We start from the raw sequence: 55832 nt of genomic DNA on the forward strand, positions 1-55832 counted from the left end.
CTTGGCCTGCGCGAAGTGGTCTTGCTCCTGCTCCAGCGAATAGCCGGCGGTGTTCGGCACATCGGTCGCGCTGACAATGTAGCCGCCGAGGTAGGTGAACTGCCCCGGACTCGCGGCGACGTCGCGGCGTACCGTCATTTCCGACACGCCGAGCAACGCGGCCGCGTCGCGCAGGCGCATCACGTTTTGTCTGGCCAGCGCGTCAGCGAGCGCGCGAAGGCGATCAGTTTTCAGCATGGAAGTCCCTGGCCCGTGATGCAAAGGTGCGTTATATTTTGTTCGAAATCGTGAAAGGATTATAACAAGCCCGGACAGCCGCGGCGAGTTATGGAAAGCCCCACCGGCTGTTTCCTGTGGGGAAGAATTTTTCGTGCAGGCGCCCACCGGAGCGCCTTTTCGCTTGGAAAAGCGAGTCAATGGACATATTCTGGCAGGCAACCTCCGGGAACTGACGCCTTGCCGCCCGGTCTTCTGCTTATTCATTTACAGGAGCCCTTTCTCATGACGCGTCCCGTCGATTCCGGCGTAATCTTCATCGCACGTATCGCGCTGGCGGTTTTATTCTTGTGGGGCGGCGTGATGAAACTGCTGGGATATGCAGGCTTCGTCGGTTATTTGCACTCCAAGGGCGTCCCATTCGTGCAGGTCGCGGCACCGCTCGCCACGGCCGTCGAGGCGCTGGGCGGCCTGTGTCTGGTGGCCGGTTTCAAGATTCGCCCGCTCGCGCTCATCCTGGCGGCCTACACGGTGGCTACCGCCGTTCTTGGACACGACTTCTGGAACGTCACAGACCCGGTCATGCAGCGCGACATGGTGATTCACTTCTGGAAGAACATTGGCATTGCAGGCGGTTTCCTGCTGCTGTTCGTGACGGGCGCCGGCCGTATCAGCATTGACGGGGCGCGCGCACCGCGCGGGGGCTTGGGGCGCTGATGGAGCCGTTCAGCGGCGTGCCGGAGCCGCTGGCGGGCCGTTCGCAGCGCGATCCGGGGCGCCGTGGCATCGGAATTGCGTCCGGTTGTTGTGGGCCAGTGGGCCTCTTCGATTCAGATTGATTCAGGTTGTCTGCAAGGAGCCAACAATGATCCAAAGTTTTGAGCAAACGATCGGCGGCAAAGTCACGCAATTGTGCGCAAGCCTGGGCGAAGGGCCGACGCCGCATCGCGTGATCATCAGCCTGGCGGATTCGGCAAAGACGCTGGTGATCCTCGACGCATCCGGCTTTATCAGCACGATCAAGGCTGAGATCGAAGAGCCGCAAAAGCTGATCGCCGATGCGATCCGCAAGGCAGAGAGCGAAGGTCTGATCGAACGCGCGCTCGAGTCTGGTGAGATTCAGGAAGCGCCGTTATAGCGGTAGAGCGTGGGCGGCAGAGAGGCGCTGGGTGCGGGACGTAGCGGGTGATAGCTGCGAGCGCTCAGCTGCAAATGCTGAGCTGCAAGCATTCGGCCTCAATCGCTCAACTGCAACCGCTCAACTGCAACCGCTCAACTGCAACCGCTCAACTGCAACCGCTCAACTGCAACCGCTCAACTGCAACCGCTCAACTGCAAGCGCTCAACTGCAACCGCTCAGCCGCAAACGCTGCCACGCGGCCCGCCACTGCGCGGTTCAACTGCGCTCCGCTCTCTCCACCGCGCGCAGCGGCGTTTTCGGCGCTTCCGCAGGTTCCTGGGCGTGCGGTTCCGGATGGACGAGGCAGGCCAGCCCAAGCGCCGTGAGCAGTAACCCTGCGGAAATCGCGGTGGCCGCCTGCATCCCGGCGACGATATGCCCGGCGCCCGCGCCGCTGACCAGCGCGCCGAACGCCGCGACACCGACCGCGCCGCCCGCTTGCCGTGCCGTGTTCAGAACGGCCGAGGCGGTGCCCGCGCGCTGCTTTTCCACCGATGCGAGCACGGCCGTCGTCATGGCCGGCACCGCGAGTCCCATCCCCGACGGTATCAGCAGGAACGGCAGCAACAGACCTATGAGCGGCGTGCTCGCCCCCACCAGATGCAGTGAGCCATACCCGAGCGCCGCGGTCACGGCACCGCAGATCATCGGCACCCGCACGCCGTAGTGTCCGATCACCCAGCCGCTGAGCACGTTCGACAGCAGAAAGCCACCGGTCAGCGGCAGGAACGCAAGCCCCGCTTGCAGCGGCGTGTCACCCCGCACGCGTTGCAGATACAGACTCAGCACGAACACCATGCCGTAGTAAGTCAGGTTCACGCAGATGCCGAACAGGACCGGAGCGGTGAAGCTGCGCTTGCGGAATAGCGCGAGCGGCAGCATCGGCGCGGCAAGCCGCGATTCGATGGTCACGAAGGCAATTCCTGCGATCAGCGCCAGCACAAAGCCGCCCGCGACGAGCGGATGGGCGAGGCCGAGCGGACGCCATTCGATGACCGCACCGGTAAAGGCGGTCAGCGTGACGATTGTAAGGAGCTGGCCGGGCAGGTCGATGCTGCGCGGCGGCGGCACAGGCTGGGATGCTTGGGACGACCCGTGGGACGACCCTCGCACCGGCTTCGCGTCCGGCTTCGGAACCCATGCGAAGATCGCGCACAGGCCCGCCGCGCACAACGGCAGGTTGACGAGAAAGATGCTGCGCCAGCCGAATGCCGCAATCAGCAGTCCACCCACGACAGGGCCCGCCGCGATGGAGACGGCGCCGGCGGCGGTCCACAGCCCGACTGCGCGCGCCCGCAGCTTCGGGTCGTGACCGCAGGCCTGATTGAGCAGCGCAAGGGAGTTGGGCAGCATCGCGGCGGCGCCGACGCCTTGCGCCGCACGCGCCGCGACCAGCGTGAAGTCGTTGAGCGCGAGTCCGCAGGCGAGCGACGCCAGCGCAAAGATCACGATGCCGACGGCATACATGCGGCGCGCGCCGAGCCGGTCGCCCAGCACGCCGGCGGACAGCATCAGCACGGAGAAAGCCAGCGCGTAGGCGTCGACGATCCATTGCAGGCCGGCGACGCTCGCGTGCAGGTCGACGCTGATTTTTGCGAGCGCGATGTTGACGATGGTCACGTCGAGCTGCGTGACGACAAACCCGACGCTGACCGTACCGACAATCAAGGCGATCGCGCTAGTGAAGGAGGCGGTGGTGGTTTTCATATGACACATCGTAACGGTGCGGGAGACGCGACGTTTCGGTGCGGCGTGAAGTGTCGATGTCGCGCGGCGCATCAGGCAGCGCGCCGCGCCGGGCCCGCCTCAGCGGCCCTTGTACTGCGCTCGCGGGGCGTCCTCGAGCGGCGCGTCCTTGATGAAGAACGTGGTCACGGCGCCGAGCACGCACACTGCGCCCACATAGAGCGCTGGCGCCATGGGATTCGATTTCATCATCAGCGACACGACGATCGGCGTGAGTCCACCGAACACGGCATAGGCGACGTTGTACGAAAACGAGATGCCCGAGAATCGCACCGCGGCCGGAAACGCCTTGACCATCACAAACGGAACAGCGCCAATCGTGCCGACGAGAAACCCCGTCAGGGCGTAAAGCGGCAGCAGCCGGGACGGGTCGAGGGCGAGCTGCGCGAACATCACGTAGTACGACGCCGCGAGCGCGAGACCGCCGATGAACAGCGTGCGCCCCGCCCCGATCTGTCCGGCAATCGAGCCCGCCACGACGCAGCCGAGCGTCAGGGCCAGCGTGGCGACGCCGTTGGCCAGCAAGGCGGTAGCGGGCGCGATATGGAACTGCTTTTGCAGCAGCGTGGGCGTCATCAGGATGACCACGACGATCGCGGCCGACAGCATCCACGTCAGCAGCATCGACACCACGACCGCGCGGCCGTGGTCGCGCAGCACCGCTTTCAACGGAATTTCCGCGGCGAGCGACTTGCGCTGCTTCAGTTCGGCAAACACGGGCGTCTCATGCAGCCAGCGGCGCAGGTACACCGAGAACAGGCCGAACACACCGCCCAGGAGGAACGGCACACGCCATGCGTAGTCCGCGATCTGCGCGGTGGTGAAGTGCCGGTTCACGCCCGAGGCGACCAGCGAGCCGAGCAGGATGCCTGCCGTCAAGCCCGCTGTCAGCGTGCCGCAGGCATAGCCGATGTGACGCTGCGGCACGTGTTCCGACACGAACACCCACGCGCCCGGCACTTCGCCGCCCACTGCGGCGCCTTGCAGCACGCGCAGCACCAGCAGCAGCACGGGCGCGAGCAGGCCGATGCTGGCGTAGGTGGGCAGGAGGCCCATCAGCAGCGTCGGCACCGACATGAGCAGCACGCTAAGCGTGAACATGCGCTTGCGGCCGAGCAGGTCGCCGAAGTGCGCCATGATGATGCCGCCGAGCGGCCGCGCCAGGTAGCCGGCCGCGAAGATGCCGAAGGTTTGCAACTGGCGCAGCCAGTCAGGGATCGCGTGGGGGAAGAACAGCTGTCCGATCGCCGGGGCGAAGAACACGAAGATGATGAAGTCGTAGAACTCCAGCGCGCCGCCGAGAGCGGCGAGGGCGAGCGTCTTGTAGTCGCTCAGGCCAAGGGTGCGGGGGGGGACAGCCGGTTGTGCGCCACCCAGATTTGTTGCTTGCATTGCTCTGTCGTTTCTTTGATGGGAAGCCACGCGGGATGCGTGGAATGCGGCGGTCGTCGGGCGGGAAGTGTGGAGGCGCTGGGTAGAGCACGGGACACGCGCACGTCAGCCGGGATAAGGCCGACGCGCTGACAACTTTGACCAGCCCGCGATTTTACCGGATGTCGGGCAAAAGCCGCTGGAAGTGCTTAATTAGATTGAACAAGTTGGCTGGCGGGCGGGGCGGTTCCAGGGACGGCGCTGGCGCTTTCCTGAGAGTCCTCGGCCTGGCGCGTGCGGCTAATGCAGAAGGTGTGCGTCGGAACTCAGGACTGGTCTGTCGGACGTTGCCGATTGGCGGTCAAATTCGGACTGTTCCTATGGGCGAGCGGCAATGCGACTCACAGAATCGCGTCCGACCTATCAGTTGAGAACCATCCTCATGCGTATTGCCATCCTTCAGCGCGACCTCCTGCTGCGCCAGTCGATCGAAAAGATTCTGGCGCAAGCGGGTCATACCTGCGTGACTTATGACGACGGACTGGCCATGTCGAAGGCCATCGCGCGTTCCACCGTGGATCTGCTCGTGCTGGATTGGCACGGCGTACGCCTGTCAGGCGTCGATGTGCTGAGAGCAGTGCGGGCCGTCAGCGGCGACCGCATGCCGGCCGTATTCGCGTCGACCGACACTTCGGAGGAGGCCGCCGTGCGTGCCTTTGCAACGGGCGCGGACGATTATGTGACGTTGCCGGTGCGCCCGGCCGAGTTTCGCGAGCGCATCGCCGCGCTGCTGCGGCGAGCCTACCCGGACCGTCATAGTGTGGCGAGCTTCGACGCGGGGCCGTATCGCTTCGACGCGCACCGCCAGCTCGTCACGTTGCGTGGCGAGGCGGTCCAGCTGTCCGGGACACAGTATCGGCTCGCTTCGCTGTTCTTCACCAACATTGGCCGCGTGATGTCGCGCGACCATATCTTCGCGATGGTCTGGGGCCGCGAATTCCGCGAGTTCACGCGTACGATCGACAGCCACGTGTCGCGCCTGCGTCTCCTGCTCGAAATCGATCAGGACAGCGGCTTTCGCCTGCAACCGGTCTACAAGAGTGGTTACCGCTTGCTGAGTCTGCATCAGGCCGATGCGGAGATCGAGAAAGCGGCGGCCTGATGCTGCGGTGCCGCCTGCAGGTGCCGCCAAAAGCGCAGTGGCTGACGCGGCTAGCGCGGCTGGCGCTCAGAGCATCGGCAATGCAGGTCGTGTCTCGAGCGAATGACGAATCAGCGCTTCGACGGCCTTGCGTTCGTCGCCTGCCAGCGGCAGACGCGGCGGACGCACCGGCTCTGTGCCGAGTCCAACCATCGCTTCGGCGAGCTTGATGTTCTGCACCAGTTTCGGCGACACGTCGAGTGCCAGCAGCGGCGCGAACCAGCGGTAAATCGCCCGCGCTTCTTCAACGCGTCCTGCCTTGATCAGCTTGTAAATCGCCACCGTCTCACGCGGAAACGCGCATACGAGACCGGCCACCCAGCCATGCGCGCCCATCAGGACTGCTTCCATGGCGAGATTGTCCACCCCGCACAGGATGGCGTAGCGGTCGCCCACCGCGTTGATCAGATCTGTGACGCGGCGCACGTCGCCGCACGATTCCTTGATCGCGACGATCTTTTTCTCGTCGGCAATCTCGGCAAACATCTCCGGCGTCATGTCGACGCCATACGCTAGCGGATTGTTGTAGATCATCAACGGCAAGGCGCTGGCGTTCGCGACGCTGCGGAAATGATGCAGCGTCTCGCGCCGGTCCGACAGGTAGCGCAGCCCCGGCAACACCATGTAGCCGGCCGCGCCGCGCTTCGCGCCGGCTTCGGCCTGACGGCAGCCGTCGAGTGTGCTGTTTTCCGCGATCGTCAGCAGGACCGGCACCCGGCCGCTGGCCGCGTCTACCGCGATATCGAGGACGTCGAGCTTTTCGTCGAGCGAAAGGGTCGAGGCTTCGCCGAGCGAGCCGCACACGATAATCCCATCCACACCCGCCTCGATCTGCGCTTCGATGTTCTTCTTCGTCCATGCACGGTCTATGCTGAAATCCGCGTTGAACTTGGTGGTGACTGCGGGCAATACGCCTTCCCAGATATGTGCCACGGCTTTTCTCCTGAGTGTGATGAGTTGACCGCAGTGTATGCAGGGAAAAAGCCGCCGTCTTGCGTGATTCGCGCGTGCCGGATGACGATTTCAGCATAGACCAGAGGCGCGCAGCGCGAAGTACAGCCTCCAACATTATGCTGAAATCGTCACGATGTACGCATAATGACGCCAAGACTGGCCGCGGCGTCGTTTTTAACATGGCGGCATGAAAACCCTGAACGTGATTGATTCGCACACCGGCGGTGAACCGACCCGCCTGGTTGTGTCCGGCGGCCCCGATCTCGGCAACGGGACGCTGACCGAACGGCTCGACGTGTTCCGCTCCCGCCACGATCGTTGGCGCGCCGGCATCGTCACCGAGCCGCGCGGTTCGGACGTGGTCGTCGGCGCACTGCTGTGCGAACCGGACGCCGCGGACTGCGCGGCCGGCGTGATCTTCTTCAACAACGTGGGCTACCTCGGCATGTGCGGGCACGGCACGATCGGACTCGTAGTGTCGCTGGCGCACATGGGACGCATCGGACCCGGTGAGCATCGGATCGAGACGCCGGTCGGCATCGTCGAGGCCACGCTCAATCCGGACGGTAGCGTCGCCGTGCGCAACGTGCCGGCGTATCGTTACCGCCAGGCCGTGAGCGTCGACGTGCCGGGGTATGGCGTCCTGAGCGGCGATATCGCGTGGGGCGGCAACTGGTTTTTCCTCGTCGCCGAGCATGGCCGGACGCTCGAAGCGCGACACATCCCCGAGTTGACCACCTTCAGCTCGGCGCTGCGCGATGCCCTGATCGCCCAGCACATCACGGGTGCGGACGGCGCCTTGATCGACCATATCGAACTCTTTGGACCGGGCTCGCGCGACGGGATCGACAGCCGCAGCTTCGTGCTGTGCCCCGGCAACGCCTACGACCGCTCGCCGTGCGGCACCGGCACCAGCGCGAAGGTGGCGTGTCTCGCCGCGGACGGCAAGCTGGCGGAAGGCGCGGTGTGGCGGCAGGAAAGCATCATTGGCAGCGTGTTCGAGGCCACCTGGCGGCGCGGCGGCGATGACAGGACGGTGATACCGACCATCACCGGCCACGCGCACATCATGGCGGAAGGGCGCCTCTGTTTCGACGAGCGCGATCCGTTTGCATGGGGTCTGCACGCGGCATGACGGCAGATGCGGTCATCGTCGGCGCGGGGATTGTCGGCGCGGCCTGCGCGGCTGAACTGGCCGCGCGCGGCATGCGGGTCGACGTGCTGGATGGCCAGGGGATTGGCGGCGGCGCGACGGCTGCGGGCATGGGACACATTGTCGTGATGAACGACTCGCCCGCGGAGTTTGCGCTGAGCGCTTATTCGCGCGAATTGTGGCTCGAACTCGCGCCGCAGCTTCGCAAGCGCGACGCGTTTTCGCGCTGCGGCACGTTATGGGTCGCGGCCGACGACGAAGAGTGGCAAGCGGCGCGCGCCATGCATGCCACGTACGCGGCGCGCGGGATTGCCGCGCAGTTGCTCGATAGCGCCGAGCTGCGTGCTAGCGAACCGGCGCTTGCGCCCGGCATGGCGGGCGGTCTGCGGATCGAGCACGACAGCATCGTGTATGCGCCCACCGTCGCCGAATGGTTGCTTACGCAATCGCCGGGTGCGGCGAATATCCACGTACGGCTCGACGCGCAAGTGAACGCCATCGACGCGCACGGCGTGACCCTCGCCAACGGCGAGCGGCGGCACGCAGCCTATGTGATCGTGGCAAACGGCATCGGCGCGCAGACGCTGGTGCCGTCGCTGCCGCTGCAGCCGAAGAAAGGACATCTGCTCATCACGGACCGCTATCCCGGTCTGATCCGGCATCAACTGCTGGAACTCGGATATATCAAAAGCGCGCATCACACGGTGGGGACATCGGTGGCTTTCAACGCGCAGCCCCGGCCGACCGGCCAGTTGCTGATCGGCTCATCGCGCCAGTTCGATACCACCGATCCCGCCGTCGAAATGCCCGTACTCGCGCAAATGTTGCAGCGTGCCGCGCGCTATCTGCCGGACCTGCCGACGCTCAATGGTATTCGGGCATGGACCGGTTTTCGGGCGGCGACGCCCGATGGCTTGCCGTTGATCGGCCACATGAACGAGACGGCGCCGAACCTGTGGGTCGCGTTGGGGCACGAGGGGCTCGGCGTCACCACGTCCCTGGCGACGGCCAGACTGCTCGCGGCGCAGATCGCCGGAGACGCACCGGCGATTCCGCCGGAGCCCTATTTGCCGCAACGTTTCGCGCACGGAGTCTGTCATGTCTAGTCAGCGCGGCGAACGGATTCGCGTGACCATCGACGCACGCACGGTAGAGGTCGAGGCCGGTACGCTGGTCGTGGCGGCGCTGGCGATGGCGGGCCTGAAGGGCACGCGCACGTCGGTGAGCGGTCAACCGCGCGCGGCCTTGTGCGGCATGGGCATCTGCCAGGAATGCCGCGTCACCATCGACGGCCGGGCGCATGCGCTCGCATGCCAGACGGTCTGCCGCGACGGGCAGATCATTCTGACGACGGGGCCAGCGTGATGCAGCACTTCGATGTCGTAGTGATCGGCGCGGGGCCCGCCGGATTGAACGCGGCGCGCGCTGGGGCGCAGGCCGGCGCGCGGGTCGCGCTGGTGGACGACAATCCGCGCGTGGGCGGGCAGGTGTGGCGGCAAGGTCCGAGGCACGCGCCGCAGGCGCCGCTGCGGGAGGTCCACGAGGCGCTGCAAGCCCATTCCAACGTGACGGTCTTCTCCTCGGCGCGCGTGGTTGCGCCTCTCGCGGCGTGCGCCTTGTTGCTGGAATCGCTTGAACACGGCGGTATGTGCGTCGGGTATGACCAACTGATTCTCGCCACCGGCGCCCGCGAGTTGCTGTTGCCGTTCGCCGGCTGGACGCTGCCTGGCGTGACGGGGGCGGGCGCCCTGCAGGCGTTGATCAAAGGCGGCACGTCGGTACGCGGCGAGCGCATTGTGATCGCGGGCAGCGGACCGTTGCTCCTTGCTTCGCTCGCCACCGCGCGCGCGGCGGGCGCTCAGGTGGTGGCGGTGGTCGAGCAAGCCTCGGCGGCTTCGCTCGCGCGTTTTGCCGCTTCGTTGCTGGCGACGCCTTCGAAGCTGCTGCAGGCCGCGCAGTTGACCCGCGGCTTCGCAGGGCTGCGCTATTGGACCGGCAGTGTGGTGCGCGAGGCGCGCGGTGCGGGCCGGGTCGAACAGGTGACGATCCGGCGCGGCGAGCACGAGGTCACGCTCGCGTGCGATCGGGTTGCGTGCGGCTACGGGCTGGTGCCGAACGTCACGCTCGCGCAGGCGCTGGGCTGTGCGCTGGACGAGCGCGGCGCGGTCAAGGTCGACGACAGGCAGCGCACCTCCGTGGCAGGCGTGCTGGCTGCGGGCGAATGCACGGGGATCGGCGGGATGGAACTGGCGCGCGTCGAAGGCGAGATTGCAGGGCGCGTCGCGAGTGAGGCTTCTCCCGAATTGAACGCACTGCACATGCAACGCTCACGCTGGCAACGCTTTGCACGGCATGTGGCGGACACGTTTGCGCTCGGCGAAGCGGCGCGCGCGCTTCCGCCTGGTGACACCTTGTTATGCCGCTGCGAAGACGTAACGCTCGGCGAGGTGCGCGTGTTTCGTGACTGGCGCGACGCCAAGTTGCACACGCGCTGCGGGATGGGCGCGTGCCAGGGACGTATCTGTGGCACCGCCACCAGCACGTATTTCGGCTGGCAGACGGCGCAGCCGCGTCCTCCGTTTCATCCGGCGCAGATCGGTACGTTGATGGCCGCGTGTGACCCCGACCCGGCGCGGCCTGCTTGAATGCGCCGCCGCGCCTCTGCACTCCCCGGCGCGACCTGCATGAATGCGTCGCCGCGCGCCTGCACGCCCCCTGATTTTTTCCCCGCGCCACGCGGCCCTATAATCGAGCGCACAAGACCACCGCACCAGATGCACGGGACACGCAAGATGAATACGCTGGCTCACCCGCTCGACCCAGCCGACGCCACGCTGAACGGCATGCTCTCGCATTTCACGCTGCTGGAGCCGGTCTTCGACGCAATGCCCGACGTGGTGTTTTTCGTCAAGGACGCGCAAGCGCGCTACGCGCTGGTCAACCGCACGCTGGCTTCGCGCTGCGGCTACAAGGACAAGACGTCGCTACTCGGCAAAACCGCCGAGGATGTCTTCCCGCGCCGCTTCGGGCGCATCTACACCGCGCAGGACATCGCGATCATCAATGTCGGCAACCAGATGGTCGATCAACTGGAGCTGCATCTGTACCCCGGGCGGCAACCGGGCTGGTGTCTGACCTGCAAGCAGCCGTTGCGCGATCCGGCCGGGCGGGTGGTGGGCCTCGCCGGCATTTCGCGCGATCTGAAAGCGGACGAAGGCAGCCATCCCGCGTACAGCCGGCTCGCTGCCGTCGTGCAGTACATTCAGGACAATTACGTGCAGCCGCTCAACCTGAAACAGCTGGCGGCGATGGCGGACATGTCGGTGGCGCAGCTCGAGCGCTATTTCCACAAGGTGTTTCATCTCACGCCGCGCCAGGTGCTGCTGAAAACGCGGCTCGATGCGGCGACCGCGCTGCTGGTGTCGAACGACAAGGTCACGGATGTTGCCGCCTTGTGCGGCTATACCGATCACAGCGCTTTCACGCGGCAGTTCAAGGCGACGGTCGGCATTACGCCCACCGAATACCGCATGCTGCTGCACGGGACCTCGCATAGCTGATGCATGAAGCGATTGCGCGGCGGCTGCGTGACCGCGTGAAAGCTGCTATAGAGCCGTTTCAACATCGATTTGTCGCCCGTGTCGCATGCCCCGCCGCCGTCCGAGCCACCACTATTACGTCTATGTCGTCGCGTTGTCGGACACGGTCTGGAACGAGGCGCGTTTTCGCCGTTCAAATCCGGACTACCGGTTCGAACGGCCGTGCGTGTATGTGGGGATGACGGGCTTGGATCCGGATCTGCGCTTCGACCGCCACAAGGCGGATATTCAGGCAAATCGTTTCGTGCGCGACTACGGCCTGCGCCTGATGCCGGAGCTGTATGAGGTGTTCAATCCGATGCCCTACGACGGCGCGCGCGACATGGAAGTGGAACTGGCAATTGGATTGCGTGAAGCGGGCTACGCGGTGTGGCAGGCCTAAGGCGCAGGCCTAGACGCGGCTTGCGCAATCGAGCAGCAACGCAAAAATGGCCACGCGATGAAGCCGAAGCCCGGTCTTACCGGATACCCAGACCGCGCAGAACCGCATTGCCTTCCGGCGTCAGGCGGATGCTCGGCGCACCGGCTTCAGTGGCTACCGTTTCGACGAGGCCTGCTTCGTGCAGGGTCGGAATCTCGGGTTTGGCGAACGCGTCGATGGGTGCGTGCAGCAACAACAGTAACGTGGCGAGTTCGTGGTGGCTCAAAAGCCGGCGCAGAATAGTCGGCTTCTTGGCCGGCGCCGTTGCTGCGTCTGTCTCGCGAGACGATTTATCCATGTTGCGAACCTCCTGCTTTTTCATTGTCCGTGGATGATGAGGCCGAAGTCTTAAGCCATTATTAAGACGGCGTTTGCCACAGCAGGTTCGCTCTGTTTTGATCCGGTGCCGTTTACCGGAATTTACGTCACGGTGCGCAGATTTTGCTTGCGCCCTCAATCCACAAGTTGTCCGCGTGGCGTTTGCCCGCATAGAAACGGTACGTGGTGGCGCCATTGTCCGCGCGGATCTTGACGACGTTCGAGTCGCCGAAATCGAGCATCTGCCCTTCCGGCAATGGCGTCGTCTTGAAGGTGGCGTTATGTTTGGCGGCTTCCTGCGTCATGCAGGCCGTCACATCGCCGACGGAGCGCTGCGTGTTGCCGTCGATCACCGGCTCGCCCGCATCCGGGTTCTGGAAGCTCGCGCAGGCGCTGAGAATAAGGGGAACGGACAGGACTACGGCGAACTTCTTCATAAGTCTCCAAAGGGTTTCGATCTTCGCGCAGCGCGCGAATCCGGCAGTTGACGACTTGAGGCCCTGAAAGCACGTTGTAGGGAACGGCCCGTATCACGCGGTTCGCATGGGCGGCAGGTCGGGTTTCATTATATCGGCGCAAAACGCGTGCCTTGGTCAGAGGCAGGGGCAGTGTCACGACGGCACGTTAGGAAGAACGCGGGGAAACTGCGAGGGAAACGCGGGAAAAGTGCGGGAAAAACGCGGGAAAAACGCGGGAAAAAGGGGGGAGGAGATGCAGAAGCGCCGCTGCCGGCGTGCACAAGTGCGACGCCCGCAGCGGGCGGAGAAAACAGACGACAACTGCAAAGGCTCAGAAAAGGATGCCAATCCCCAGCATGCCGACGAACTGCGAATGCGTCGATGAAGGCGTTGAATTCTGGGAGTCGCCGACCGCCGGCGTGGCCTCGACGATCGCCCCTTTCGCGTTGAGCGTCTGACCGTTCGCGCGTTGGTAGGCTTGCACCGCATACAGCGTGGTGCGCTTGGAGAGGTGATAGGCCTGTTTCAGCGAGTATTGCAGGTAGTTCGCTGCGCTGTTGATGCCATTGGCTTGCGACGCCGCGGTGTACGAGAACCCACCGCCAATATCGAAGGCCGGCGTGAAGCGGTAAGTGGCGAGCGCGGCGTAGGTGTTGAAGATCGCGGTGTCGCGGAAGATGGAACGGCCACCGGCCACGTACTGGACGTTGCTGTACGTGAGGGCCATCATCAGATTGCCGACTATATAGTCGGCGGCCGCGGCGATGTGCTGGACCGACTTCGCCGAAACGTAACCGGTATTGAGCGACGAGTTGCCGAAACTGGCCGTCGAAGCCGGATCGAAACCGGTGGTCTGCTGCGCGTTGTCCATGCGCAGATAGCCGGCAGCGAGGTTGACCGAACTGGTCACGTAGCGCACACCCGCGCTGATGGTCTCGCCTTTGCCGGTGCTGCCGGCAATGCCGCCCAATGCATACATGCCGCTCGCTTGCAGACCGTTCCAGTTCGGCGTGGTGTAGATCAGCGAATTGTTGATGCGGATCGTGGTGTCGAGACCGTCGATATCGCCCGGATGCGCGCCGGTCGCGCCGGTCAGCCAGTTGCTCGAGGCGAGCGGCCCGACGAACTGGTAGTACGTGGTGTACTGGCGACCCACCGTGAACGTGCCGTAGGCGGGATTCTGCATCCCGATGTACGCCTGGCGGTTGAAGATCTGGGTGGACGAGGACAGCGCGCCGGTATTCGGATCGAAACCATTCTGCAAGTCGAACAGCACGGTGGTGCCGGCGCCAATGTCCTCGAGGCCGCGCAGACCCCATTTCGACGCGTACAGGTTGCCCTGGCGCAGATAAACGTTCGATGCTCCCTTCTGGTTGTTGGCGTAGACAATCGCGTCGTCTACTGCGCCGTATAGCGTCACGCTACTTTGTGCGAAGGCCGGAGTGGCCAGCAGGGCCGCCAGGGTTCCGCCGGCCGCGAATGTGAGTTTTCTAAATGTGCCGCGTCTGTGTGTCATCTACTGTCTCCTTCGTTATCCGTAAGATCGCCGGGTGAATCAATGTGTTTTTCCGCGAACCCTTAATGCGGTTCGTCGTGTGTCAAACGCTTAATCTGTGCTTTGCGGGAGCGGTCGAACGGGGTGCCGCTTAACCGAGTTCCTGCTTGCGGTGCTGCGCCTGGGCAGCTAGCCGGACCGCGGCGTTCCCAGCGCCGTAGCCGTCGTAGCCACCGCGCCGTTCCACGATTTCGAGGAAAAAGCGCTGATCCAGTTGTTCGGTGTAGGCGTGGAAGAACTCACCGCCCTTTTCATCGCGGTCGTACAGGATGTTGCGGTCCCGCAGCGCTTCGATCATCTCGTCCGGCAGGGCATAGCGAGCCGCGAGGTCGTCGTAATAGTTGCGCGGAATCCGCAGGACCGGCAGGCCGGCGGCGACGAATTGCGGAATCGCCGAGAAAATGTCGGCACTCCGAAACGCCACGTGGTTCAGTCCCGAGCCGCGGTAGGCGTGCAGCGCCTCCGCCACGGCCGTGTGCCGGTCCACTGACGCGTTCAGTGCAATGCGCACCGAGCCGTCGCGGCTGCGCAGCGCGCGGCTGCGCACCAGCCCGTACGGGTCCGGCACGAGCCAGCTCGGTTCCGCGTCGAAGCCGAAGGCCGTGCGGAAAAACAGCACCCACGTGTCGAGCGAATCCGCGGGCAAAGACAGGACCACGTGGTCGATGTCGGTCAGCAGCGCCGGTTCAGCCGGTGTTGTGCGCGGATCCAGCAGGAAATCGGCTTCGAACAGCGTGGGCTCGTCGGGCGTTTCGTCGACGAAATAATTGAGGCTGCCGTCCGGCGCACGCACAGCCGGCAGCACGCGTTCGTTCGGTCCCACCTGACCGGAGAACGGCGTATAGCCGAAACCCGCGGCGCGCTGGAAGGCCAGTTTGGCGTCGTCGACGCGCAGTGCCGACGCGCACAGCGACAAGCCGTGCTGCTGGAAGAACGCACTCGCGAACGAATCGGCTTCGGCGTTCAGCACCAGCGAAGCGCTGCCATGCTGATACAGCGTGACGTCTTTCGAACGATGCCGGCCCGCGCGGTGGAATCCCAGTCTGCCGAGCCAGTCTGCAAGCTTCGTGCGCGCCGCGTCGTCGACGGCGAATTCGAGGAACTGAAAACCAATGTGCGCAGGCGCCGGCGACGGCTGGTAGAGCTGCGCGGCCGGCTGGCCCTGCTCGATCAGTTTGGTGCGGCTCTGCTCTTCGAGATACAGCAACGAACGATGTCCGTCCGCCGCCGTCGCCGCGGTCGGCGCGGAGCGAAAGCCGTCGTTGAAAATCTCCAGCGAAAGCGGGCCCTGGTAGCCGGTTTCCACCACACGCGCGGTGAAACTGGCGAGGTCGAAGTCGCCCTGGCCCGGAAAGCAGCGGTAGTGGCGGCTCCATTCGAGCACGTCCATGGCCAGTTTCGGCGCGTCGGCAATCTGCACGAAGGTGATCCGCTCACCGGGAATCGCCGCGATTTCATCCACCGGGTCGTTGATCGACAACGTGTGGAAGCTGTCGAGCACGATGCCGAGGTTCGGGTGGTTGACGGCATTCACCAGCCGCCACGCATGCCGGTACGAATTCACATGACGCCCCCAGGCGAGCGCCTCGTAACCTGCCAGCACGCCGGCTTGCCCAGCAGCCTGCGCGAGCGTCCCCAATTGATCGACGATCAGCGCGTCGTCGCGCAGCGTATCCGGTGAGACGTTGCTGCAGACGAGGATGCGGTCGGTGCCCAATTCATGCATCAGATCGAATTTGCGCTTCACGCGATCGAGATTGCGCGCGAGGCGCTCGGCGCTCACGCCCTCGAAATCGCGAAACGGCTGGAACAGCATGATCTTCAGACCGAGGTCCGCCGCGATACGGCGCACGTTGGCGGGCGAACCGTCGAAATACAGCAGGTCGTTTTCGAAGATCTCGACACCGTCGAAGCCTGCCGCCTGGATTGCGGTCAGCTTTTCTACCAGTGTTCCACTAATCGAAACGGTGGCAATTGAACGTTGCATGAACGGCTCCTGCGGCAAGAAATGGACCAGCTTGTTACATCTGAATATCGAACCAAAGGCCAGTATCTGCCACATTAGCTCAAGTTTGGTTGATTCTATACAAACTAACTAGATCGTACAAATTCGTATAAACCCCAGAAGACCGCACCATTAAACTGGCGCACACTAGTCCCACAGTCGGGAAAAGTAGCCATGCCGGTTACCTTACCTGCGCCCGAATTTTATGGAGTGGCCGCAATGAGTTTCGCCTCGGTGCTGGTCCTGAACGGACCCAATCTCAACCTGCTCGGCACGCGCGAGCCGGCTATCTACGGCTCGGAAACGCTCGATGACGTCGCGCAGATGTGCCGCAATGCAGCAGAACGGCTCGACCTGGTGCTCGATTTCTGCCAGTCCAACGCCGAGCATCAATTGATCGACTGGCTGCACGCGGCCCGTACGAAGGTGGACGGCGTGGTCATCAATCCCGCTGCTTTCACGCATACGTCGGTGGCAATCGCCGACGCATTGAGCGCGATCGACAAGCCGGTGATTGAAGTTCACATTTCGAATGTGCATCGCCGTGAAGCATTCCGGCACCATTCGTATGTGTCGGCCATTGCTGAAGCGGTCATCATCGGCTGCGGCACGCAGGGCTACGTGCTGGCGCTGGAGCGGATGGCGACGCTTCTGAAAGCGAGGACTGCAAAATGAGCACGCCCGCGAAGAAGCCATCGTATCTGGTGGGCTTGATCGGCTCGGGCATTGGCGGCTCGCTCACGCCGTCGATGCATGAGGAAGAGGGTAGCCAGCTCGGCCTGCCGTACGTGTATCGCCGCATCGATTTGGATGCGCTCAAGGTCGACGTCGCCGCGTTGCCGGACCTTCTCCTTGCAGCCGAGCGCATGGGCTACAACGGCCTGAACGTCACGTATCCGTGCAAGCAGCAGATCATTCCGTTGCTCGATGAACTGTCCGACGACGCACGCGCACTAGGCGCGGTCAACACGGTGCTCCTGAAAGACGGCAAACGCATCGGCCACAACACCGATTGGTCGGGATTCGCCCGCGCCTTTCAGCGCGGCTTGCCGGACGTGGCACTCGAACGCGTCGTCCAGCTTGGCGCCGGCGGCGCGGGCGCGGCGGTTGCGCACGCGGCGCTGATGATGGGCACACAAACGCTGACGCTATTCGACGTCGACGCGGGCCGCGCGCGCATTCTCGCCGACGAACTGCAGCAGCGCTTTCCCGCTTCCACCGTGCAGGCCGGCGAGTCGCTGGCCGATGCGGTGGCGCCAGCCAACGGCCTGATTCACGCCACGCCCACCGGCATGGCCAAGCTGCCCGGCATGCCCTTGCCTGCGGAGTTGCTGCACAGCCACCTGTGGGTGGCCGACATCGTCTACTTCCCGATCCGCACCGCTTTGCTGCAGGCAGCCGAGGCGGCGGGGTGCCGCACGCTCAGCGGCGGCGGCATGGCGGTGTTTCAGGCGGTCGACGCGTTCCGCATTTTTACCGGACTGGAGCCGGATGCCGAGCGGATGTTCGCGCACTTCCAGTCGCTGTTGCCGCGCGAATAGAAGCGTCGCGCAGCACATCCAATACACATGGAGGAGACAGACATGCCGCATCCGATTCATCCCACCCCATCCGATCTGCCGGAGCAGAATGCGCTCCCGGCTGGCGCCGCCGCAACCGGCGTGCGCCGTTCCAAGGCGCGTTACCGGATCCTCGCGCTGCTCGCAATCGGCACGATGATCAACTATCTCGACCGCACGGTGCTAGGCATCGCGGCGCCGCAATTGACCAGGGAACTCGGCATCAACGCCGCGCTGATGGGGCTGATGTTCTCGGTGTTTTCCTGGAGCTATGTGGCCTCTCAGATTCCGGGCGGCCTGTTTCTCGACCGCTTCGGCAGCAAGGTCACATATTTTCTGGCGATGACGTTCTGGTCGCTGTTCACGCTCGCGCAAGGGTTGGTGCATGGCATCGCGCCGTTGTTTGCGTTGCGGCTCGGGCTGGGTGTGGCGGAATCGCCGTGCTTTCCGACCAATAGCCGCGTCGTGGCCACCTGGTTCCCGCAAAACGAACGGGCCATGGCGACAGGCACCTACACCGTCGGCGAATACATCGGTCTGGCGTTCTTCAGCCCGTTCCTGTTTGCGCTGATGGGCGCGTTCGGCTGGCGTTCGCTGTTCTACGTCGTGGGCGCGGTGGGTCTGGTGTTCGGTCTCGTCTGGTGGTTCTGCTATCGCGAGCCGCGCGATCATCCGGCCGCCAATGCCGCGGAACTCGAATATATCGAGGCGGGCGGTGGCCTGACGCACCGCAAGACGGCACCTGGCGAAGCGAAGGAGAAGTCGGGCGGCTTCGAGTGGCGCACCATTGGCCGCTTGCTCAAGCATCGCCAGTTGAGCGGCATCTGTCTCGGCCAGTTCGCGGGCAATTCGACGCTGGTGTTCTTCCTCACGTGGTTCCCGACCTATCTGGCCACCGAGCGTCACATGGGCTGGCTCAAGATTGGCTTCTTCGCGATCATGCCGTTTATCGCTGCGTCGATCGGCGTGATGTTCGGCGGCACGTTTTCGGACTGGCTGCTGCGGAAAGGGGTTTCACCCAACGTGGCGCGCAAGCTGCCGATCATCGCCGGCCTGCTGCTCGCCTCGACGATCATTCTTGCCAACTATGTCGAGAGCAATGTGACGGTGATCGTGATTCTGTCGGGGGCGTTTTTTGCGCAGGGCATGGCGGCACTCGGCTGGACGCTCGTGTCGGATATCGCACCGGACGGCTTGCTCGGTGTGACCGGCGGCATCTTCAACTTCGCCGCGAATCTCGCCGGCATCATCACGCCGCTCGCAGTGGGTCTGATCGTGGCGTGGACCGGTTCGTTTGTCGGCGCGCTGGTGTTCATCGGCGTGATCGCGTTGATTGGCGCGCTGTCGTACATCTTCATCGTCGGCGATATCAAGCGGATCGTGCTGACCGATTGAGCCTGCGCGTGCGATGAAACGACACTAGAAGAAGCGAAGCAAACCTAAACAAAAACGCCTGCGAACCTGATGGCTCGCAGGCGTTTTTTAATGGGCGGGATATCAGGCTTCGTTACGCAGGAAACGCATGACCGCATCGACGATCATCGCGCGGTGCCGCGCGCGCAGCCGTGGATGCGACGGATCGCGGCCAAAAGCCGTGCCGAACGTATGGCGATTGCCGATGCGGTGAAAGCACATCGAACTGATGAGCAGGTGCAGATCGATGGCATCCACGTCGCTGCGGAACTGCCCGCTCGCGATGCCGCGCGCCAGCAGATCTTCGATGGTGTGGATCGCACTCGCGTTGCTATTCTTGAAGGTCTTCAACTGCTCGACGAACTTCGCACCGTGAATGTTTTCGATGGTGATGAGCCGCACGAAATCGCGATGTCGGTCGTGATAGTCGAAGGTGAATTCCACCAGCTTGCGCATGCCTTCAGCGGGGTCGAGTTCGCTGACGTGCAGGTCCTGTTCGAGTACGCGAATGTCCGTGTACACCTTTTCCAGCACCGCCTGGTACAACCCTTCCTTGCTCTCGAAGTAGTAGTACAGCATGCGCTTGGTGGTATTGGTGCGCTCGGCGATCGCGTCCACGCGCGCGCCGGCCAGCCCCATGGCGGAGAATTCCTGGGTAGCGACTTCGAGGATGTTGCGCTTCGTCTCTTCCGGATCGTACTTGCGGCGGGAGTCGCCGCGCCGAGGTTCAGACGGGATGCCGCTTTGATCCGGCGCGGCGGCCTTGCTTCCCTTTTTCATTGTGTATTTCAGCGGCGATGACGGCGCATTCTAGCATGTCGAAATTGACCGTCTGCGTGGCGTGGGCCGCTTGTCTGGCGGCCTCGCCGGACGTATCGCGTGCGGCCAGGCCGCTCGGTCGGGCGTATGCGTGACGTGCCGGTTCAGGACGGTGCGCGGCGGCGCGCGGCGAGCGCATCGCGGGCCTGCATCGTGGTGTAGGTCAACTGGGCCGCAGCGAGTCCGAGCGTGCCGAAGGTATGCGTCAGACCAAATGCGCCGAAGGCTTCCGGCACCGGACGCTCGCCGGCGAGCGCCGCTGCCAGCAGTTCGCCGGACACCGTGGTGGGTGCCATGCCATGGCCGCCAAAGCCGACCGCATACCAGACGCCGTCGGCGCTCTGACCGATTTGCGGCATCTTGTGCCGCGCGTAGCTCATCAGGCCGCCCCACGCGTGCTCGATCTGCACGTCGTGCAGCTGCGGATAGACCTTCAGCAGATCGCGCCGCAGCAGCCGCGCAATGGCTTGCGGTTCGCGGTTCAGCACCGAGATGCGTCCGCCCCACAGGATGCGGGTATCGGGCAGCGGGCGATAGTAGTCGAAGGCGAAGCGGGTGTCGTAGATCGCGGCCTCGGTGCCGATCGCTTCTTTCAGACGCGCGCCTAGCGGTTCGGTGGCCATCACGTACGTGGCGATCGGCAGCACCGCGCGCTCGACGCGGGGATAGACGTTGCGCGCGTAGCCGCCGCCCGCCATCACGACCCGGCGCGCCTCGACGGCACCTTCGGCGGTTTCGACCAGAAAACCGCTGCCTTGCCGCTGCAGCCGTACGACCGGCGAGTGCTCGTAGATCTGCGCGCCCGCCGCGGCGACGGCCGCGCCGACGCCGAGCACATACTTCAGCGGATGAAAGTGGAACGCGTTGCGCTCGAGCAGCCCGCCGTGATAGCGGCTCGTTTTGAGTTGCGTGGCGAGCGTATCCGCCGCAACCGGCTCCCAGTCGACGCCGAACGACTCTTTCATCAGACGGCGCTGCGTGTCGAGCCGGGCGGGTTCATCGAACCAGTTGGCGAGGATGACGCCCGCGTGGGTCGCGTCGCATTCGATGCCATAGCGCGTAATGCGCTGTCGCATCAGGGCGACGGCGTCGGTCGTCAGCGTGTAGAGCTCGCGGGCGCGCGCCGCGCCGAGAATCTTGAGCAGGTCGGCGCAGTCGAGGCTGTAGCCGCCGAACACGAAGCCGCCATTGCGCCCGGATGCACCGAAGCCCACCTGCTGCGCCTCGAGGACGACCACATCGCGCACACCGCGCTCGACGAGGCCGAGCGCGGTCGACAGCCCCGCAAGGCCGCCGCCGATAATGCACACGTCAGCGGCACGCTTGCCGGACAAGCGGGCCCGTTCGGGCCGAAGCACGGTGGCTTCGTAAAAGCTTTGCATCATAAGAGTGAGGGGGCCGGCACCTGCTGTTTCTCTGGCAGGCGCCGGCGTCATATGTTGAGTTCAGGATACCGGCAACAGTTTGCCGCTGAATACCACTGGGCCACTCGGGCCATTCGGATTCGGCGAGCCGTTCGGCGGTTCGATCGAAATCGCCAGCGCCGCGTAGCTTTCCGGCCGTTGCGCTGCGGCGCTGACCTTGCCGTTGCCGCTGTTGGGCAACACGCCGAGCGAGACCGGATGGCCGCTGGCGGGGATGCCCCACAACTGCATCGCCCGGTCGGGTGGCAGCTGGACGTCGCCGAGCCGGTGCAGCGTCATGGTCGAATGGGTTTCGTCCCACGCCACCAGCATGATCGGCTGGGCGTTCTTGTCGTTGAGCACCGCCACATGCGATACCTCGGCCGCGGGTTCCTGCGCGACGGTCTGCGCGGGCTCCGGCGTGGTCGCTCCGAACGGCAAGAGCGAGCGTACGGCGACGAACACGGCGATCGCCGCGACAACCGTCACGCCGATGGCCCAGCCGCGCCAGAAAGCGAGGTTGTCCAGCCGGCCGCGCGCCGGGCGAGCCGGGCTGGGCGCCTGAGGTGGCGGCACGGGCTCGCGGGTCGGTGCCGTGACCCGTCCCAGGACGATGCCGAGGCGCTGCTCGATGGCTTCCCAGACCGCCGCCGACGGCATGCGCGGCGGCACGAGTTCGGCCAAAGGCGCGAGCCGCTGTTGCCACTCATCCAGCGAGTCGCGAATGACGACGTCATGTTCCGCATACATTTGCAGCCGTCGCCGTGCGCCGCCACGCAAGGTGCCGAGCGCGTATTCGGCTGCGAGCAGGTCCACCAGTTGAGGATACCGATGCAAGTTCATCAGAGACCCCCACCGAGGCAGCTTTTCAGTTTGGCGAGGCCGCGCCGGATCCACGACTTGACCGTGCCAAGCGGCACGGTGAGCGTGTCGGCAATCTCGCTATGGCTCTGGTCGCGCAGATACGCCAGCGCGACCGCCTGACGCTGCGCCGGTTCGAGCTGCTGCATACACCCGTCCAGCAACCGTGCCTGCAGGCTGACGGCTGAGAGTGTTTCCGGATCGGGGTCTCCCGTGGCCACAAGATCGTCCAACGCCTCACTCCATTCTGTTTCCTGCGTGTTCACCCGTCGCAGGTGGTCGAGCGCACGATTGCGTACGATCGCCGACATCCACGTCATGGGCGCCGACAAACCGCGCCGGTAGTCGCCCGCGAAACGCCAGATGTTGACGAAACTGTCTTGCAGGACCTCTTCGGCCCACTCGTGCTTGGTCAATATACGGAGCGCAAGGCCAAACAGTTTCGGCGCAGCCGCATCATATAGCTCCCGCAGTGCGGCAGCGTCCTCTTTGGCAACGCGTTCGAGGAGCGCGGTGAGCGTTTCCGGCGTGAGTTCTCGAGAGTGGGCGGTCATGGACAAGTGAGTGAGGGGATGCGGTCCTATGTTACTCAATTTCCGTCCGCGGTTATATCGGGGTTTTTTGCGCGCGCCTGCATCCGCTTTGGTGGAGTCTGCGTATAAGGCGGAATAGGCAAGTCTGCGTCAGGCGACGGGGTGTTTTCCGACGACCGGGCGCAGGGTAGGGAGGACGGGGGTAGCGGTGGTGACCAGCGCTGTGGTCCGGCTCGAGCAGGTGCCGGACATGGCTTCGCGCCAGGCGGGACAGCAAACGTCCGGCGCAATGGCAGTCAGGCAGTATTGGGAAGACTCATTCGGCAGTGAGGTCAAGCCAGTCATTCAAACATGAAGACTGGCTTGACCGGAATGAGCACTGGCGGCGTCGACCTGACGCGCCGGACTTACTTGCCCCAGCTCAGGACGACCGGGTCGAGGCGTCGGGCAATCGTCAGGAGGCCTTCACGGGTCGCGGGATGCATCGGCAGCAGCGGATGACGGACCGCATCGGACTTGATGACACCGCCCGCTTTCATTAATGCCTTGGGCGTGGCAAGACCGCCCTGGCGATTCTCGTAGTTGATGAGCGGCAGCCAGCGCTGATAGTGGGACGCTGCCAGTTCCGTGTCGCCGGCCGCGTAAGCGTCGACGATCAGACGGATGCCGTCGGGATAGCCGCCGCCCGTCATTGCACCGGTTGCGCCTGCATCCAGATCGGCCATCAGCGTGATGGCTTCTTCGCCGTCCCACGGACCGACGATGGACTCGCCGCCCAGTTCGATCAACTCGCGCAGCTTGGCCGCGGCCTGCGGCACTTCGATCTTGAAGTACGACACATTGCTGAGTTCGCGCGCCATCCGCGCGAGAAACGGTGCCGACAGGGCCGTGCCCGCCACCGGCGCGTCCTGGATCATGATCGGAATATCGATCGCGTCGGAAACCTTCTTGTAGAACTCATAGATGCCACGCTCGCCGACCCGGATCGTCGCGCCGTGATACGGCGGCATCACCATCACCATCGCCGCGCCCGCATCCTGCGCCGCGCGGCTGCGCGCGGCACATACGTGGGAGCTGAAATGCGTGGTCGTGACGATCACGGGCACCCGGCCCGCAACGTGCTCGAGCACCACACGCATCAAGGTGCTGCGTTCGTCGTCGGAGAGGGCGAACTGCTCGGAAAAATTCGCGAGAATGCACAAGCCGTTCGAACCCGCGTCGATCATGAAGTCGATGCAGCGCTTCTGGCCTTCGAGATCGAGACGTCCTTCGTCGTCGAAAATGGTCGGCGCAACGGGAAACACGCCGCGATAAGTAGTCTGGCTGATGGCTTGATTCATGATGGTTCGGTTTGCTTAGGATTGAATGACGAACGGTTGACGCTATGGCTCAAGGCAAACTGCAGCAATAACCGCGTGGTGCACGCGCCCGGCAGGGTGTCCTGATTGTCTCCGGCTTCGACTATACGACGCCCCGCTCCAGCCTGTATAGTGAATTGTTTCCATCCGGTGATCGCTTTTACGACTCACATGAAAAATACCTTGAACGTGCTGCTATCGCGCCTGCGCATGAAGCAGTTGCAATTGCTGATTGCGCTCGACGATCACAAGTCCCTGCACAAGGCGGCGGGCACGATGGCTATGACGCAATCGGCGGCGAGCAAGGCGCTGCAGGAACTGGAATCCATGCTGGAAGCACCGCTTTTCGAGCGCTCGAAAAACGGCATGATCGCGAACCAGTTCGGGCATTGCGTGATCCGCTATGCGCGGCTGATGGCGACGGACCTCACCTCGCTGTGCCAGGACATTGCGGAAATCCGCTCGGGGCGGGGCGGGCGTCTGGCAATCGGCGCGATCATGGGCGCGATTCCCGACGCCGTGGTGCCGGTGCTCAACACGCTGCATGCGAGCCAGCCGAATCTCGCGATCGAGATTGTCGAAGACACGAGCGCTCGGATGCTGCTGCAACTGGACGAGGGCCGCCTCGACCTGGTGATCGGACGGGCCGCGGTCAGCGCCGATCCTTCCCGCTATCAATACCAGTCGTTGGGCGACGAGCCGCTCTCCGTGGTGGTGGGTGCGAGCCATCCGCCCATGTCGCGCAAGAATGTGAGCCTGCGCGATCTGGCCGCACACCGCTGGGTGACCTATCCCAGTCATATGCCGCTGCACGCGCTGCTGGAGCGCGAAATGGATCTGGCCGGACTGAACATGCCCGTGAGTCCGATTTCGACCGCGTCGACCTTTGTGACAGTCGCGTTGCTTCAGCAGGCCGCGGATCTGGTATCGGTCTTGCCGACCGGCATTGCGGAACTGTTCGTGAAGCACAAAATGCTGCGAATCCTGCCGGTCAAACTCAAGTCGCAGTCACAAACGTTCGGCATTGTGTCGCGCAAAGGCGGTGTGCTGTCGCCACCTGCCGAGGCATTCGTGCGGCTGTTACGCGAGCGGAAAATGGCGGCGTGAGAGGCGGGGGGGCGCACTGGCGTGTGTAGGGATGCTGATGATCCTGGCGCCGAAACGCCCAATATCTCATTTCGCTCGCCGCTGCGCCACGACTTGCTGAAACGGTGTTGCTGGCGCGAGACTGTGCGGGATTTCAGTAGCCGGTAGGTTTTCGCGATCCGGGCTACACTGGGCCAGATGCAGGCCTGATTGTCGGATGCGTGCCTGCCAGGGAGATCCTTCCATGAATCGGCCACTCGTTCGATTTCCGCCTCGTACTGCCGGCGGTGCTTCCGCATGGAGGTGGTTCAAATGGTCGCTAGTCGCAGCCTTGCTGGTGGCGCTGGCAATTCTGGCAAAGCTTTGCCAGATCGAGATTGAAACCTCCCGCCTGCAGGCGCGCTATTTGTCCGAACTGACACGTGATGTCGATTTCACGCTGGCAGAGGGTGCGAGCCCCAATATCCGCTTCCCCACCAACGGCCCCTACGACGAACGGCTCGGCTATTCGTTGCTGCCTTCGTTTCAGCAACGTCTGAGCGCGCGCGGTTTCGCGGTGGCCTCGCAAGCGCGCGATTCCGAGCGCATGCTCGCGCTCAGCGACGAAGGTTTGTTTCTGCCGTATCGGGAGAAAGATCAGGCCGGCCTGAAACTGTTCGACGGCACCGGCGCGCCACTTTTCGACGCCACGTATCCGCGGCGGATTTACGGCAGCTTCGAGGCGATTCCGCCGGTCGTCGTGAACTCGCTGCTGTTTATCGAGGACCGCGAATTACTCGATCCCAATCAGCCCAACCGCAATCCGGCACTCGATTGGGGCCGGTTTGGCCACGCGCTGCTCGATCAGGGCGTGCGGATATTCAACCACCATCAGTTGCAACCTGGCGGTAGTACGCTCGCGACCCAGATCGAAAAATTCCGTCACTCGCCGGATGGCCGTACCGCGTCGCCGCCGGAAAAGCTGCGGCAAATCGCGTCCGCTTCGGTGCGCGCTTATCTGGATGGACCGCAGACCATGCCGGCGCGGCGCGAAATCGTCGTTCAGTACCTGAATTCGGTGCCGCTCTCGGCGCAACCTGGCGGCGGCGAGATCAACGGCATGGGCGACGGACTGGCGGCGTGGTACGGACGCGACTTCGGCGAGATCAACACGCTTCTGAACGCGCCATCCTCGGCCGACAATCTGACCGAACAGGCGCTGGCGTTCCGGCAGGTGCTCTCGCTGATGATTGCGCAGCGCGCACCGTCGTACTTTCTGCATCACGGATACGCCGAACTGCAACGCATGACGGACAGCTATTTGCGGCTCCTCGCAACGGGCGGCGTAATTTCCACCTCGCTGCGCGACGCGGCGCTGAATGCGAAAATCGCGCTGAATCCCACGCCGGTTAGGCAGGCAAATGATTCGTTCATCAGCCGCAAGGCGGTGACCTCGATGCGCGCGCATCTGTTGGACGCACTCGGTATGAGAAGCTTTTATGAACTCGACCGGCTCGACCTGCAGGCTACCGGCACGTTGAATAGCGCCGTTCAGCAGGCGGTGAGCGAACGGCTCGCGGCCGCGGGTACCAAGGACGGCGCCCAGGCAGCGGGACTTTTCGGCTTTGAAATGCTGCGTCCCGGTGACGATCCTTCAAAGATCACTTACAGCCTGACGCTGTATGAACGGCACGATGGTGCGAATCTCGTGCGCGTGCAGACGGACAGCGTCAACGAACCGTTCGATATCAATTCGGGCTCGCGCCTGAATCTCGGCTCTACCGCGAAACTGCGTACGGTCATCACGTATCTGCAGATCGTCACTGATCTACACGATCGTTATGCATCGCTAAGCGTCGCGGACCTGAAGCGCGTCCAGCCCGATCCGCAGGACGTGCTGACGCGTTGGGCGCTCGATTACCTGATCAAAACGCCGGATCATTCGCTGCAAGCCATGCTCGATGCCGCGGTGGAGCGAAAATACTCGGCTAGCGCAGGCGAAACGTTTTACACCGGCGGTGGTGCGCAGACCTTCACCAATTTTGAGTCGAGCGATAACAGTCAGATCCTGACGGTGCACCGCGCCTTCCAGCATTCGGTGAATCTGGTGTTTGTGCGCCTGATGCGCGATATCGTGCGTTACGAAATGATTCAGACCTCCGGGCCGTCGACGCAATGGCTCGACGATCCCGCTGCGCGCCAGCTTTATCTAAGCCGCTTCGCCGATCAGGAAAGCCGCGTGTATATGAAGCGCTTCTACACGAAATATCACGGCAAGACGCCTGATGAAGCGTTGGCCGTGATGTTGCGCACCGTGCATAAGTCGCCGCCGAAGATCGCCACGGTGTTGCGCAGCGTCGCGCCCAATGGCGCGCAGGGTTGGTTCGATACGCAGATGCGCGAGCAGCTCAAGAACACGCCGGCGCAGTGGCTCACCGACGACGATCTTGCGAAGCTCTATACGAAATACAGCATGGACCGTTTCAATCTGAACGACCGCGGCTATATTTCGTGCGTGCATCCGCTGGAGTTGTGGCTGGTCAACTATCTGCGCGAGCACCCGGACTCCACCCTCGACCAGGTTCAGGACGCGAGCCACGATGTGCGGGTGTCGACGTATTCGTGGCTATTCAAAACGCGCTATCACGCCACTCAGGATCGCCGTATCAAACGCATGATTGAACTGCACGCCTACGCGGCAATCGACAAGTCGTGGCAGGCGCTCGGCTATCCGTTCGCCAATCTGACGCCTTCGTACGCGGCGGCAATTGGCGCATCCGGTGACCGGCCGGCAGCGCTCGCGCAACTGATGGGGGTGATCGCCAACGGCGGCGACAAGGTGCCGACTGAAAGCATCGCGCAACTCGATTTCGCTAAAGATACGCCTTACGAAACGCACTTTGTGCGTGCGACGGTCGCACCGCAGACGCAGTTGTCGCCGCAAATCGTCAATGTCGTGCATGGGATGTTGAGCGATGTCGTGCAGGGCGGCACGGCCAAACGGCTCGCGGACGGCATGACTTTCCCCGACGGCAAGACGCTGCCGGTGTATGGCAAAACCGGCACGGGCGATCAACGCTTCGAAGTGTGGGCGAAAGGCGGACGGCTGATCGAGTCGCGCAAGGTCAATCGCAGTGCGACCTTCGTGTTCATGATGGGCGACCGGTTTTATGGAACGCTGACGGCTTATGTTCACGAGCCTTATGCGGCACGGTATGACTTTACGAGTGCGATGTCGGTGCAGTTGTTGAAGTCGCTGGCGCCTGCGTTGCAGCCGTTGCTTGATCAACCGAAGGCGCCGGCTGCGCCGGGTGCGGCTGGGGTGAAGCGGAGTTGAGTGGGGCTCTGGCCTGACCGCACGGCAAACTTCGCCTCAATACCCCGCCTCCGTAGCCGGCTTGAGAAACAGCTCATGCACAGGCGCAAAGTGCGCATAGAGCGGCAGAATCGCCCCGCCCATGGCGCGGGCGTCCGCGCCGATGGTGCCTTCCAGCAATTGCGGACGCACCATGCCTTCCCATTCGAAACCATCCAGCACACGCTCAGTACGGCGAATGATCTCACGCACCAGTTGGCGATCGAGTTCACCGTCTATCACCACCGCTTCGAGATCGAGCAGGGCGGTCGCGTTGATGAGCGCGCCGGCAATCGCCGGGCATGCGGTATCGAGCCACTGTTCGGTCACACGCCACCACTCCGGCGTCAACGCGCGATGATCGTGGGCGGCGGCGGCCGGCGCACCCGCATCGCTGAGCAGTTGTTCGAGCACAAAGCCAGACGCCGCATGAAGTAGCTGACGCGCCAATTTGTGCTTGGCCGGAAGCCCAGCTTGCTGCCCCACGACACCACCGGCCAGCGGAATCGAGCCGACGGCCCCTGCGTTATTGTGTGGGCCGCCATGCAGCCGCCCATCGATCACCATGCCGCCGCCAATGAACGTTCCCACAAACAGATAGAGAAAGTTATGGATGCCGCGGCCCTGGCCCATCACGAGTTCTGCGGCGCAGGCGGCAGTTGTGTCTTTGGCGAACTCGACGGGCAGTCCCGTCATGGCCGCGATACGGGCGCGTATATCGATGTCGTGCCACGCTTCGAGTGCGTCCGGCGGTGCACCCAGAAAATCTCGCCAGCCGCCCAGCCATAACGGGGCGGCGACGCCCACGCCGACCACCTGTTTTGCGCGCTCACCGAGCGTTTCGTTGATGCGCGCGAGCTTGCTTTCGAGCGCGGGAAACAGCACTCGCGGGTCGGGATACGCATACTCGAGTACATCGCGGCTGCACACGTGTCCCACGAAATCCATGGCGAGCACATCGAGGCTGCGGCGCCCGACCTTGATGCCGATCGTATACGCCCCTTCGGGCCGCAATGCAATCGGCACCGAGGGCTGACCGATACGCCCGCGCACGCGCGGCTGCCGTGCCAGCAAACCATCGTCGATCAGGCGGTCGACGATCATCGAAACGGTCTGCATCGACAGACGCGTTAACCGGCTGACTTCGGCCTTGGCAAGCGGACCGTGCAAGCGGATCGCCTGCAGCACGATCCGCTCGTTGAATTGCCGCATGCCGACCTGATTCGAGCCGACCGTGCGTTTGAGCGGCGAGCGGGTGCCGGTGGTATCCATCGTGAGCGCCCGTCAGCAGGGAACGTGCATCATGCGATGGCCTTGACGTCCGCTTCCTTGGCGCCGGTCATGATGGCAACGGCCTCGGACATGTGGATGTCCTTGGTATTGACGAGGGCCGCGCGCCGTCCCAGCCGCTGGATGTGAATGCGGTCGGCAATCTCGAACACGTGCGGCATGTTGTGGCTGATCAGGATCACCGGCAGGCCGCGGTCGCGCACGCGCCGGATCAATTCGAGCACCATGTTGCCTTCCTTCACACCGAGTGCGGCAGTTGGCTCGTCGAGAATCACGACGTGGCGCGCGAATGCCGCGCTACGCGCCACGGCGACACCCTGGCGCTGTCCGCCGGAGAGCGTTTCCACCGCCTGACGCATCGAACGGATGCCGATCTGCAGACCCTTCATATGCGCAGTGGCCTCTTCCAGCATGCGGCGCTTGTCGATCATCTTGAAGATCGAACCGCGCCAGCCGGGTTTGACCAGTTCGCGCGCCAGAAACAGGTTTTCGGCGATGCTCATGGCGGGCGCCACCGCGAGGTCCTGATAAACGGTTTCGATGCCTTGTTCACGCGCATCGAGCGGGCTACGGAATTTGACCGGCTTGCCATCCAGCAGCATGTCGCCTTCGTCGGGCACCGTGGCGCCGGAGAGCGCCTTGATCAATGACGACTTGCCGGCGCCGTTGTCGCCGATGACGGCCATGATTTCGCCGGGCATCACTTCGAAATCGCAGCCGTCGAGGGCCGTGACCTGTCCGTAGCGTTTGATGAGTCCGCGGGCCTGCAGCACAGGCGTCGCAGTAGCAGTAGCTTGAGGTGTAGACATGACAGACTCCTGATGGCTCATCGAGCGCCGCGGTGGGACAGCTTGTCGGCAGCGACAGCGAGAATGACCAGCATGCCGGTGATCAATACCTGGTACACCGAAGACACGCCGATCAACGTCAAACCGTTGCGGAACACGCCCACGATCAGCGCGCCGAGCAAGGTCCCCACAATCGATCCTCGGCCGCCAAACAGACTGGTGCCGCCGAGCACCACCGCGGTAATGCTGTCGAGGTTTTCGGTTTGCCCGGCTTGGGGATCGCCCACACCCGTGCGCGAGACCGACAACAGGGCGGCGATACCGTAGATGGCTCCGGCCAGCGTGTAGACGGTGAGCAGGATGCGCGTCGACGACAGGCCCATCAAACGCGCGGCTTCGGCGTTATTGCCGAGCGCGTACAGGTGCCGGCCGGGCACGGTGTCGCGCAACACGAACCACGTACCCAGATACATCAGCAGCGTCAACACGGTGCCGTAGGTCACCTGAGCGGGGCCGATGCTGAAGGTGTTGCCGAGGAACATCATCGCATCGGGCAGATTCGACACGCTCTCCGCATTCGAGTAGATCTGCGTGAGGGCGAAGGCGATATTCAGCGTGCCGAGCGTGACGATGAACGCGGGCAGTTTGATGCGCGTAATCAGGACTCCGTTCAATGCGCCGAACAGGGCGCTGGCCGCAATGCCGCAAAAGATCGCAAGGATCGGCGGCACGCCGAGATTGACCGCAAACTTGGTCATGACGATCGAGCCGAACGCCATCACCATGCCGCAGGACAGATCGATGCCGCTCGTCAGGACGATGAGCGTCTGGCCGATCGCAATCACGGCGACCACCATGGTCTGCTGAAGAATCAGCGAGAGGTTCTGGAACGACAGGAAGCGGTTACTCTGCGAGATAAAGAACGCACAGGCAAGCACGAGCGCAATGAGTGGACCGATTTCGGCGAGCGAAGGCAGACGCTCGGAAAAGGGGCGGTGGCCGCCGGCCGGTGCAGAGGGTGTCGACATGATGAGTATCCTCGATGCTGGCGCGTGACTCAGGGGCCACGCGGTAAATCCGTGGGAGACCCATGGACGGGTCCCCCACTTACCTGGTAATGCTTATTGACCCCAGCAGTTGGCGAGACCAAAGGTGGTGTCTTTACTGTCGACGCCGTTCATCGCCTTGTCGGTGATGAGCGTGACGCCGGTGTCGTGGTAGCCCGATGCTTTCTTGCCGGTCTTCGCATACTCGGCGCCTGCATCCACACCGAGTGCCGCCATCTTCAGCGGATACTGCTGCGACGTCGCGGCAATGGCGCCGGCCTTGACGTTACGGACACCTTCACAACCGCCGTCGATCGATACGATCATCACGTCCTTGTCCTTGCCTGCCGCCTTGAGCGCGCGATACGCCCCCGCCGCAGCCGGTTCGTTGATCGTGTAGACCACGTTGATGCCTGGCGATTTCTGCAGGCAGTTCTCCATCGCCGTTTGTCCCTTCGACTGGTCGCCGCGCGTGTCCTGGCTACAGACGATGGCCGGGTCGCCTTCCTTGACGCCGAAACCCTGCAGGAACCCGTTATGGCGCAGCACGCCTACGGAGACGCCAGGCGCCAGGTCGAGCGTGGCGATCTTGGCCGGCTTGCCGCCCATCGCCGCCTTCGCGTACTGGCCAATCAGGACGCCGGCCTTGAAGTTGTCGGTGGCGAAGAGGGCGTCCGTGGCATCTTGCGGGTCGGTCGGCGTATCGAGTGCGATCACCATCACGCCGGCGGCGCGGGCTTTCTTGATGCTCGGCACGATGGCCTTGGTATCGCTCGGCGTGATCAGAATCGCCTTGGCGCCCGCCGTCATCATGTTTTCGATCGCGGTGACCTGGCTCGCGTTGTCGCCGTCGAACTTGCCGGCGGCCGTCAGCAGCTTGGCGCCGTCCTTCTGCGCGGCGGCGTCTGCGCCCTGGCGCATCTTTACGAAGAACGGGTTCGTATCGGTCTTGGTGATCAGGCCGACGACGGCCTGGTCGGCCGCCTGCGCGGCGCTGGCGCACCACACGGCGGATGCTGCGACGCATAGGGTAACCATGCGACGGACGACGGGATGCCTGCGGGATTTCAGATTCATGGGATGCTCCTCCGGATAATTGACGACGTTGTGGACTGCGGTCGATTCAATAATGCAAGGGCGCTGCGGGCGCCTCTCGTAGCTTCACTGGCTGCGCTGGGTAACACAGGGTGGGCTGGTTTTCGACTAAATCACTTTGGTTTATTTAGTACAGCAGGGCGGATCGTCAGAGTCAAGGAGAGGAATTGGTGCGGCGCGATCACTCAGATAGGGCTGAAATGCCCGGAGAGGACTGCCGGATGGGGCATTGACGGGATTGATGCAACGCAAAAGACATGCGAGCGGATTGGGGTAAGTCTGGAGGCTTAAATCAGATTTTTCTGTGATTGTTGTGTTATCTGGATGTAAGAAATGCTGCTCCGAGTCCTGTCTCGAATAGATTTTGTTTTGTTGCGCCGCCGCAAAACTCATCTATAATAGGGTTATTACCTAGGTAGTTAACCTAAACCCGAGCAGGAACTTGCCATGAGCCACGTCACCACGACTTCTACTTCCGCCGCCAGCAGCTGGCTTGCCCGCGTTGCAGCCGTCGCCCGCCGTGCATTGCAGCTGCATCTGCAAACGTGCGCGATCGTCGCTGAAGCGCATCGCCGCCCGCAGTAAGCGCCGAGGGTTGGTCCACTCCCTGCTTTCTCTGCAATCTGCCTGATCGCTACAGGTCCAGAACGACTGTGGACGCTTCGCCGTTGCCGGTCCGCGCCGGTATCGCCGAGCAGATCAACGCATGACCCGGCTCGGCCTCGAAGTCGCACGGGATCGGGTAACTGACCTCGCCGGACAGTACGCGGGTCGAACAGGTGCCGCATGCCCCTGATCGGCAAAGCGACGGCGGCGTCAAGCCCTGCGCTTCGGCGAAGTCGAGCAGGGTTCCGTCTTCCTTCGACCACATCGCGTCGCGTTTCGTCTGCATGAAGACGACTTTCGACAACCGCTCGGGATCTCGCGCCGCCGCGACCGGCGCAACTTCGGCGACCTGACTATCCTCCGCTAGCTGCACAACCGCAGCGTTTGCGCCACGCGTGACGCTCGCCGGTCCAAACGCCTCGAAACGAATCCGCTCGTCCGCGATGTTGAGCGCGCGCAGGCCGTTATAGAGATCCTGCATGAACGCGCCAGGACCGCACAGATAAAAGTTATAGTCGCCGAACGGCAATACGCGCTTCAGAAAGTCGACGTCGACTCTTCCCACGGAGTGCGAAGCAATCGTTCCATCGGGCTCGGTGGCCTGGCTGTCACGCAAATACACCGACAGGTTCGGATGCGCCTGCCCGGCGGCCTTGAGCACATCGGCGAACGGGTGTTCGTTCGAGGACCGCGCGCCGTGAATGAAATAGATGTGCTCGGGTTGCGCCTGTTCGTTGATATCGGCAAGCAGGCTGTTCAACATCGCGATCATCGGCGTGATGCCAATGCCGGCGGACAGCAGAACAACCGGGCGCCGATTGCCGCGCTCGAGCTTGAACGCGCCACCCGGCAGCCTGGTTTCGATTTCCATGCCGGGCTTGATCTGCTCATGCAGCCACGCAGATGCCGGGCCTTCGCGCTTGACGGTGATGCGATAGTGCCGTCCGTGATGCGCGTCGGAGAGTGTGTAGGTGCGAATCAGCGGCGCGGCGAGCCCAGGCACGTGCAAGCGGATAGGCAGGAACTGGCCGGGTTCGAAGTGGGGCAGCGCGGCGCCATCAACGGTTTGCAGATAGAACGAGCGGGCCGAAGACGTTTCTTCGCGGACGTCGACCACCTTCATCTTGCGCCAGCCGCCTGCCGTCAAAGTCGGCACCGTCGTCGAGTCGGGGACGGCGGCCAGATCTCCCGCTCCTTGCGCCTGCCAACTTCCCATCCGCGCAAGTTGCGGCGCGTACTGCACGGCCGACCAGCGAAACGGCAACACGTGCGCGCTGCGCCGGACTTCGCGCACATGAAAGCGCATGAGCCGCTCAGCACCTTCAAACGATGCAAGCTCGGCGCCATCCCAGATGATCTCGGCATCCACGGCGAGATACAGCAGATCGCCGCTTTCGAAGTCGATCACCAGCAGACCTGCGCGTGGATCCTGTGTCAGGTTGCCTGTCGTGTTGAAGAACAGGTTGCCGGCGAATTCAGGCGTGGTCAGGGTGCGCGCGTCGTCGACGCGAATGAAGCCGGGCTTGCCGCCGCGGTGCGATACATCGGCGCCGCGCGCGAGACCGGCGTCGCGGGAAGTGTTGGCGCTGGCAATGAAGAAGGTGTCGGCACGCGCAAGCAGTGCGCGGTCGGCGTCGCTGAGTTCGGCGTACGTTTCCTGCACGGCGCTTCCTTCAGACGCGGATGCCACGAAAGTGGGCGCGCGGCTCTGGATGTACTTCGCGCAATTGCCGTAGCTCTGGCTGACGTTTATCGTCAGGACTCCGTCATTCATTGCGCTAACCACGCCATTGACGCGGTTGCGCCGCCGCGTGGCTGGCTGGATGCCGAGTCCGCCGACCAGCGCGCCGACTTGCCACGCCGCGGCGAGCGGATCGCCCGGCAGACCGCGTCCGGCGATGCGCAAGGTCCGCTCATCCGGCGTCGACACAAATCCCGGTTCGCCGACGCGCACTGTGGCCCACGGCTGTCCAGTCGCATCCACTCCGCTCAGCACCATGAACGGTTGTTCCGCGTAGAACTTCCGATGCTGGTCCGGCATGTAGTCGCGAATCCCGCGCCGTGCGTCGACGCTCATTCGCTCCCGCACACCCACACGCTCCTGCACGGCAAGCTCGCCGGCGTGAAAGGGGGATTCGGCGGCGCGCCAGCCGGGCGCAGGAGCAGGGGTCGACATGATGGACTCGCTAAACGAAACGGTGATGAAGCCGCAACGGTGCTGAAGCGGACTGTGCTGGACTATTCGGTCTCAGCGAGCAGCCCAGCCTTGCTGGTGGGCATGGGCAGAAAACGCGGCAGCGCTTCGATACGCTTGAGCCACGCGCGAATATGCGGGTACGGTTCGAGCGAAATGCCGCCTTCGGGCGCATGGGCGATATACGAATGCGCGGCAATGTCGGCGATCGTCGGCGTCTGACCCACTGCGAAGGGCTTGTCGCGCAACTCGTCCTCGATCACCTTGAACAGGTTCACCGCGATCTTTTGCGCGGTTTCCAGGTTGTGCGGCGCGCCGAACACGGTAACGAGGCGCGCCGTGCACGGGCCGTAGGCGATTTTGCCTGCGGCGAGCGACAGCCAGCGTTGCACCGCGGCCGCGCCGAGCGGATCTTGCGGCAGCCACGACGGATCGGCATATTTGCGCGCGAGGTACACCAGGATCGCATTCGAGTCGCTCAGCACGATCTCTCCGTCTTCGATCACCGGGACTTCGCCAAGCGGATTGAGCGCAAGGTGCGCGGGCTTGCGGTTGTCGCCGGCTGCCATGTTCAGTTCGATCGTGGTGAACGGCAACTCGAGCATCGTCAGGAACTGCTTGACGCGGTGGCCGTGACCGGACAGCAGGGTCGTGTGCAGGCGGATCGGCTGGGCGGGCTTGGATGAGGACATGGAGTGGGCCTTTGGGGCAAATGGGATCATCGGTAAGTTCACTCAGCTTATGCCTCACCCAAGGGTCTGAGAAGACGGATAATCGTGGTTACTCTATCCTCTCAAAGTGGACAATCAAATGGCTAGCGCGAGCGACGTGAATCTCAACCGGCTGGCGGTTTTTGCGGCGGTGATCGAGGCGGGCTCCCTGACAGCGGCGGCCGACCGGCTGGGGCTCGCGAAAACCATGGTCAGCACGCACATGCAGCGGCTCGAGGCGGAAGTGGGGGCCAGCCTGCTGGTGCGCACCACGCGGCATGTGAGCGTCACCGAGGCGGGCAGAGCGTTTTACGAAGCGAGCCGGCTCATCCTGAGCATTGCTGACGCAGCGCTCCAGGCGGTCGAACAGGGCGGCACGGCGTTGCGGGGCACGCTGCGCGTCGCCACGCCGGTCGATTACGGCACCATCGTGGTTGCGCCCACGCTGGTGGCGCTGCGGTGGCAGCATCCGGAACTCAACATCGAACTGGTATCGAACGACCGGCTGGTAAATCTGCTGGCGGAAGGTATCGACGTCGCAATCCGTGTAGGACGGCTGGCCGATTCGAGTCATCGGGCCGTGAAGATTGGCAGCTACTCGCGCTGGCTGGTCGCCAGTCCCGGGTTCGTTGAGACCTGGGGCATGCCGTCAACGTTTGCCGCATTGACCGAGTTGCCGTATGTCGGCATGGCGGTGTTGGCCAAACCGCTGACGGTCTCGCTGGAAAACGGCCGCGGCCGCAAGCAGACGGTGCGCTTCAAGGGGGGATTTCTTGCCGACACCGCGCCGGCATGCCGGGCGGCGACGCTCGCGGGCGGCGGCGTCGCGGCGCTGACGGACTTTTCGATCGAGGAGGATGTCGCGGCGGGCCGACTGGTGCGGCTGCTGCCGGAGTGGTCGACGCCGGCAGCGGGCATTCATGCGCTGTTCCCATCGGCACGGTATCCGGCGCCCAAGGTGCGCGTGTTTATCGATGCGCTCAAGGCACATCTCGGTACCGAAGAGGTTTGAACGCGGGCACCCAGCCGCGCGCTGCATGTAGCGCGCACACGGGCGCACATGAGGGCACACGCGGCTGCCTAGTAACTATCGCCCCACTTTTCCGTCAACGAGGCGCGCAGGACTTCTTCCACGGTGGCGATGATGGCATCGAGTTGCGTCTCGGGCTCGGCTTCTGGACGGTAGTGAGCGAAGAAAACCTGCTGGCCGAGCACGCCGCCTAGCCACTCCAGCCCGGCCAGATCTTCTGAGCAGAGCAGCAGGCGGCTGTCGCGCGGGAGCGGATCGATGGCCTGTTCCAGCGGGTCTTCCGGGCTGCGCGCATGGTGCTGAGCCTGTTCACGTGAGGTCAACCATTCGCCATGCGTCACGGCAGGATCGCTCAGATGCAGCCACGCGACCTGTGGCGCGTTGCCTAGCCGCGTGGACAACTGCTGTTCGAAATCGCGCGGCACGGTGGCGTCAGTCATGATGCAAACCTGCGTGAGGCGCGACGGCTCCCGATGCCAGAGCCAACGCGTGGTCCGTAATTCGACATGGGTTCGCATACCGTTCTCCGTCGCCCTTGAGCGCGTGGATTGCCGTCAGGATTCCTGTCAACCGTTGCGGAACAGGAAGCTATAGCCGTTCAACGCCGGCACACCGCCCAGATGCGCATAGAGCACCTTCGAACCGGCGGGAAACTCGCCGAGCCGTACCTTGTCGATCATGCCTTGCATCGACTTGCCTTCGTAGACGGGATCGGTCAGGACACCTTCGAGCTTTGCGCACAAACGAATGGCTTCCATGGTGCCTTCATTCGGCAGACCATATTCCGGGCCGCCGTAGCGTTCGTCGAGGACGATATCCTTCGCGACGATGTCACGCCCCAGTTCGACCTGCTCGGCCGTCTGCCTGGCAATCCGAAAGATCTGCTCGCGCGTTTGCGTGGGCTTGGCCGACGCGTCGATACCGATCACGCGGTCGGCGCGGCCATCGGCGGCGAAGCCCACCACCATGCCTGCTTGCGTGCTGCCGGTCACCGAGCACACGACGATATAGTCGAACTTGAAGCCCAGTTCCGCTTCCTGCTGCCGGACTTCCTCAGCGAAGCCCACGAAGCCGAGACCGCCCAACGGATGATCCGAGCAGCCGGCGGGAATCGCGTACGGCTTGCCGCCTGCGGCGCGTACGCTTTCCAGCGCGTCTTCCCAGCTTTTGCGAAAGCCGATATCGAAGCCGTCGGACACGAGACGCACATCCGCGCCCATGATGCGCGACATCTGGATGTTACCCACGCGGTCATAGACGGCATCTGAGTAGTTCACCCAGTTTTCCTGCACGAGCACGCACTTCATCCCCAGATGCGCGGCGACGGCCGCCACCTGGCGAGTCTGATTCGACTGGATTCCGCCGATCGACACCAGCGTGTCGCACCCCTGCGTCAATGCTTCGGGAATCAGGTATTCGAGCTTGCGCGTCTTGTTGCCGCCAAACGCCAGCCCGCTGTTGCAGTCTTCGCGTTTCGCATACAGCGCGACCTTGCCGCCCAGATGCTGGCTCAGACGGGGCAGTGGCTGGATCGGCGTCGGGCCGAAAGTGAGCGAATGGCGCGGGAATTTCTCGAGGTTCATGCGAGGCTCCGGTGATGAAGAGAGTCCCAGCACCCGTGACCCTGAGCGGCCGACATGCCGTGGGTTCGTGGCCGATGCTGCGATGAAGAGTATGGTAAGAAAATATCGGAGAAACCGGGTTGCGAAGATATTGGCAAATTTGGTCTTTTAGTAGGTCAATGGTATTTTTGACTTTCGTTTACTCCGTAGAGAGCACCATGCCCGCAAGAAAATTTCGTGCGTCCGTGCCAGAGGCCCAACCGGCGAGCCCGGCGATCGATCGCGTCGATCGGGCCATCCTGCGTCAGTTGCAGCGCGATGCGTCGATCTCGAACGTGGCGCTGGCGGCCAAGGTGAATCTCAGCGCGCCGGCCTGTCTGCGGCGGGTTGAACGGTTGAAGGAAATGGGCCTGATCCGCGGCGTGGTGGCGCTGCTCAATGCGAAAGCGCTCGACGCGGGCATGCTGGTGATGATCGGCGTGGTGCTCGACCGTTCGACGCCTGACTCCTTTGCCGACTTCGAAAAGGCGGCGCAGAAGGTGTCCGGATGCATGGAGTGTCACGTCGTGACAGGGGAGTTCGACTACTTCATGCTGGTGCGCACGCGCGACAGCGACAGCTTCAACCGGCTGCATGCCGAGCAGCTGCTCTATCTGCCGGGGGTACGGCAGATCCGGAGTTTCGTCGTCCTCAAGGAGATACTTTCGACGACGAGCCTGTCTGTTTAATGCAGGCTGGCGCGGCTTGCCGGCCGCCGCGCCTTCACTGCCAGTCCGTCGCGACGTCGTCCGGGTCGACCAGTGTCAGTCCTGACGACGGTAGCGGCAGCGCCGTCTTGTAGCGCACCTGTTTGAGCGCAAAGCTCGAGCGGATGTTGGACACGCCCGGTATTTTCGTCAGGTGTTCGAGGATGAAGCGCTCGAGCGTCTGCATGTCCGGCATGACCACGCGCAACAGGTAGTCGGCATCGCCTGTCATCAGATAGCACTCCATCACTTCCGGCCGCTCGGAGATGGCTTGCTCGAAGCGCTGCAACGCGTCTTCCACCTGCTTTTCCAGGCTCACCTGAATAAATACGTTGATCCGCAGCCCCAACGGCTCGGGATTGAGCAGCGTGACCTGCTGTTTGAACAGGCCGAGCTTTTCGAGCGCACGCACCCGGTTGAAGCAGGGCGTGGGCGACAGATTGACCGCGCGCGCCAGTTCGGAATTGGTGATGCGGGCGTTCTGCTGCAACTGGCTGAGAATCCCGATATCAATGCGGTCGAGCCGTTTCGGCGGCGTGGTCATAGTTGAAAGATTCCAGAAATGGCGGTGTGCGAAGAATAAATACACTATCAAACGCCGGAATGGCAAGCAAATGAGAGCCCTATTTTGCGTGCGGCTGGATACCATGGAGCTAATCGTTTTGAACCGGATAGCTGCCTTGCAGGAGTGAATGCCATGACGGATTTGTCGAGCGGTGCGTTGCACTTGGGTGGCCTGGAGCGGGGCCGCGAAGACCACGATCCCGAGGAAACCGCCGAGTGGCTGGAGGCGTTGGATGCGGTCGTGGCGCACGTCGGACGTGAGCGCGCCCAGTTCCTGTTCGACCGGCTCGCGGCCCATGCGCAGTCGTTGGGCGTCGAATCGACCGGTGCGCGCGTGACGCCCTACATCAATACGATCGCCTTCGACCAGCAGCCGCGTTATCCCGGCAATCTCGAACTGGAGGAGCGGCTCGCCGCTGCACTGCGCTGGAACGCACTGGCGATGGTGGTGCGAGCGAACAAGGCGTATGGCGAACTCGGCGGACACATTGCGAGCTATGCGTCGGCGGCGGATCTGTTCGAAGTGGGCTTCAATCACTTCTTCCAGGCGGCTGCGCCGGACGCTGGAGAGGGCACCGGCGGCGATCTCGTCTACTTCCAGCCGCATTCCTCGCCGGGTGTGTACGCGCGGGCCTATCTGGAAGGATTCCTGAACGAAGAGAATCTGACGCACTACCGGCGCGAAATCGCCGGACCGGGCTTGTGCTCGTATCCGCACCCGTGGCTGATGCCGGACTTCTGGCAGTTTCCAACCGGTTCCATGGGCATTGGGCCGATCAACTCGATTTATCAGGCGCGCTTCATGCGCTATCTGCACAATCGCGGACTCGCGCAAACGGCGGACCGCAAAGTGTGGGGCTTTTTCGGCGATGGCGAAATGGACGAGCCGGAGTCGCTGGGCGCGTTGTCGCTCGCCGCGCGCGAAGGGCTCGACAATCTCGTGTTTGTCATCAACTGCAATCTGCAGCGGCTCGACGGCCCGGTGCGCAGCAACGGCCGCATCATCGACGAACTGGAAGCCCACTTCAGCGGCGCCGGCTGGAACGTCATCAAGGTGGTGTGGGGTTCGGACTGGGACGCGCTGTTTGCGCGCGATCGCACCGGTGCCCTGGCGCGAGCTTTCGCACATACGGTGGACGGTCAGTTCCAGACCTTTTCGGCCAATGACGGTGCGTACAACCGCGAGCGGTTTTTCGGCCAGAACGCCGAACTCGCGGCGTTGGCCGCGCAACTGAGCGATGCAGAGATCGACCGCCTGCGCCGTGGCGGCCACGACGTGCGCAAACTGCACGCGGCCTACGCGAAAGCGCTGGCGCATCGCGGCCAGCCCACGGTGATCCTTGCAAAGACCATGAAGGGCTTCGGCATGGGAGCGTCGGGACAGGGCAGGATGACGACCCACCAGCAAAAGAAGCTCGATTTCGACGACCTGAAAGCATTCCGCGATCGCTTCCGCTTGCCGCTCTCGGATGCGGACGTCGAACAGGTCAAGTTTTACAAGCCAGCGGAAACCAGCCCGGAAATGCAGTACCTGCATGCCCGCCGGGCTGCCCTGGGAGGCTTTCTGCCCAGAAGGCGGAGAGTCGCAGCGAAGGGACTGACCGTTCCTTCGCTGCACACCTGGGGGCAATTTGCGCTGGAAGCGAATGGACGCGAGATGTCCACCACCATGGCGCTCGTGCGCATGCTCACCGCGCTGTTAAAGGACAGCGCGATCGGCCAGCGCGTGGTGCCGGTCGTCGCGGATGAAGCGCGTACGTTCGGCATGGCGAACATGTTCCGCCAGGTTGGCATCTATTCGCCGCTCGGGCAGTTGTATGAGCCTGAGGATCTCGGCTCGATGCTGTATTACCGTGAGGACACCAAAGGGCAGATTCTCGAAGAGGGCATTTCGGAGGCGGGTGCGGTGTCGTCATGGATTGCCGCAGCGACCTCGTATAGCGTGCACAACCTGCCGATGCTGCCGTTTTACATCTACTACTCGATGTTCGGCTTTCAGCGGATCGGCGACATTATCTGGGCCGCCGCCGATCAACGCGCACGGGGTTTCCTGATCGGCGCTACGGCAGGCAAGACCACACTGGGTGGCGAAGGCTTGCAACATCAGGATGGCAGCAGTCATCTTGCGGCATCGACGATTCCCAATTGCCGTGCCTACGATCCGGCGTTTGCCTATGAAGTCGCGGCGATTGTCGATGAAGGGATGCGGGAGATGGTCGAAGCGCAGCGCGACGTTTTCTATTACGTCACGGTGATGAACGAAAACTACGCGCAGCCTTCAGTGCCGGCGGGCGATTTGCAGCAGGTGCGCGAGGGCATTCTGAAGGGCATGTATCCGCTGCCTGCAGAAGCAGGCGAAGCCGCGCGCGTGCAACTGCTCGGTGCCGGGGCGATTCTCGGCGAGGTGATCGCCGCGCAGACCATGCTCAAGGACGACTGGGGCGTCGAGGCGGCGGTCTGGAGCGTGACGAGTTTCACCGAGTTGCAGCGTGACGGGATGGCGGCTGAGCGGATGTCCCGGTTGGGCGAAGCCGGTTCGGCGGCGTACGTCACGTCGGCGTTGGGGGCGTCGAAGGGGCCCGTGATCGCCGCGACCGACTATGTGCGTGCGGTGCCGGAACTGATCCGGGCTTATGTGCCGCGACGGTACGTGACGCTCGGCACCGATGGCTTCGGCCGCAGCGATACGCGAGCCGCGCTGCGCGAGTTCTTCGAGGTGGATCGGGCGTCGATTGTGATTGCAGCGTTGAAGGCGTTGGTCGATGAAGGTGAACTCGAAGCAGGCGTCCACGCCGAAGCGCTGACGCGATATGGCAAAGGTCGCCACGATAGCGGAGCAGCCTGGGAGCGGTAAGTGCTGTCGCCCGTCATTCGAGGCCGACTGCTTTTGCCAGCAGCAGCAACCCCGCCCCGACAACGACAACGCCGATAGCGCGCGCCACGCGTTCGCCAGCAGGTGCGAGACGTTCAAGCGTGACGGCGGCGGTGACGGCCGCCATCGCGCGCAGATCCATGATCCCGATCGCAAGCAGGACGGCGGTGAGACTGGCGGAGCAGCCGGCGCAGGCGAGGCCGAGGCGCAGGCCGTATCGCCACGCGGTAGCGATGGTGGCCGGCGACATCAGGCTGCAAGCAGATCGCGTGCGGTAGCAGGCGAAATAGTAGGCCCGCCATGTCGTGAACTGGAATGCGCCGGCGCCGAGGACGATCGCGGCGACCGCGAATGGAACGGCGCGAGCCAGCGCCGGCCAGCGTATTTCGAGCGCGGCAAGCAGGACGCCTGGCGCAAAGGCGAGCATGCCGAGCGCGGTCCACACCTGAAAGTACGCGAGGGCCGCCATGGCGGTCAAACGTATGGGCCGGGGCGCGCCCGCCCGGCACACGCTCTCGTGATAGCGCCACAGCACCGGCGTGAGCGATGGCAGCATCATGGCGGTCATCATCACGGCCCACATGCTGAGAAACGACACCGCGAGATCCAGCCATGTCTGCCCGCACATGCGCGTCCATGCGAGTGACATGGTCCAGCCGCCGGGCATCGGCATGCGGCCCATGGACGACATGGACACGCTCCAGACGATCGTCGCCGCGGCGCTGGCGGTGAACAGCAACACCGCGGCGCCGAAAAATGCGCACTGGGAAACTGGCTTCGAATGGTTGCGTGCTGACATCTCGCGTCCCTCTTGAATGGCAATCCTAACTAAGAGGTTGCCTGGCGCCGTCCGTACTCGTCGTGACGGCGCCACCAGACGCCGGTCTCGTTGCGTCCCTTGGGCGCCCGGTCGAGCCACTGATACATGCCCCACACTCCGTCCACGCCACGCGCATAGGTGGAATACGTGTGATAAACCACGCCGTCTTCGAGGACGAATGCACTCATCCCAGGTCGGTCGCGCGAGTAGGTGAGCGCATCGGTCCCGCAGTTGGCGGCAAATTCCACAACGGGCGGCGGTGAGGGTGTCGCGTCCATGGCATGGCCGCCGCGCTGGAAGTTGTACTCGACGCTGTCCTCGCGCTGCTGCGCGTCGGTGAAGGAGACGTTGAAATCGAAGTTGAAGTCGCTGCCGTGCGAGGACGCCCACGGAAACGTCCAGCCCATCCGGCTGCGATATTCGAGCAGCTTCGCCAGCGGCGCTCGCGATACCGCCAGTAGCGTGACGTCGTGATTCGCCAGGTGAACGGCGACACCATCGAACCCGTCCGCGATGGACGAGCAGGACGGGCAACCCGCCTTGTAGTCGGGTCCAAACATGAAGTGGTAGACCAGAAGCTGCGAACGTCCGGCGAAGAGATCAGCGAGCGAGGCGCTGCCCTGTTCGGTCTCGAAGCGGTACGCCTTGTCGATCCGCACCCATGGCAGCGCCTGCCGTTGCCGCGCCACTTCGTCGCTGCGCCGGGTGAGTTCTTTCTCTGCCTTGAGCAGGTCGAGTCGTGCTGCGAGCCATTCTTCGCGGGTACCGCTGAGGTGTGTCGTGGCCATGCTGTGCTCCTTAGGTGTCCTGCGTCGTGGGTTCAGTCCCGAGACGACGCCAGGGTGGTGGGTCGGTCGTGATAGATTAGGTCCAGGGCCTCGAAGCATGGGAGTGACAAGTGTGGCGGGATTCAGATAGAGCATGGACTCGCTAGTCACAGCCGCGGCGCGCGCGCTTGCAGCGGGCGACCCACTCGGCGCCCTGAAGCGCGTCGCCTTGCGTGACGACCCGCCTGCGCTTGCGTTACGCGGCATCGCCATGGCGCAACTCGGCGATCTGGTGCGCGCGAAGGCGTTGCTACGAAGTGCGGTGCGTGCTTTCGGATCGAAGGAGGGCGTGGCCCGCGCACGGTGTGTCGTGGCCGAGGCCGAAATCGCGCTGGCCTCGCGCGACCTGGGCTGGTCTGCGAAGACGCTGGAGGCAGCGCGCGCCACGCTCGAAGCGCACGGCGATCACGTCAACGCCGCGCATGCACGTTATCTGGAGGCGCGGCGTCAACTGCTGATCGGACGTCTCGACGAAACCGAACACACACTCGCCGGGCTCGATCCCACGCCGCTGCCGCCCGCGTTACGGGCTGCACATGAGTTGGCGGTGGCCGGCGTCGCGCTGCGCCGGCTGCAGACGAATCTCGCGCGGGATGCGCTCGCGCGCGCCGCACACGCCGCGCGCGAGGCGGGTATTCCCGCGCTGACGGCGGAAGTCGAAAGCGCAGCGCTTGCACTCGAAGCGCCCGCAGCGCGACTGATTGCGCGCGGCGAGTCACGGCTGCTCGTCCTTGAGGAGGTCGAAGCATTACTCGCGTCGAAGGTACTGGTGGTCGACGCTTGCCGGCGAGTCGTGCGTGACGCTCACACCGTGATTTCGCTGGCAAGGCGACCGATACTCTTCGTACTCGCCCGCGCGCTGGCCGAAGCGTGGCCGGCGGATGTGCCGAGGGACGCGCTCGTCACGCGGGCATTCCGGGCGAAGCACGCCGACGAGTCGCATCGCGCCCGTCTGCGGGTCGAAATCGGGCGGCTTCGTGCCGTGCTTACGGCGTTGGGCGGCGTAGAGGCGACGCGGCGCGGTTATATGCTGGTGCCACGCAGCGCGGCCGGAGTGGTGGCGCTGGAGCGGCCCGTCGAAGGCGATCACGCGGGCGTGCTGGCCTTGCTCGCTGACGGCGAGTCGTGGTCGAGCTCGGCGCTCGCGCTGGCGCTGGGCGCCAGCCAGCGCACCGTGCAGCGGGCCCTGGACGCGCTGGCGGAGGCGGACAAGGTGCAACCGTTCGGGCACGGGCGGGCGCGCCGCTGGATGGCGTCGCCCGTGCTGGGATTCGCGACGACCTTGTTACTCCCCGTTCCGCTGCCCGGTGAGTAGGATGAGCGCATGAAGCGTCGACCGCCGGGGCTCGTCGCCCGGCATTGTCCTGAACCTGACTGCGAAGGCGGAGCCATGAATCGATCAGCGGCTGAAATCGTCGGTGAATATGGGCCTTTTCCGGGTGTCGAAAAAGTGGGCGGCGTCACCTATGACGGTCAGCAGGTCTGGATCGCCGCGGGAGACAAGCTGAACGCCTTCGATCCGGCGAGCGGGGCAACGGTGCGTACGATCCCGGTCGCGGCCGATGCCGGCACCGCCTTCGACGGTCAGCACCTGTTCCAGATCGCCGCGGAACGCATCCACAAGATCGATCCGCAGACGGGCCGCGTGCTCGCCACGATTCCCGCGCCTGGCGGTGGCTGCGATTCAGGGCTGACGTGGGCCGAAGGTTCGCTGTGGGTCGGGCAGTATCGCGACCGGAAGATCCATCAGATCGACCCAGCGACAGGCGCGATTCTTCGCACCATTGAGTCCAACCGCTTCGTTACCGGAGTCACCTGGGTGGAGGGCGAACTCTGGCATGGCACGTGGGAAGGCGAGCAGAGCGAGTTGCGGCGAATCGATCCACACAGTGGCAAGGTTCTGGAACAGCTCGAAATGCCGCCTGGCGTATGCGTGTCGGGGCTCGAGTCGGATGGCGCAGAGCGCTTCTTCTGTGGCGGGGGAAATAGCGGCAAGGTCAGGGCGGTGCGCCGGCCCAAACGCAGTGCTGCCATGGGTGGCAGCACAGAGAGTCCGGCCGATTCCACGGACTAGTAAGCGACGCAGGCGTGTCGGGGCTTGCTGATCGTGTATAGCCCCGCCGCTCGTGCTCGCGGCATTCGTTAGCCCCGTCCGCCGGTCCCATTCGCGCCACATTCGCACCACATTCAGCCCCGTTCGCACCCCCTCTAGCGCATCTCGCGCCCGCTTCCGTCGTTTCGTCGCAATCCGCTCGCTGCGCCCGCGCACCTCGCGCCATCATGCCCGCGGCTGGTGTTGATCCTTCGAGTCTGCAGCAACGATCTCTCAGGATGGAAGCAACGAGTCCGAACCTGACATCGGGTCCATCACCGATAACTTTAAAAAACCTGATCGGCTGAAGCGGTGCGCTTCGAGCCTGGGATTCCAATGAAAGCACGTGTAAATCGCTACGTTAACCATGTTCTGCTTGGCACGATGCTATGCGCCGGCACCATCGACGCAATGGCCGACGAATCAACCTCACCGGTCTCCCCGAATACGCTCTCTCCCGATGCCTGGCATTTCACCGTCGGCGGTGGATTTCTAAGCTTGCCTAAATATCCCGGCGCGAGCGACCGAAAATTCGAACCGCTCCCGCTTCTCGGTGCAAGCCATGGTCGTTATTTCTTCGGTGCGGTACCCGATGCGAACACGCCGCTCGGCATGGGCGCTTATCTGTACCGGGATGCGCATTGGCAGGTGGCCGCACTCCTTTCGTACGATTTCATCCAGCCGCGCGATCAATCCGACGACGCCCGCTTGCAGGGCCTCGGCGATATCGCCAGAACCGCGCATGCGGGTATGTTCGGCAGCTATACGCTCGACCGGTTCACGGTGCGCGGCAGCGTGCTCACCGACATCCTCGGCAAACACGAGGGCACGGTGGCAACGCTCGGCGTTGAAGGAAAGGTTCAAGCTGCCGACCGGCTCACACTAAGTGCGGGGCCCGGTCTGACCTGGGGAAGTAGTCAGTACAGCCAGACCTTCTACGGCGTGAATGCAGGCCAGAGCGCGCGCTCCGGTCTGGCGGCCTACGCGCCGGACTCGGGTATTGCGTCGGTCAACTTCTCGGTCAAGGCGAATTACCGTCTGTCCCCGCGCTGGGGTGTCGGCGCGACGGTGGTGGCCTCGGAGTTGCGTGGTGACGTCAGCGGCAGCCCCATCGTCGAGAAGAAGGCGCAGGTCACGTACGGGCTATTTTCCAGCTACCTGTTTTGAGCAAGGGCAGGCGGGGCGGGTGCTACTCTAGCGTGCAACGGCTGCAGTTCCGCGCGCGGGGCTGCCGTATCGTTGCCGAAAGGAGAACCCTCTATGGAAGATGCCATCCGCCTCGATGGCCGTGTGCTGTATTTGTCGCAGGACCCCGCCGTCATCGACGCCCAGCTTGCGGGCCAGGACTTCACACGCGCTACGGCCGGCCCGTTGCGCGATAACGTCTCGACCGACGAAATCACGCCTGTGACCGTGATGCTCACTTACGACGAGCGGCTCGGGCAGTTTCCCTATGTGGGATTCAAGGCAGGCGAGGTCCTGCCGATCGGGCGCGACGCCGTAAAGAACGGCGGTTTCCGCGCGACGGTGGCCGGCAAGCGGTATGGCAAGGGTTCGTCGCGCGAGTCGAGTCCGTTGGCGGAACTGTCGGCGGGTATTCGCCTGATCGTCGCCGAGAGTTTCGAGCGTATCTATCAGCAGAACTGCGACAACATCGGCATTCTCACCACGACCGATTTCTCGGTGCTCGACCGTTTGAATGCGGGAGAAGCGGTACCGATCGACGAATTCCTCAAAGGTCGCGACGCGCTCACGCAGCAGATCATCCGCAGTGGCGGCTTGCTTGCGTACAGCAAATCCGCCGGCTGGCCCGCGCCGCGCCTGTGCGATGCGGCCTCGGCCAAGGCGACGGCTACGGCCACGCCACAGCCCAAAACGCTCGTCGAGAAGATCATCGATCGGCATCTGCATCCGGGCGTCGCCAGCGCGCAGCGCGGCGACGGCGTGTTCATCGCCGCGGATTGGCGCTTTAGCCACGACTATTTCACCGGCATGTGCGCTCATCTGATGCATCGGGCCTTCGGCAAACCCGCGCCATTACACGCACCCGATCACATCATCGCGTTCCAGGATCATCTGGTGCTGGCCGCGCAAAGCATCCCTCACGTACGCGACGGTTTGCTGCCTGGCGTGGCCAATCTCGCGCAGGGGCACAGCGCGTTCTCGCGCGACTATCCGGTGCGCTCGCATGGTGCGCTCGACGGCGAGCCCGGCTCGGAAGGCATCTGTCATGCGTTGATGGCGGAGCAGTATGCGTTGCCGGGCCAGGTGGTCTGCGGCACGGATTCGCACACGCCGCACTCCGGCGCGCTCGGCTGCCTCGCATTCGGTGCGGGCGCAACGGAAATCGCCAATAGCTGGGTGACCGGCTACGTGCGCTGCAAGGTGCCGCAGACGCTGCGCATCGAGATCGACGGCACGTTGCGCGACGGCGTGACCGCGAAAGACGTCGTCCTCCATCTGCTGCAGATGGAGGCGATCCGTTCGGGCGGCGCCATTGGCCTCGTGTTCGAATACGGTGGCGAGGCGGTGCGCGCGATGTCGATCGACGAGCGCGCGACGCTGACCAACATGGTCGCGGAACTCGGCGGTTTCACCGGTATCGTCGAACCGGACGGGCGCACGGTGGCGTTTCTGAAGGAACGGCGCGGCGTGGATGTCGCGCTCGAAGACTGGATGACGAGCGACGCCGGCGCCACCTATCACGACACCATCCGCATCGACGCCAGCGCCTTGCAGCCGATGCTCGCGCGCCCCGGCGATCCAGGCAATGGCGTGCCGGCGTCGCAACTCGAAGGCGCGGTAGCGGTCGATATCGCCTACGGCGGTTCGTGTACCGCAGGCAAGCGCGAGGACTTCGATTTCTATCACGAGGTGCTGCGTTGGGGCGTCGAACACGGCATGGCGGTGGCGCCGCGTACGCGTCTTTACCTGCAGTTCGGCACGATGGCGGTGCGCCGCTATTGCGAGGAGCAAGGTTATCTGCCGGTATTCGAGCGCGCGGGCGTGACGCTAGTAATGCCGGGATGCGGTTCGTGCGCGAACTGCGGGCCGGGCCAGTCGGATAGCGCGCAGGAGGTGACGATCAGTGCGATCAACCGCAATTTCCCGGGGCGCTCGGGGCCGGGCAATGTCTGGCTGGCGAGTCCGTACACCGTCGCCGCGAGCGCGCTGGCCGGAAAAATCAGCACCTTCGAACAATTGAAGGACGCACGCGGCTAGAATGCTGACCGGGCCTCGCGCCCGGCATGCCGCGGCCCGGCGCTCCGGCTTTTTTTCACGGCCGGCTACAGCCGGGTACGGCGGCTTTGTCCGCCATCGTTCGGCACCCAGGCACACGCTCGCTACGGAGAGCCGGCTTAAAACCGGCCCCACACAGGAAGGAGACAACATGGCAAGTCCCGATCAAGCCGGGTCCGTCACGCCCGCCCCCAGCGCCAGCGGCCACGCCGGCACAGCCCACGCGAGCAGTCCTCACGCCGCGGCGCCGCTCGACGCCGGCACGATTTCCGCGCGTCTCGACCGGCTGCCGGCTACGCGCTCCATCTGGAAGCTGGTCGTTCTGCTGAGCCTCGGCTTTTTCTTCGAACTCTACGATCTGCTCTACACGGGCTACGTCGCGCCGGGCCTCGTCAAAAGCGGCCTGCTGACGGCGACCACGCACGGCCTGTTCGGGACCACCGGCGTCGCGAGCTTCATCGCCGCGCTGTTTTCGGGGCTGTTTATCGGCACCATCGCCTGCGGCTTTCTTGCCGATCGTTTCGGGCGTCGCGCGGTCTTCACGTATTCGTTGCTGTGGTACACCGTGGCCAACGTGGTGATGGCCTTTCAGGAGACCGCAACCGGACTCAATCTCTGGCGCTTTCTGGCAGGTGTCGGGATCGGCGTCGAACTGGTGACGATCGGCACGTACATTTCCGAGCTGGTACCCAAACAGATTCGCGGCCGGGCGTTCGCGTGTGAGCAGGCGGTCGGCTTCACGGCGGTGCCGGTCGTCGCGTTTCTCTCTTACCTGCTGGTGCCGCGCGCACCGTTCGGTCTCGACGGCTGGCGCTGGGTGGTGCTGATCGGTGCGCATGGCGCGCTGTTCGTCTGGTGGATTCGCCGGGCGCTGCCCGAGAGCCCGCGTTGGCTCGCGCAGCAGGGGCGCCTCGTCGAAGCCGACCGCGTGATGAGCGACCTGGAGACCAAGGTTCGCAGCGAATACGGCCGCGAGTTGCCGCCGCCTGCGCCGCCGATGCCGGTTGCGCCGCGCGGCAGCTTCCGTGACATGTGGGTGCCGCCGTATCGCAGCCGCACGCTGATGATGACGATCTTCAACGTGTTCCAGACGGTGGGTTTCTACGGTTTCGCAAACTGGGTGCCCACGCTGCTGATCAAGCAAGGCATCACGATTACGACGAGCCTGATGTATTCGAGCGTCATCGCGCTCGCTGCACCGCTCGGGCCGATCATCGGACTGTTCATTGGCGATCGCTTCGAGCGCAAGACGGTGATTGTCGTGATGGCGGCGGTGAACATCGTCTGCGGGCTGTGGTTCAGCCAGGTCTCGCAGGCGGTCCTGCTGGTCAGTCTCGGCGTGTGCTTGACGCTAGCCGGCAACATCATCTCGTACAGCTTTCACGCCTATCAGTCGGAACTGTTTCCAACCAGCATCCGTGCGCGCGCCGTGGGTTTCGTCTATTCGTGGAGCCGGTTTTCGGCAATTTTCACGGCGTTCCTGATTGCTTCGGTACTCAGGGAATTTGGCACGACGGGGGTGTTCGTGTTCATCGCCGGGGCGATGTTCATCGTGATGCTGGCGATTGGTCTGATGGGGCCGCGCACGAAGGGTCTCGAGCTCGAAAAGATATCCCGCTAGCCGATCATGGCGCGATGCCGCATGCAGACTGCGCGAGTTCGGGCAGCATGGGGGACGTCGGTCGCTTTCGTGTCCACTCCTCATCGCGGCCGGGATTCATTCAGTGATCCTCTTTAGTTAGGCAAGCAGCAGCAGTGTGAGACACCGCTTCAGGTTCGGCCGCCGGCTGTGCCGGTCTTCGAAATCCCGCGTGCCTCGCCGCGCACGAGGAGCAGTAGCGCGAGCAGCACCAGCAGAATCGTCACGCCTGCGAAGAGAAGGGTGGCGCGTTGAATGCCGGCAACCTGCACGGCGATGCCTAGCCCGATCACCGGCAACGAGATGGCGACATACAACACGATAAAGAAACTCGATGTCACCTCGGCACGCCGATGCGCAGGACTGCGCGTCGTCAGTTCGCCCAGTCCCGCGCGGAGGCTGATGCCTTGTCCGACGCCAGCCAGCGCTGTACCCATCAGCAATGCGGCCAGCGAGCGTTCCGGCACGCACCATGCAACGCCCAGCAAGCCGGCAAGCAGACCGATACAGCCGAGCGGCTGGCGCCAGCGAGGCGCAATATGCGACTGGACGATTTGCCCCAAGGCTGAACAGGCAAACAGTAAAAACACGATCGCGCCGATGACCACGCCACTACGATAGCCAAGCACGACCCGGATCAATTGCGGCGCCACGGCGGCGAAAAACCCCACCACGACAAAACCTGCAAAGCCGGCCAACGCGGCCGGCACGAATACGCCGCGTACTTCGACAGGCAAGGCGATTCGTTGCACGCGGAGCTTCACCCGGTCTGGAAGCGTGGCCGTTTCCGGCGCTTGCCACACGCCGAATAGGGCGAGCGCCACGAGCGCCAGGTGGACGACATAAGGCGTCTGCATGGGATGCGGCAGAAACTCGACGAGTATGCCGCTCAGCAAGGGGCCGCAGCCGAGCCCCAACATGTTGGAGGCGGTCGCCGCGAGCGTCGCGTGCTTGCGCCATGCTGGCGGCGCCAGTTCAATCACCGCGACCGTCGCCGTGCCGGTGAAGATGCCGGCCGAGACGCCCGATAGCAGCCGGCCCAGCATGAGACCTGACTGGCCGCTGCTCAGAAGGAACGTGAGCGCCGAGGCCGCCGACGCACATAACCCGGCCAGCAGCATGCGCCGCCGGCCAAGCTGATCCGACCAGTTGCCGACGATGAGCAGCGCCCCGAGGACACCGATCGCGTAGGAAGCGTAAATCACCGTGATCACGGTCGGCGTGAAGCCGTACTGCACCTGATAGTAGCGATAGACCGCCGTCGGCAGGGTGGTCCCCATCATGTTGATGAGGAACGCCATCACGACCGCCAGGAAGGCGCTGACCGAGGGCTGGGGGGCAAGGCTGGTTTTCATCGAACGATGGGTTCTGGTGCGTGGCGGCGCACGCGCAAAGCCACGCAGAATAACGGGAGGTGAGGCGTCGCGAAAGCGACGCTCTACGCAATACTGTCGTGCGTAAAGCGGCTTACGGCATTTTCAGCAAGAGTGAATTTCACATCGGCGCCCATGGCGCCGCATGCTCACGCGGGGACGTGCAACACGTTGATGGCGCGCTTTGCGACCAGTGACGCGATATTGCGGCCATATTCGGCCATATGCGCCGAGGCTGCATGCGCCTTCAACGCCGCTTCGCTTTCCCAACGCTCGACCACGGCAAACGTGTCGTTGCCGAGCGGCGTCTGAAAGCCACCGAAATCAGGCACGTCGATGACCGCTTCGTAGCTGATGCAGCCAACTTCCGCCAGCACCGCCGGCAGGTTCGTGTTGAAGAGCGCGAGCACGGCCTCCCGTTGACCGGGGTGAGCAGTGATGGTGGCAAAGACATGGATCATTCGGACATTCTCCGGTGAAGGTGGGACGGCAATTCGCCGCTCGCCATCATAGCGGGGTTCGCTCGAGCGAGTGCGCGCGGCGGATGTCGATTTTCGCGGTTGTGATTCGTCGCAGGGTAAAGCAGACTTCCGGGCAAGCGTTGTTCGGCCCGCTTTCGTTCCTGACCCAAGGTGACTGCGATGACATTGAAGCTGTACGCCCATCCCTTTTCCTCGTATTGCCAGAAGGTGTTGACGGCGCTGTACGAGAACCAGACGGCATTCGAGTACTGCCAGTTGTCCCACGACACCCCGCAGTTGTGGACGGAGCTCAGCGGGCTGTGGCCGTTCAGAAAATTTCCAGTGCTCGTCGACGCGGGCCGCACCGTGACCGAGGCGACGGTCATCATCGAATACCTGGGGCTCTATCATCCGGGACCGGTGACGTTGCTGCCGGCGGACCCGCGCGCCGCGCTGGAGGTACGCAGCATGGACCGCTTTTTCGACAATTACATTTCGACGCCGCAGCAGAAGATCGTCGGCGATGCCCTGCGTGCGGAAGGCGAGCGCGACCCGCGCGGCGTCGCCGACGCCCGCGCCATGCTGGATACGGCCTACGCCTGGCTCGACAGAACCATGGCGGGTCGCGAGTGGGCGTCAGGCGACCGCTTCAGCCTTGCCGATTGCGCGGCGGCGCCGTTCCTGTTCTACGCGGACTGGACGCATCGTATCGACCTGTCGTTCGAGCAGGTGAACGCTTACCGGCAACGGCTGCTGGCCCGGCCATCGTTTACGCGCGCAGTTGATGAGGCGCGTCCTTATCGTCCGCTGTTTCCGCTGGGTGCGCCGGATCGCGATTAACCGTGCCTGACGGGCGGCTAAGGAGCGCGCGCCCTGCACGCCGAAGGCCGCCGCTCCGGGCGCCGGCGGATTGTTAGCCATCCCACAACTATGATTTCACCCTATCGACATAGACTTTCAATAGGGCACGCCTAGAATTGACTCCAACGAAGCACCGCATCAGACAGTCCGCGGCGCACCCGGTAATTCGAATTCTTATTGGAGTCACATCATGAAGACGAAACTGATCGCAGCATTGCTGGTCGCCGTTTCTGCAGCCGTTGCTGCCCCTGCGTTCGCAAGCGGCTATGGCCCGGCACCGTTTTATCGTCCGTCGGTTGGCGCACCGGTTTCGCAACGTGGCGAGAGCGCCGTGGCGATCGCGGATCAGCGCAACAGTGCGGACAACACCGCGGTCGACACCTCGTACGGTGGCGTGATTGGTGCGTCGTCGCAGTCGGGTAGCCGTCAGGCCTTTGAAGGCCCGAGCAACCTGTATCGGGGCCATTGATTTTCGTGCGCGGCGGGCGTCGAGCATGCTTTGAGACTAAAGCACAGCGATCAGGCCCGTCGCGCCAGTTAACCATCGCAACAAGTCGCAATAAGCCAAAACAAGCCGCAACAAGCCGTTGAAAAATGAGGTGATGTCATGGTTCAGATACTCGAGGGCGTAGCCATTCTCGGTGCTTTCACGCTCTACATGATTCCGTCGATCGAAGCCGATGCGCGTAATCGCGATGACGCGTTTGCGATTACGCTATTCAATGTCCTGCTCGGCTGGACGGTGATTGGGTGGATTGCGGCCTTCATGTGGGCGCGTCACTCGACGACTGAAAAGCGTCTGACTCATCTCGTCACGAGGACGCGCCGCGCCGTGGCACGCGCCACGATCGACAAGCTGGTGGTACACGCCGCGCAGCGCGGCGCGCTGCAACAGCGCCCGATCGTCGGCAAGCTGCGCGTGCGTTCGCGTGTCGCCGTGCCGGTACGCCAGTCCTAATCGACGCTGGGCGTTGTCTCGTCGGCGCTGGGCGGTTTGGCCGCGCCTTCGAGAAAACGTCGCGTCGATTCGAAGGCCTGCAGCATCGGGTCCGGCCACGGCGTTTGCAGCATGACGGCCTGATGGTTTTCGAACGCGCTCGATAGCAGCTTCGACAGTTGCGGAGATTGCAGGTGTCGCAGCAGCACGCTGACGGCAATTGCGGTGGCCTGGCTGGCGCCCGCGGTCTGAAGTTCGGACGTGGTGAGCGCGGCGAGTTGTTTGTTGATATCCATGGTTGCAAAAAGAGAGGTTGTTGCCGGTCGGTAAGGGTACACAGCTTTTCGTCATCCGTCGTGAGCGCATTCTGCGCAAACGCATCTGAAAGCCGTTATTGATTAACGCGGCGATTTCCAGAATCAATTGGGCGGCATCGATACTGCATGCCGCCTGCTCAGTAAATCTCCCTGCTTAGCACGCTTTGGTCGCATTGCATATTGACCGGCGTTGCGCCAATTTCGCGCGCCTGGCGGGTG

Annotated in this window: 55 protein-coding genes (2 of these 55 cut by a window edge); 28 read left to right on the top strand and 27 right to left on the bottom strand. The window is 63.6% G+C overall.

Annotated features, from left to right (window positions below; translation table 11 throughout):
• A protein-coding gene (locus P3T43_RS20005) for a DeoR/GlpR family DNA-binding transcription regulator (RefSeq protein ID WP_429282848.1) crosses the window boundary here: on the bottom strand, window positions 1-237 show its 5' portion. It extends 489 nt beyond the left edge of the window; the window shows 237 of its 726 coding nt (coding positions 1-237); it begins with the start codon at window positions 235-237; its stop codon lies beyond the left edge, outside the window.
• Window positions 238-501: 264 nt separating this feature from the next.
• Here P3T43_RS20005 and P3T43_RS20010 point away from each other — a divergent pair, with 264 nt between their 5' ends.
• Both P3T43_RS20010 and P3T43_RS20015 read left to right on the top strand, forming a co-directional pair.
• Window positions 502-933, top strand: a complete 432-nt coding sequence (locus P3T43_RS20010; protein ID WP_429282773.1) for a DoxX family protein — start codon at window positions 502-504, stop codon at window positions 931-933.
• A gap of 148 nt (window positions 934-1081) precedes the next feature.
• On the top strand, window positions 1082-1354 hold the full coding sequence (locus P3T43_RS20015; protein WP_429282774.1) for a hypothetical protein: 273 nt from the start codon (window positions 1082-1084) through the stop codon (window positions 1352-1354).
• A gap of 258 nt (window positions 1355-1612) precedes the next feature.
• On the opposite strand, the gene P3T43_RS20020 is transcribed toward P3T43_RS20015, so the two are convergent.
• Window positions 1613-3103 (bottom strand): MFS transporter, encoded by a 1491-nt coding sequence (locus P3T43_RS20020; protein WP_429282775.1) that lies wholly within the window; start codon window positions 3101-3103, stop codon window positions 1613-1615.
• A gap of 99 nt (window positions 3104-3202) precedes the next feature.
• A complete protein-coding gene (locus P3T43_RS20025) occupies window positions 3203-4534 on the bottom strand; it encodes an MFS transporter (RefSeq protein ID WP_429282776.1) in 1332 nt (443 codons plus the stop codon).
• A 421-nt stretch (window positions 4535-4955) separates the two neighbouring features.
• Between P3T43_RS20025 and P3T43_RS20030 the strand changes: the two genes are divergently transcribed.
• The gene (locus P3T43_RS20030) at window positions 4956-5675 is read left to right on the top strand and encodes a response regulator transcription factor (RefSeq protein WP_429282849.1); all 720 of its coding nucleotides are present in this window, start codon (window positions 4956-4958) and stop codon (window positions 5673-5675) included.
• Window positions 5676-5741: 66 nt separating this feature from the next.
• On the opposite strand, the gene P3T43_RS20035 is transcribed toward P3T43_RS20030, so the two are convergent.
• A complete protein-coding gene (locus tag P3T43_RS20035) occupies window positions 5742-6647 on the bottom strand; it encodes a dihydrodipicolinate synthase family protein (protein ID WP_429282777.1) in 906 nt (301 codons plus the stop codon).
• 208 nt (window positions 6648-6855) lie between these two features.
• Between P3T43_RS20035 and P3T43_RS20040 the strand changes: the two genes are divergently transcribed.
• The 6 genes from P3T43_RS20040 to P3T43_RS20065 all read left to right on the top strand — a co-directional run bounded on the left by P3T43_RS20040 (window position 6856) and on the right by P3T43_RS20065 (window position 11802).
• Window positions 6856-7803: a 4-hydroxyproline epimerase gene (locus P3T43_RS20040; RefSeq protein ID WP_429282778.1), complete on the top strand. Its 948-nt coding sequence runs from the start codon at window positions 6856-6858 to the stop codon at window positions 7801-7803.
• Window positions 7800-8927: an NAD(P)/FAD-dependent oxidoreductase gene (locus P3T43_RS20045; protein ID WP_429282850.1), complete on the top strand. Its 1128-nt coding sequence runs from the start codon at window positions 7800-7802 to the stop codon at window positions 8925-8927. Before P3T43_RS20040 ends, P3T43_RS20045 begins: the two co-directional genes overlap by 4 nt.
• Window positions 8920-9186 carry a (2Fe-2S)-binding protein gene (locus P3T43_RS20050; RefSeq protein ID WP_429282779.1) on the top strand — a complete coding sequence of 89 codons (267 nt, stop codon included), beginning with the start codon at window positions 8920-8922 and terminating at the stop codon, window positions 9184-9186. Before P3T43_RS20045 ends, P3T43_RS20050 begins: the two co-directional genes overlap by 8 nt.
• Window positions 9183-10466: an FAD-dependent oxidoreductase gene (locus P3T43_RS20055; protein ID WP_429282780.1), complete on the top strand. Its 1284-nt coding sequence runs from the start codon at window positions 9183-9185 to the stop codon at window positions 10464-10466. Before P3T43_RS20050 ends, P3T43_RS20055 begins: the two co-directional genes overlap by 4 nt.
• A 147-nt stretch (window positions 10467-10613) precedes the next feature.
• Entirely contained in the window at window positions 10614-11381 is a 768-nt protein-coding gene (locus P3T43_RS20060; protein ID WP_429282781.1) for a helix-turn-helix domain-containing protein, read from the top strand.
• A gap of 85 nt (window positions 11382-11466) precedes the next feature.
• Complete coding sequence (locus P3T43_RS20065) at window positions 11467-11802, top strand: hypothetical protein (protein ID WP_429269169.1); 336 nt, start codon at window positions 11467-11469, stop codon at window positions 11800-11802.
• A gap of 76 nt (window positions 11803-11878) precedes the next feature.
• Here P3T43_RS20065 and P3T43_RS20070 read toward each other — a convergent pair whose 3' ends face one another.
• The 4 genes from P3T43_RS20070 to P3T43_RS20085 form a co-directional block, all read right to left on the bottom strand.
• Complete coding sequence (locus P3T43_RS20070) at window positions 11879-12139, bottom strand: hypothetical protein (protein ID WP_429282782.1); 261 nt, start codon at window positions 12137-12139, stop codon at window positions 11879-11881.
• Between the two features lie 127 nt (window positions 12140-12266).
• The gene (locus tag P3T43_RS20075; RefSeq protein WP_429282783.1) at window positions 12267-12596 is read right to left on the bottom strand and encodes a hypothetical protein; all 330 of its coding nucleotides are present in this window, start codon (window positions 12594-12596) and stop codon (window positions 12267-12269) included.
• Window positions 12597-12948: 352 nt separating this feature from the next.
• A complete protein-coding gene (locus tag P3T43_RS20080) occupies window positions 12949-14133 on the bottom strand; it encodes a porin (protein WP_429282784.1) in 1185 nt (394 codons plus the stop codon).
• 130 nt (window positions 14134-14263) lie between these two features.
• Window positions 14264-16159 (bottom strand): bifunctional sugar phosphate isomerase/epimerase/4-hydroxyphenylpyruvate dioxygenase family protein, encoded by a 1896-nt coding sequence (locus tag P3T43_RS20085; protein ID WP_429282785.1) that lies wholly within the window; start codon window positions 16157-16159, stop codon window positions 14264-14266.
• A gap of 237 nt (window positions 16160-16396) precedes the next feature.
• Here P3T43_RS20085 and aroQ point away from each other — a divergent pair, with 237 nt between their 5' ends.
• The 3 genes from aroQ to P3T43_RS20100 are packed head-to-tail and all read left to right on the top strand — an operon-like array spanning window position 16397 to window position 19131.
• On the top strand, window positions 16397-16852 hold the full coding sequence (gene aroQ / locus P3T43_RS20090; protein WP_429282786.1) for a type II 3-dehydroquinate dehydratase: 456 nt from the start codon (window positions 16397-16399) through the stop codon (window positions 16850-16852).
• Window positions 16849-17718 carry a shikimate dehydrogenase gene (locus P3T43_RS20095; protein WP_429282787.1) on the top strand — a complete coding sequence of 290 codons (870 nt, stop codon included), beginning with the start codon at window positions 16849-16851 and terminating at the stop codon, window positions 17716-17718. The genes aroQ and P3T43_RS20095 overlap by 4 nt, the downstream gene beginning before the upstream one ends.
• Before the next feature lie 42 nt (window positions 17719-17760).
• Window positions 17761-19131: an MFS transporter gene (locus P3T43_RS20100; RefSeq protein ID WP_429282788.1), complete on the top strand. Its 1371-nt coding sequence runs from the start codon at window positions 17761-17763 to the stop codon at window positions 19129-19131.
• A 102-nt stretch (window positions 19132-19233) separates the two neighbouring features.
• Here P3T43_RS20100 and P3T43_RS20105 read toward each other — a convergent pair whose 3' ends face one another.
• The 5 genes from P3T43_RS20105 to P3T43_RS20125 all read right to left on the bottom strand — a co-directional run bounded on the left by P3T43_RS20105 (window position 19234) and on the right by P3T43_RS20125 (window position 24105).
• Window positions 19234-19929 (bottom strand): TetR family transcriptional regulator, encoded by a 696-nt coding sequence (locus tag P3T43_RS20105; protein ID WP_429282789.1) that lies wholly within the window; start codon window positions 19927-19929, stop codon window positions 19234-19236.
• A 143-nt stretch (window positions 19930-20072) separates the two neighbouring features.
• On the bottom strand, window positions 20073-21350 hold the full coding sequence (locus P3T43_RS20110) for an NAD(P)/FAD-dependent oxidoreductase (protein ID WP_429282851.1): 1278 nt from the start codon (window positions 21348-21350) through the stop codon (window positions 20073-20075).
• A 63-nt stretch (window positions 21351-21413) separates the two neighbouring features.
• A complete protein-coding gene (locus tag P3T43_RS20115; RefSeq protein ID WP_429282790.1) occupies window positions 21414-22214 on the bottom strand; it encodes an anti-sigma factor in 801 nt (266 codons plus the stop codon).
• Window positions 22214-22786 carry a sigma-70 family RNA polymerase sigma factor gene (locus tag P3T43_RS20120; protein WP_429282791.1) on the bottom strand — a complete coding sequence of 191 codons (573 nt, stop codon included), beginning with the start codon at window positions 22784-22786 and terminating at the stop codon, window positions 22214-22216. Before P3T43_RS20120 ends, P3T43_RS20115 begins: the two co-directional genes overlap by 1 nt.
• Window positions 22787-23172: 386 nt before the next feature.
• The gene (locus tag P3T43_RS20125) at window positions 23173-24105 is read right to left on the bottom strand and encodes a dihydrodipicolinate synthase family protein (protein ID WP_429282792.1); all 933 of its coding nucleotides are present in this window, start codon (window positions 24103-24105) and stop codon (window positions 23173-23175) included.
• A gap of 189 nt (window positions 24106-24294) precedes the next feature.
• On the opposite strand from P3T43_RS20125, the gene P3T43_RS20130 reads away from it, so the two are divergent.
• Window positions 24295-25230: a LysR family transcriptional regulator gene (locus tag P3T43_RS20130; protein ID WP_429282793.1), complete on the top strand. Its 936-nt coding sequence runs from the start codon at window positions 24295-24297 to the stop codon at window positions 25228-25230.
• A 223-nt stretch (window positions 25231-25453) separates the two neighbouring features.
• The gene (locus tag P3T43_RS20135) at window positions 25454-28525 is read left to right on the top strand and encodes a transglycosylase domain-containing protein (protein WP_429282794.1); all 3072 of its coding nucleotides are present in this window, start codon (window positions 25454-25456) and stop codon (window positions 28523-28525) included.
• A gap of 36 nt (window positions 28526-28561) precedes the next feature.
• Here P3T43_RS20135 and P3T43_RS20140 read toward each other — a convergent pair whose 3' ends face one another.
• From P3T43_RS20140 to P3T43_RS20155, 4 genes are all read right to left on the bottom strand, one after another.
• Window positions 28562-29815: an ROK family transcriptional regulator gene (locus P3T43_RS20140; protein WP_429282795.1), complete on the bottom strand. Its 1254-nt coding sequence runs from the start codon at window positions 29813-29815 to the stop codon at window positions 28562-28564.
• 29 nt (window positions 29816-29844) lie between these two features.
• Entirely contained in the window at window positions 29845-30642 is a 798-nt protein-coding gene (locus P3T43_RS20145) for an ATP-binding cassette domain-containing protein (protein ID WP_429282796.1), read from the bottom strand.
• Between the two features lie 17 nt (window positions 30643-30659).
• Complete coding sequence (locus P3T43_RS20150) at window positions 30660-31649, bottom strand: ABC transporter permease (protein ID WP_429282797.1); 990 nt, start codon at window positions 31647-31649, stop codon at window positions 30660-30662.
• A 93-nt stretch (window positions 31650-31742) separates the two neighbouring features.
• A complete protein-coding gene (locus P3T43_RS20155; RefSeq protein ID WP_429282798.1) occupies window positions 31743-32744 on the bottom strand; it encodes a sugar ABC transporter substrate-binding protein in 1002 nt (333 codons plus the stop codon).
• A 465-nt stretch (window positions 32745-33209) separates the two neighbouring features.
• Between P3T43_RS20155 and P3T43_RS20160 the strand changes: the two genes are divergently transcribed.
• Entirely contained in the window at window positions 33210-33347 is a 138-nt protein-coding gene (locus P3T43_RS20160; RefSeq protein WP_429282799.1) for a hypothetical protein, read from the top strand.
• A 49-nt stretch (window positions 33348-33396) separates the two neighbouring features.
• Here P3T43_RS20160 and P3T43_RS20165 read toward each other — a convergent pair whose 3' ends face one another.
• Both P3T43_RS20165 and P3T43_RS20170 read right to left on the bottom strand, forming a co-directional pair.
• Entirely contained in the window at window positions 33397-35544 is a 2148-nt protein-coding gene (locus P3T43_RS20165) for a pyridoxamine 5'-phosphate oxidase family protein (RefSeq protein WP_429282800.1), read from the bottom strand.
• 62 nt (window positions 35545-35606) lie between these two features.
• Entirely contained in the window at window positions 35607-36254 is a 648-nt protein-coding gene (locus P3T43_RS20170; RefSeq protein WP_429282801.1) for a glutathione S-transferase family protein, read from the bottom strand.
• Window positions 36255-36372: 118 nt separating this feature from the next.
• On the opposite strand from P3T43_RS20170, the gene P3T43_RS20175 reads away from it, so the two are divergent.
• Window positions 36373-37284 (top strand): LysR family transcriptional regulator, encoded by a 912-nt coding sequence (locus P3T43_RS20175; RefSeq protein ID WP_429282802.1) that lies wholly within the window; start codon window positions 36373-36375, stop codon window positions 37282-37284.
• A 68-nt stretch (window positions 37285-37352) separates the two neighbouring features.
• Here the strand turns inward: P3T43_RS20175 and P3T43_RS20180 are convergent, their stop codons facing one another.
• Together P3T43_RS20180 and P3T43_RS20185 are read right to left on the bottom strand one after the other, a co-directional pair.
• On the bottom strand, window positions 37353-37820 hold the full coding sequence (locus P3T43_RS20180; RefSeq protein WP_429282803.1) for a hypothetical protein: 468 nt from the start codon (window positions 37818-37820) through the stop codon (window positions 37353-37355).
• A 48-nt stretch (window positions 37821-37868) separates the two neighbouring features.
• The gene (locus P3T43_RS20185) at window positions 37869-38885 is read right to left on the bottom strand and encodes a 1-aminocyclopropane-1-carboxylate deaminase (RefSeq protein ID WP_429282804.1); all 1017 of its coding nucleotides are present in this window, start codon (window positions 38883-38885) and stop codon (window positions 37869-37871) included.
• Between the two features lie 197 nt (window positions 38886-39082).
• On the opposite strand from P3T43_RS20185, the gene P3T43_RS20190 reads away from it, so the two are divergent.
• Complete coding sequence (locus tag P3T43_RS20190; RefSeq protein WP_429282805.1) at window positions 39083-39592, top strand: Lrp/AsnC family transcriptional regulator; 510 nt, start codon at window positions 39083-39085, stop codon at window positions 39590-39592.
• A 34-nt stretch (window positions 39593-39626) separates the two neighbouring features.
• Here P3T43_RS20190 and P3T43_RS20195 read toward each other — a convergent pair whose 3' ends face one another.
• Window positions 39627-40154 carry an Lrp/AsnC family transcriptional regulator gene (locus P3T43_RS20195; RefSeq protein ID WP_429282806.1) on the bottom strand — a complete coding sequence of 176 codons (528 nt, stop codon included), beginning with the start codon at window positions 40152-40154 and terminating at the stop codon, window positions 39627-39629.
• A 153-nt stretch (window positions 40155-40307) separates the two neighbouring features.
• On the opposite strand from P3T43_RS20195, the gene mdeB reads away from it, so the two are divergent.
• Window positions 40308-43028: an alpha-ketoglutarate dehydrogenase gene (mdeB, locus tag P3T43_RS20200; protein ID WP_429282807.1), complete on the top strand. Its 2721-nt coding sequence runs from the start codon at window positions 40308-40310 to the stop codon at window positions 43026-43028.
• 13 nt (window positions 43029-43041) lie between these two features.
• Here the strand turns inward: mdeB and P3T43_RS20205 are convergent, their stop codons facing one another.
• On the bottom strand, window positions 43042-43737 hold the full coding sequence (locus P3T43_RS20205; RefSeq protein ID WP_429282808.1) for a DUF2182 domain-containing protein: 696 nt from the start codon (window positions 43735-43737) through the stop codon (window positions 43042-43044).
• Between P3T43_RS20205 and P3T43_RS20210 the strand changes: the two genes are divergently transcribed.
• Window positions 43727-43861, top strand: a complete 135-nt coding sequence (locus tag P3T43_RS20210; protein WP_429282809.1) for a hypothetical protein — start codon at window positions 43727-43729, stop codon at window positions 43859-43861. The genes P3T43_RS20205 and P3T43_RS20210 overlap by 11 nt on opposite strands.
• 13 nt (window positions 43862-43874) lie before the next feature.
• Here the strand turns inward: P3T43_RS20210 and P3T43_RS20215 are convergent, their stop codons facing one another.
• On the bottom strand, window positions 43875-44654 hold the full coding sequence (locus tag P3T43_RS20215) for a DUF899 domain-containing protein (protein ID WP_429282810.1): 780 nt from the start codon (window positions 44652-44654) through the stop codon (window positions 43875-43877).
• A 133-nt stretch (window positions 44655-44787) separates the two neighbouring features.
• On the opposite strand from P3T43_RS20215, the gene P3T43_RS20220 reads away from it, so the two are divergent.
• From P3T43_RS20220 to P3T43_RS20240, 5 genes are all read left to right on the top strand, one after another.
• Window positions 44788-46008 carry a helix-turn-helix domain-containing protein gene (locus tag P3T43_RS20220; protein ID WP_429282811.1) on the top strand — a complete coding sequence of 407 codons (1221 nt, stop codon included), beginning with the start codon at window positions 44788-44790 and terminating at the stop codon, window positions 46006-46008.
• 75 nt (window positions 46009-46083) lie between these two features.
• The gene (locus P3T43_RS20225; protein ID WP_429282812.1) at window positions 46084-46767 is read left to right on the top strand and encodes a glutamine cyclotransferase; all 684 of its coding nucleotides are present in this window, start codon (window positions 46084-46086) and stop codon (window positions 46765-46767) included.
• 354 nt (window positions 46768-47121) lie between these two features.
• On the top strand, window positions 47122-47952 hold the full coding sequence (locus P3T43_RS20230; protein ID WP_429282813.1) for a MipA/OmpV family protein: 831 nt from the start codon (window positions 47122-47124) through the stop codon (window positions 47950-47952).
• Window positions 47953-48045: 93 nt separating this feature from the next.
• Complete coding sequence (locus P3T43_RS20235) at window positions 48046-50007, top strand: aconitase family protein (RefSeq protein ID WP_429282814.1); 1962 nt, start codon at window positions 48046-48048, stop codon at window positions 50005-50007.
• 169 nt (window positions 50008-50176) lie between these two features.
• Window positions 50177-51646 carry an MFS transporter gene (locus tag P3T43_RS20240; RefSeq protein WP_429282815.1) on the top strand — a complete coding sequence of 490 codons (1470 nt, stop codon included), beginning with the start codon at window positions 50177-50179 and terminating at the stop codon, window positions 51644-51646.
• 149 nt (window positions 51647-51795) lie between these two features.
• Here P3T43_RS20240 and P3T43_RS20245 read toward each other — a convergent pair whose 3' ends face one another.
• Window positions 51796-53019 (bottom strand): MFS transporter, encoded by a 1224-nt coding sequence (locus P3T43_RS20245; protein WP_429282816.1) that lies wholly within the window; start codon window positions 53017-53019, stop codon window positions 51796-51798.
• A gap of 167 nt (window positions 53020-53186) precedes the next feature.
• Window positions 53187-53498 (bottom strand): putative quinol monooxygenase, encoded by a 312-nt coding sequence (locus P3T43_RS20250; protein ID WP_429282817.1) that lies wholly within the window; start codon window positions 53496-53498, stop codon window positions 53187-53189.
• 180 nt (window positions 53499-53678) lie between these two features.
• Here P3T43_RS20250 and P3T43_RS20255 point away from each other — a divergent pair, with 180 nt between their 5' ends.
• The 3 genes from P3T43_RS20255 (at window position 53679) to P3T43_RS20265 (ending at window position 55317) form a co-directional block, all read left to right on the top strand.
• A complete protein-coding gene (locus tag P3T43_RS20255; protein ID WP_429282818.1) occupies window positions 53679-54338 on the top strand; it encodes a glutathione S-transferase family protein in 660 nt (219 codons plus the stop codon).
• 211 nt (window positions 54339-54549) lie between these two features.
• Window positions 54550-54828, top strand: coding sequence for a hypothetical protein (locus P3T43_RS20260; RefSeq protein WP_429282819.1), 279 nt, complete (start codon window positions 54550-54552; stop codon window positions 54826-54828).
• 138 nt (window positions 54829-54966) lie between these two features.
• Window positions 54967-55317, top strand: a complete 351-nt coding sequence (locus P3T43_RS20265) for a superinfection immunity protein (protein WP_429282820.1) — start codon at window positions 54967-54969, stop codon at window positions 55315-55317.
• Here P3T43_RS20265 and P3T43_RS20270 read toward each other — a convergent pair.
• Entirely contained in the window at window positions 55314-55592 is a 279-nt protein-coding gene (locus P3T43_RS20270; RefSeq protein ID WP_429282821.1) for a hypothetical protein, read from the bottom strand. The two genes, P3T43_RS20265 and P3T43_RS20270, sit on opposite strands and share 4 nt — an antisense overlap.
• Window positions 55593-55829: 237 nt before the next feature.
• Between P3T43_RS20270 and P3T43_RS20275 the strand changes: the two genes are divergently transcribed.
• A protein-coding gene (locus P3T43_RS20275) for an SPFH domain-containing protein (protein ID WP_429282822.1) crosses the window boundary here: on the top strand, window positions 55830-55832 show its beginning. Its footprint extends 1551 nt past the window's final position; 3 of the gene's 1554 nt are visible here — the first part of the coding sequence; it begins with the start codon at window positions 55830-55832; its stop codon lies beyond the right edge, outside the window.

This window comes from Paraburkholderia sp. GAS41 (assembly GCF_050436545.1).
In the GTDB taxonomy this organism is placed as follows: Bacteria; Pseudomonadota; Gammaproteobacteria; order Burkholderiales; family Burkholderiaceae; genus Paraburkholderia.

Bases quoted from the DNA above. Each gene is read 5' to 3' on its own strand.
- P3T43_RS20010 (WP_429282773.1), top strand. From the start codon at position 502: ATGACGCGTCCCGTCGATTCCGGCGTAATCTTCATCGCACGTATCGCG.
- P3T43_RS20015 (WP_429282774.1), top strand. From the start codon at position 1,082: ATGATCCAAAGTTTTGAGCAAACGATCGGCGGCAAAGTCACGCAATTG.
- P3T43_RS20020 (WP_429282775.1), bottom strand. From the start codon at position 3,103: ATGAAAACCACCACCGCCTCCTTCACTAGCGCGATCGCCTTGATTGTC.
- P3T43_RS20025 (WP_429282776.1), bottom strand. From the start codon at position 4,534: ATGCAAGCAACAAATCTGGGTGGCGCACAACCGGCTGTCCCCCCCCGC.
- P3T43_RS20030 (WP_429282849.1), top strand. From the start codon at position 4,956: ATGCGTATTGCCATCCTTCAGCGCGACCTCCTGCTGCGCCAGTCGATC.
- P3T43_RS20040 (WP_429282778.1), top strand. From the start codon at position 6,856: ATGAAAACCCTGAACGTGATTGATTCGCACACCGGCGGTGAACCGACC.
- P3T43_RS20045 (WP_429282850.1), top strand. From the start codon at position 7,800: ATGACGGCAGATGCGGTCATCGTCGGCGCGGGGATTGTCGGCGCGGCC.
- P3T43_RS20050 (WP_429282779.1), top strand. From the start codon at position 8,920: ATGTCTAGTCAGCGCGGCGAACGGATTCGCGTGACCATCGACGCACGC.
- P3T43_RS20060 (WP_429282781.1), top strand. From the start codon at position 10,614: ATGAATACGCTGGCTCACCCGCTCGACCCAGCCGACGCCACGCTGAAC.
- P3T43_RS20065 (WP_429269169.1), top strand. From the start codon at position 11,467: ATGCCCCGCCGCCGTCCGAGCCACCACTATTACGTCTATGTCGTCGCG.
- P3T43_RS20070 (WP_429282782.1), bottom strand. From the start codon at position 12,139: ATGGATAAATCGTCTCGCGAGACAGACGCAGCAACGGCGCCGGCCAAG.
- P3T43_RS20075 (WP_429282783.1), bottom strand. From the start codon at position 12,596: ATGAAGAAGTTCGCCGTAGTCCTGTCCGTTCCCCTTATTCTCAGCGCC.
- P3T43_RS20080 (WP_429282784.1), bottom strand. From the start codon at position 14,133: ATGACACACAGACGCGGCACATTTAGAAAACTCACATTCGCGGCCGGC.
- P3T43_RS20085 (WP_429282785.1), bottom strand. From the start codon at position 16,159: ATGCAACGTTCAATTGCCACCGTTTCGATTAGTGGAACACTGGTAGAA.
- aroQ (WP_429282786.1), top strand. From the start codon at position 16,397: ATGAGTTTCGCCTCGGTGCTGGTCCTGAACGGACCCAATCTCAACCTG.
- P3T43_RS20095 (WP_429282787.1), top strand. From the start codon at position 16,849: ATGAGCACGCCCGCGAAGAAGCCATCGTATCTGGTGGGCTTGATCGGC.
- P3T43_RS20100 (WP_429282788.1), top strand. From the start codon at position 17,761: ATGCCGCATCCGATTCATCCCACCCCATCCGATCTGCCGGAGCAGAAT.
- P3T43_RS20105 (WP_429282789.1), bottom strand. From the start codon at position 19,929: ATGAAAAAGGGAAGCAAGGCCGCCGCGCCGGATCAAAGCGGCATCCCG.
- P3T43_RS20110 (WP_429282851.1), bottom strand. From the start codon at position 21,350: ATGCAAAGCTTTTACGAAGCCACCGTGCTTCGGCCCGAACGGGCCCGC.
- P3T43_RS20115 (WP_429282790.1), bottom strand. From the start codon at position 22,214: ATGAACTTGCATCGGTATCCTCAACTGGTGGACCTGCTCGCAGCCGAA.
- P3T43_RS20120 (WP_429282791.1), bottom strand. From the start codon at position 22,786: ATGACCGCCCACTCTCGAGAACTCACGCCGGAAACGCTCACCGCGCTC.
- P3T43_RS20125 (WP_429282792.1), bottom strand. From the start codon at position 24,105: ATGAATCAAGCCATCAGCCAGACTACTTATCGCGGCGTGTTTCCCGTT.
- P3T43_RS20130 (WP_429282793.1), top strand. From the start codon at position 24,295: ATGAAAAATACCTTGAACGTGCTGCTATCGCGCCTGCGCATGAAGCAG.
- P3T43_RS20135 (WP_429282794.1), top strand. From the start codon at position 25,454: ATGAATCGGCCACTCGTTCGATTTCCGCCTCGTACTGCCGGCGGTGCT.
- P3T43_RS20140 (WP_429282795.1), bottom strand. From the start codon at position 29,815: ATGGATACCACCGGCACCCGCTCGCCGCTCAAACGCACGGTCGGCTCG.
- P3T43_RS20145 (WP_429282796.1), bottom strand. From the start codon at position 30,642: ATGTCTACACCTCAAGCTACTGCTACTGCGACGCCTGTGCTGCAGGCC.
- P3T43_RS20150 (WP_429282797.1), bottom strand. From the start codon at position 31,649: ATGTCGACACCCTCTGCACCGGCCGGCGGCCACCGCCCCTTTTCCGAG.
- P3T43_RS20155 (WP_429282798.1), bottom strand. From the start codon at position 32,744: ATGAATCTGAAATCCCGCAGGCATCCCGTCGTCCGTCGCATGGTTACC.
- P3T43_RS20160 (WP_429282799.1), top strand. From the start codon at position 33,210: ATGAGCCACGTCACCACGACTTCTACTTCCGCCGCCAGCAGCTGGCTT.
- P3T43_RS20165 (WP_429282800.1), bottom strand. From the start codon at position 35,544: ATGTCGACCCCTGCTCCTGCGCCCGGCTGGCGCGCCGCCGAATCCCCC.
- P3T43_RS20170 (WP_429282801.1), bottom strand. From the start codon at position 36,254: ATGTCCTCATCCAAGCCCGCCCAGCCGATCCGCCTGCACACGACCCTG.
- P3T43_RS20175 (WP_429282802.1), top strand. From the start codon at position 36,373: ATGGCTAGCGCGAGCGACGTGAATCTCAACCGGCTGGCGGTTTTTGCG.
- P3T43_RS20180 (WP_429282803.1), bottom strand. From the start codon at position 37,820: ATGCGAACCCATGTCGAATTACGGACCACGCGTTGGCTCTGGCATCGG.
- P3T43_RS20185 (WP_429282804.1), bottom strand. From the start codon at position 38,885: ATGAACCTCGAGAAATTCCCGCGCCATTCGCTCACTTTCGGCCCGACG.
- P3T43_RS20190 (WP_429282805.1), top strand. From the start codon at position 39,083: ATGCCCGCAAGAAAATTTCGTGCGTCCGTGCCAGAGGCCCAACCGGCG.
- P3T43_RS20195 (WP_429282806.1), bottom strand. From the start codon at position 40,154: ATGACCACGCCGCCGAAACGGCTCGACCGCATTGATATCGGGATTCTC.
- mdeB (WP_429282807.1), top strand. From the start codon at position 40,308: ATGACGGATTTGTCGAGCGGTGCGTTGCACTTGGGTGGCCTGGAGCGG.
- P3T43_RS20210 (WP_429282809.1), top strand. From the start codon at position 43,727: ATGGACGACATGGACACGCTCCAGACGATCGTCGCCGCGGCGCTGGCG.
- P3T43_RS20205 (WP_429282808.1), bottom strand. From the start codon at position 43,737: ATGTCGTCCATGGGCCGCATGCCGATGCCCGGCGGCTGGACCATGTCA.
- P3T43_RS20215 (WP_429282810.1), bottom strand. From the start codon at position 44,654: ATGGCCACGACACACCTCAGCGGTACCCGCGAAGAATGGCTCGCAGCA.
- P3T43_RS20220 (WP_429282811.1), top strand. From the start codon at position 44,788: ATGGACTCGCTAGTCACAGCCGCGGCGCGCGCGCTTGCAGCGGGCGAC.
- P3T43_RS20225 (WP_429282812.1), top strand. From the start codon at position 46,084: ATGAATCGATCAGCGGCTGAAATCGTCGGTGAATATGGGCCTTTTCCG.
- P3T43_RS20230 (WP_429282813.1), top strand. From the start codon at position 47,122: ATGAAAGCACGTGTAAATCGCTACGTTAACCATGTTCTGCTTGGCACG.
- P3T43_RS20235 (WP_429282814.1), top strand. From the start codon at position 48,046: ATGGAAGATGCCATCCGCCTCGATGGCCGTGTGCTGTATTTGTCGCAG.
- P3T43_RS20240 (WP_429282815.1), top strand. From the start codon at position 50,177: ATGGCAAGTCCCGATCAAGCCGGGTCCGTCACGCCCGCCCCCAGCGCC.
- P3T43_RS20245 (WP_429282816.1), bottom strand. From the start codon at position 53,019: ATGAAAACCAGCCTTGCCCCCCAGCCCTCGGTCAGCGCCTTCCTGGCG.
- P3T43_RS20250 (WP_429282817.1), bottom strand. From the start codon at position 53,498: ATGATCCATGTCTTTGCCACCATCACTGCTCACCCCGGTCAACGGGAG.
- P3T43_RS20255 (WP_429282818.1), top strand. From the start codon at position 53,679: ATGACATTGAAGCTGTACGCCCATCCCTTTTCCTCGTATTGCCAGAAG.
- P3T43_RS20260 (WP_429282819.1), top strand. From the start codon at position 54,550: ATGAAGACGAAACTGATCGCAGCATTGCTGGTCGCCGTTTCTGCAGCC.
- P3T43_RS20265 (WP_429282820.1), top strand. From the start codon at position 54,967: ATGGTTCAGATACTCGAGGGCGTAGCCATTCTCGGTGCTTTCACGCTC.
- P3T43_RS20270 (WP_429282821.1), bottom strand. From the start codon at position 55,592: ATGGATATCAACAAACAACTCGCCGCGCTCACCACGTCCGAACTTCAG.